The organism is Leptolyngbya sp. AN10 (genome assembly GCF_050565645.1).
Lineage (GTDB): Bacteria > Cyanobacteriota > Cyanobacteriia > Leptolyngbyales > Leptolyngbyaceae > Leptolyngbya.
This window is the reverse complement of the sequence record NZ_JBNXVP010000048.1, coordinates 1-50254: the sequence shown is the minus strand read 5'-3', so window position 1 is coordinate 50254 and position 50254 is coordinate 1. Positions and strand designations below refer to the sequence as shown.

Below are 50254 nucleotides of genomic sequence, written 5' to 3'. Positions count from 1 at the left end.
ATCGTGGATGATTTAGGCTATGTCAAAAAGTCAGAGGCAGAAACCTCGGTACTGTTTGAACTCATCGCGCACCGCTATGAGCGGCGCAGTCTGCTGATTACGGCGAATCAGCCCTTCAGTCAGTGGGTGAAATGAACCCCGAAAAATAGACCACTCCGAAAGCGACAACGAGTCTAATTAGGAGTAGGATCAAGTGCATGTCAAATTCAGCGAAAAAATACACCCCCCAATTCAAAGCCAAACTTGTCTTAGAATTGCTGCGTGGCGAAAAGACACAAAGCGAAGCGAGTCGAGTGCATGGAGTGCATCGCAGCGTGTTGACCCGCTGGCAAAACGAATTCGTCGAACGAGCACCTGTGGTGTTTGGCGAAGTCGGACAAGTCACGGAAGCAGAATCCCGAATTGCAGAACTCGAACAGATGGTGGGGAAATTGACGATGCAATTAGAGATTGCAAAAAAAGTATCGAGTCTTTAAGTGACGATCGCAAACGTGAGATTGTTGAGGAATTACACCCCCAGTATTCGATGCGGCAGTTGTGTGAAGTGCTGTCGGTGAATCGCAGCAGCTTATACTATCACCCGGTTGAGCCAGACCGAGAATCCGAAACTGAATTGAAACAGCAGATTGACCACGTTGCCGGGGAATTTCCGCGCTATGGGTATCGCCGCATCACCCAGCAACTAAAACGCCAGGGAGTCGTGGTCAACCACAAACGAGTGGCACGACTGATGAAGGAAATGGGATTAGCCGGGAAAGCCCCGAAACGGCGATGTCGAACCACAAATAGCAATCATGCGTTTGCGCGTTATCCAAATCGCGTGGCAGGATTGCAGATTGAGCGACCGAATCAAGTTTGGGTGGGAGACATCACGTACATTCGATTAGGAGAAGGCTTCGTTTACCTGGCAGTGTTAATGGATGTATTCACTCGTTGTATTCGCGGCTGGCACTTAGGACGAGGATTAGATCACAGTCTAACTCTGACTGCATTGCACCAGGCGTTAGAACATCACCAGCCGGAAATTCATCATACAGACCAAGGGGTGCAATATGCTGCGACTGGATACGTTGACGTGCTGAAACAGCGGGGTGTGCAAATCAGCATGGCAGAAGTGGGAGAGCCAACGCAGAATGGCTATGCAGAACGACTGATGCGAACGATTAAGGAGGAGGAAGTGGACTTATCGGAGTATCGCAACTTTGCAGAAGCGTATCAACAGATCAAGACGTTTTTGGAAGATGTGTACATGAAGAAGTGGATACATTCGTCAATTGGGTACTTAACGCCGATTGAGTTTGAAGATGAATGGAAGAAGGAGCAGTAAAATAAATGCGAAAGTGAACGGAACAAGCAGTATACTAATGAGAAGACAAATACTGCCAAAAGAACAATTGAGTGTGAGTGTGAGTAAGAAGAGAAACAGTAAGACGAACACGAAGACAAATGAAAGAAGCAGTATACTGATGAATGAGTAAATGCTGCTAAAAATTCGGAGTCACTGGTCTAGTTTTAAGGGTTCATTTCAACCCAAGAATCGCTGAATAATGCGCTGCGTCATGCAGGGGCAAGTGCGATCGCAATCCATCTCGATTACACTCTAAAGCAGCTTCAAATTACGATCACCGATAACGGCTGTGGGTTCGAGATGGATAGACTCACGAGTGGATTCGGCATCAAAGGAATGCGACAACGTGCCGACCTGATTGGGGCACAGCTACACATTCAGAGCCGACTAAACCAAGGAACTCAAATCGAGTTAAGCTTACCATTGGGTTAGAAACTGGGAGGATTTGTATGCAGTATCAGGTGTTTATTCAGCATCCAACCGAACAGCGTTTTGTCGCATCGATCGTAAATGTCCCCGGTGTCAAAGCGGAAGGGCAAACCAAAGAACAAGCGATCGCGAACGTGAAAGCAATGCTGGAATCCCAACTAGCAACGGGCGAATTTGTCACGATCGAGGTTGAAGCTCAGCAACCTCGGCAAGACGATGATCCTTGGATTAAGCATCAGGGGATTTTTGCGGATGATCCGACATTTGATGATTTCCTGGCAGAAATGGCAGCCTACCGTCAACAGGTGGACGCTCAAGAGGCTGAAGCATGACCTGCTACGTTTTGGATACAGATCATCTCAGTCTCTACGAACGGGGTCATCCTCAAGTCAGTGCCCATATTCTCAAAACTCAACAGAATTCGGACGATCGCTGAACCGTGACGGTGATCAGTGTCGAGGAACAGTATGCGGGAAGACTGGCTCAAATTCGGAAAGCGAGTACCACAGAAGCGCTGGTCATGGCTTACAGACGATTGCAACAAACTTACCATCTGTTTACCGATCTACCCGTTCTGGAGTACAGTTTCACTGCGGATCAACGGTTTCGTGAGTATAGAAGCGCAGGTATCCGCGTCGGCACTCAAGATTTACGCATTGCTTCCATTGTCCTAGCACAGGATGGTGTCCTTTTAACTCGGAATCTGCGCGACTTTGAAAAAGTTCCCGGCTTGAGAATTCAGGATTGGTCAAGTTAGCGCCGTATCAAAGCCGTAGGGTCTAGCATTGCTGAGATTTTAGCCGTGTATGGATTGGGAGGAATTGCGATCGCAGGACATTAGGCTTGTGTCAGAGAGCCTTTTCGAGGAGAATAGTGCAAATCTCGTGCGGGGTCGCGACCCTGAAAAGCACTATGCTGATTAGCCTGACCCGACCGATCCGCGTTCTGATTGCTGACGATCATCCGGTCGTGCGCGATGGCTTGGCTGCGATTCTCAACACACAACCTGATTTAACCGTCGTCGCGCAGGTGAGCAATGGTAAAGAAGTAATTGAGGAGTTTCGACAACACCAGCCCGATGTCGCGATCGTCGATCTGAGAATGCCTGAAATGGGCGGAGTCGAAGCGATTCAAACGATTTGTCAGGAGTTTCCCGAAGCGTGCTTTATCATGCTAACCATTTACGATGGCGACGAAGACATCTTTCGTGGCTTTCGGGCAGGAGCTAAGGCATACTTGCTCAAAGATACGCCCTGCGAAGAAATTATCGAAGTGATTCATGCCGTCTGTGAAGGACAGCGCTATTATCCGAACCATGTAAGCGAGAAGCTTGCGGCTCGAATGGACTTTCCGGGGATGAGTGAGCGAGAACGCGAAGTCTTGCTACTGATGGCAGAAGGAAAAACGAACAAAGAGATTGCAGCCGCGATCGGGATTGCCGAAAGTACAGCGCGGTTTCATGTGTCGAACATCATGGATAAACTGGGAGTCAACGATCGTACCCTCGCTGTGATGACCGCACTGAAACGGGGCATCATTCGGCTCTGAGGGTTTAACTGGTCATTCTGCTAGGTGAAAAACTGGTCATTCATCTAGCTCCATTAATCTCGATCGAGCAGTACTGTAAGGGTACTCATCCCTGATTCAGGAGGCTGCCAGTGAGTACACCCCCTCATTCTCCTTCTCTCTTTGTCCTACGTCCTTGCGACCATGTTCAAGGCGATGCAGGAGCCGCAGTCACCCTGATTCACTATGGCTGTTATACCTGTCCGCTCTGTGCAACGCTTCACCTGATTTTGTCTGATCTACTCCTCGATTTCGAGTCTCAGCTTCGAGTCGTCTTTCGCCATTTTCCGACACCAGACCCGACAGAACAAAGCCTTCATGCAGCGGAAGCGGCGGAAGCGGCAAGCGCTCAGGGCAAGTTCTGGCAAATGCACAATTTGTTATTGACGCATCAGGATGCACTCGGCGATGGGGAACTGGTGGAATATGCGATCGCGATCCAGTTGAATATCCCACAGTTTTTACGGGAGATGCGGCAGGATGTGCATGTCGAGCGGGTGAGTTCTGACCTCGAAAGTGGGCTTCAGCTTGGAGTCGATCAAGTCCCTGCGGTCTTCATCAATGGACATCGGTATCGCGGCGACTGGAATTTCGATGCCTTAAGTGCTGAAATTAAGGCTGTGCTAAAACAGTCTCAACTGATTTGAAATGGCTTTAAAGAATCAGGATCGATCGTCAAAGAGGTTGTTATGACTGCTGATTCATCTCCTTCGCAAAGCGTCACTGAAAACCGATCGCAGACCTTAGTTCCGATTCTGCCCGACATTCCGATTTTGTCTAGCAGTCATGCAGGTTGGCAAGGAATCTTAGTCGAATACTATGCTTATCCAGCCTATGAAATTCCGGAGTACTGCTTTAACGAACATAAGATCGCACTGCATACAAAAATGCCAGACTCGATTCAGGTCGAGCGGGTCTTGGATGGAAAACGCCAGGTCGAACATCCAAGCGGTGGAGAAGTGATCGTGGTTCCCGCCAATACACCCCATCAACTGTGTTGGAATCAGCCCGCAGAGTTTATGGTGCTAGCGCTCGATCCCTTTTCACTGACAAAAGCTGCCTACGAATGGATCGATCCCGATCGCGTTGAGCTATGTCCTCAGTTTCCTACTGCTGACCCACTGATCTATCAGATTGGTATGACGTTGAAAACGGAATTGCTCTGCCACAGTGCCCAAGCGATCGAGCCAAGCCGAACGGATCGGCTGTATATCGACTCGCTCACGACCACGTTATCCGCGCATCTATTAAAGCATTACACCCGTCGGCAATCGGCATCGCTTGACTCGCATCGACTGCCAAAAGCGATCTTAAATCAAGCGATCGACTATATTCAAGAACATCTCGATCAGGAGATTGGATTGAATGACTTAGCAAACTATTTGGGATTTAGTCCTTGTTACTTTGCCAGTTTATTTAAGCAATCGACTGGAATTTCACCGCATCAATTCATTATCCAGCGTCGTTTGTGGAAAGCGAAAGAGCTACTCAAAACAACGAATTTGTCGATCGTCGAAATTGCGCTTCAGTGTGGATTTACGAACCAAAGCCACTTTGCTAAGCAATTTCGGCAGCACTTTTCGCTGACTCCAAGTGCTTATCGACAAACAATCTAAACCTAGAAAGAATTGAACAATTTTCAAAAGAATCGACCAGACAACGATCAGGATTGTTAGTACTCTAATCGTTAGTTACAGCCGCATCACCTCTAATTTCCCTTCACGGAGGAACCGCTATGACCGTCACCTACAGTTCACCCATTGCTCTGCCCCAATCGCCGATCAAGCAAGCCAAGATGTACATCAATGGCGAATGGAGATCGGCTTCTGATGGTAAGACTCGCCCCACCATTAGCCCAATTACAGAGAGTGCGATCGCAGACATTCCCGAAGCAACCGAACAAGATGTCGAAGATGCGATCATGGCTGCCCGTCATGCTTTTGATCACGGTTCTTGGGCAAAAATGACCGGACACGATCGCCAGAAAATCCTCACTCGCGCTTCCGAATTGATGGAGCAGTATGCAGATGATTTGGCACTCTGCGAAACGCTCGATATGGGTAAAGCGATTCACTTTGCTAAAACGATCGATGCTCGATTGATTGCTGATTTGTTTCGCTACTATGCAGGCATGGCTCCTGAAATCGATGGTGCAACTCGTCCCGTTTCTCCCCCGCCCGATCACACTCCGAAGCACGTCACGATTGTTCGAGAACCATTAGGCGTAGTTGCTGCAATCACCCCCTTTAACTTTCCATTGTTACTCGCTGGAACAAAGATCGCGGCGGCACTTGCGGCTGGAAATACCGTGATTCACAAGCCTGCGAGTGCCACTCCTCTATCTGCGATCAAACTGGCAGAAATCTTTGACGAAGCAGGATTGCCTCCAGGTGTCTACAACATGATCACAGGTCCCGGTGGTCGAGTGGGCGATCAGTTAGTCAAACATCCTGCGATCAACAAAATTAGCTTCACAGGCTCAACTGAAGTCGGCATTGGCATCATTCGCAACAGTGCAGAGACGCTGAAGAAAACCACAATGGAACTCGGTGGAAAGTCTGCCAATATTGTGTTTGCCGATGCGGATCTAGAAAGCGCGATCGCGAATGTTTTTTTCGGCATCTTCTACAACAAAGGCGAGATTTGTACGGCTGGTTCACGGCTTGTAATTGAGCGATCGATTCACGATGCAGTGATTGATGGATTAGTGAACTACGTGAGCCAAATCAAGATGGGAAATCCGCTTGATCCCGAAGTTCTATTTGGTCCCCTTGCCGATGCAGGACAACTGAAGAAAGTGATGCAGTACGTCGAGTATGGCATTCGAGACGGGGCGACTCTGAGATATGGCGGCGAGCGATTCTATCCAGAAGGAACGGACGGGAAAGGTTACTACTTCCAGCCCACAATTTTCACGAATGCCAACAATCAGATGCGGATTGCTCAGGAGGAGATTTTTGGTCCTGTACTAACCGTCATTCCATTTGATACTGAAGAAGAAGCCATCCAAATTGCGAATGGAACGAACTATGGTTTGGCTTCTGCGGTGCATACTCGCGACATCAAGAAAGCGTTCCGAGTGGCGAATGCAATGCAGGCTGGAACTTGCTGGATCAACTGCTACAACGTCTATGATGTTTCAGTTCCCTTTGGCGGCTACAAGGCTTCTGGATTTGGGCGCGAGTGTGGCAAAGAGGTGATGGAGAACTACACGCACACTAAATCGATCTGGATTGATTTGAGCTAGAGAGAAATCAGGATTCAACAAACGCCATAGTGGAAGTTGGAACACACGCTGGCTCTGTGTTCCGCTTCTGAATCATGACAATTCGCACTCTGTAAGATACTGCAACAAAAACGCAATCATTTGTAAAGGCTTACCTAGCCGATCGACTAGCACTTTTCCTTGCTAAGAGTGCAACAATACAAGTGCGTTTCATGTCCCGATTTCCCTTCACCCAGAGCTATGAATGATCCTCCCGTCACGATCGATGTGATCAAGCAAGTTAAACCGGGCTGTGAGTCCGAGTTTGAGCAGGCACTGACCGATTTAATTACTGCTGCTGAGGGGTTTGATGGACATCTCGGAGCAAATGTCTTTCGCACTGGTTCTGAGTACCGGGTTGTCTTCAAATTCAATCATTTATCGAGTCTGCAACAGTGGGAGGCATCTGCGATTCGTCGCAAGTTACTCGATCGAGCCGAACGTTGCACCGTTGGAGATGGAAAGTTTCAAGTGCTAACCGGACTTGAAACCTGGTTTACACTCACGCCGCAACAAGCGATCGTGCCTCCACTGCGGTACAAAATGCTAGTGGTCACTTGTTTAGCTGCCTTTCCAACTCTAAACGTGGTCAATCTTGTACTGCAACCTTTGCTGCAATCTGTACCTGTGTTGCTGCGAACTTTGATCTCAATGATATTAATGTTAACGCTGATGACTTATGTGATCATGCCACGCATGACCAAGCTATTTGCCGCTTGGCTCTATCCCAAATCCCTGTAGGAGATTTCTTATGACAATTTTAGTATCAGGCGCAACGGGCAACATTGGCGGAGAAGTGATTCGACATCTGCTAGGACAAAAAGCTGCGATTCGGGCATTGGTGCGCGACCCGAAAAAAGCAGCAAAACTCGAAGCTCAAGGAGTCGAACTTGCCCAAGGAGATTTCAGTCAGCCAGGGAGCTTAGAGGCAGCATTACAAGGGATTGATGCTGCTTTTTTAGTCATGCCCAATGATCTTCATCAAGTCGAACTTGAATGTAATTTTATTGATGCCGCAAAACACGCTGGAGTGCGTCACCTCGTTAAATTATCGGTACTCCGAGCAGGAGAAATTCCGAGTTCGCTGCAACAATGGCATCGCCAAATCGAAGAACACCTCGAAGCATCAGGCATGACCTGGACGCATCTGCGCCCGAATATGCTGATGCAAAATATGCGCTGGTTTATTCAAACAATGGCACAGCAAGGCGCGTTCTATCACTCGATTTCAGGTGATACTCCTATTTCCCATATGGATGCTCACGATACTGCTGCCGTTGCCGCCCTTTGCTTGAGTGAACCCGGACACGAAAATCGATCTTACGATCTGACGGGATCGCAAGCTGTGACGTTTGAGCAAGTGACCGAATATTTTGCTAGTGCCTTGAATCGTCCTCTTCAGTTCGTGCAAGTGACCCCTGCGGACATGAAGGCGGCGCGACTGGCAAATGGTGAACCGGAATGGTATTTAGACGCAGAAGCACAGTTGTTTGAGCATTGGCAAGCGGGAGCCGGATCAATGATTACGACTACGTTTTCTGATCTACTTCATCGATCGCCCAACACCTTTGAAGCATACGCGAAAGACTACGTTCAGACTCACGCTCAAGACTTCCAAACCCCTGTAGGAGCTTAATCATGCGGACTGCTTTTGGACTCGATATTCCGATGACGCTTGAAGATGTGTGTCATCCTGAGAAAATGGCGCTGCTAGTGTATGACATGCAAGTTGGAGTCGCGCAACAGTTGCCCGGTGCAGTGGAGTTTATTGCCCAAGTGAAACAAGTTGTGGAAGCGGCGCGATCGCACAAAATCCGAGTCTTTTTCTCGCGTCACACCACCTTACCGAAAGAAATTGCAGGCGTTTCGCAACTCAAAGGCGCAATGGCACTACAGCGAGTTTCAACCGTCGCGGAGGTTCAGCCGAATTTCTTACCCGATTCTGCGGCTCATGCCATTGTTCCCGATCTCGCTCCATTGCCCTCCGAGGTGGCATTTGACAAGCTCACAATGTCGGCGTTTGTTGGATCGTATCTCGATTTAGCTCTGCGGGATGCGCGGATTGAAGCGATCGCAGTAGTTGGTGCAGTTCTTGAATTTGGCATTGAACCGACGATTCGCAATGGTGCAGATTTGGGCTATACCTCGGTACTAATTAGCGATGCTTGCTTCTCATTTTCGGAGCAGAATAGGGCGAGATCGCTCTCTAATCTCCAGTCCGCAGGTTTAATCACGGATAGCAATACCTTCAAGACCACCTTAGATCGAGTGCATCAACACCATTGAGGGAAAAAGACTTGCAAACCTAAAAGGACAATCACACCAATGACTTACATCCAAGTTGCACCCAATGTAAATCTCTCCATTCAAGACTGGGGTGAGGGTAAAACAATTCTTTTCATTCCAGGCTGGTGTTATGGGCATGAGATGTTTGAATATCAGTTCACTCACCTCACAGCTTCTGGGTATCGGTGTATTGGTATTAGTATGAGGGGGTTTGGGCAGTCTGATCAACCGTGGCAGGGGCATAACTTTGACACCTATGCCGACGATTTGAGACAAGTCATTGATTGCTTAGATCTGAATGACATTACTCTAGTTGGTTTTTCGATGGGTGGTGCGATCGCATTACGCTACATGGGCAAACACAAGCAAGCCAAGGTTGCTAAATTTGTGCTTCTAAGTGCAGCAACCCCCTGTCTGACAAAGAAGCCAGACTTTACGCAGGGTTTAGATAAAACTCCCTATGATGATCTCATTGCAGCCTGTTATCGCGATCGCGCTGCAATGAACGAAACCTTCGCGAAAGTTACTTTCCACAGTGCAGTCAGTCCCGCATTTCTCAACTCGATTGTCAACATGGGGATGCAAGCATCACCGATTGCAACGATCCAGTGCCTTGAAGCATTACGCGACGCTGATTTGAGGGCTGATCTCAAGACCGTGACGGTTTCAACCCTTATTTGTCATAGCAGGAATGATCAAGTTGCCCCCTTTGAAATCACAGCAAAAGTCAACCACGAGGGCATTCAGAACTCGACTTTGATTGAGTTTGAGAACAGTGGGCATGGTCTGTTCTTCGATGAAAAGGACAAACTCAATCAGGAACTTATGAAGTTTATTGGCTAATTCAAATTTGATTGGAAGGGAAATTCATTATGATTCACATTCATGCTTACGCCTCTCCCCCAGAAGCATTTTTGGTCAACTCATTCTTGATTGAAACGCCTAATGGTGTCGTGGTAATAGATACACAATTTCTAGTGACTCCAGCTAAAACTCTAAAGCAGAAAATCACCGCTCTAGGAAAACCTATACTTGGCGTGATCATCACGCATCCGCACCCCGATCACTACAACGGAACAGCGATTCTCTTAGAAGGGCTAGAGACTATACCGATCTATTCCACAGAGGCGACTTATGAGGGAGTGAAAGCAACAGAAACGCCTAAACGCGAATTTTGGACACCCACTTACCAGGAGGAGTACCCCAAATCAACCTTATTACCCACCCATATCGTCACTCCTGGAAAACCGCTGATATTCGACGGCGTAGCGCTGTTGCTGGACGATTTGGGTGCTGGAGAAGCTTCAGACATCACAGTGATTTACCTGCCAGAACACCGTCAACTGATTGCCTCTGATTTGGTGTACTACCGAGTTCATCCTTGGCTGGCTGAAGGACGATCGCAGCAGTGGCTCAAACAACTTGAGTTGGTGAAAGAACGATACAGCGAGGCTATCCAAGTATTTAACGGTCACGGTGAGCATTCGACACTTCAAGGTCTAGATGAACAAGTCGATTACATTACTTCATTTCGGGATTTAGTTGATCAATATCGTCAAGAGGATAGGGTTGGCGAAACACAAAAGGCAGAAATTCGCAAGATCATGCTTGAGACCTATCCCACTTATCCGCTCGATTTCTTGATTGAGATGAATGTGGACGGTGTTGCTAAAGAACTTGGAAGTTAAGTTAGCAATCAGAATACGAGCCATTTATTTAAGGAGTAGCTTATGAGCCAAACATCGCAACGTATAGCATTAGTAACGGGTGTTGGTCGTCCTCAAGGCATTGGATTTGAGGTCTGTCGCCAACTTGCAAAACAGGGTCTGATGGTGATTTTAACAGCACGAGATGCTGAAAAAGCAGAGTCTAATGCCAAGCAGTTAACTGAACAAGGGCTGAATGTTTTACCTAAATGCTTGGATGTCTCAAGCGATCGCAGTGTCCATCAGCTTGCAACCGAAATCGAGGCAGAGTTCAGCAAACTCGATGTTTTGGTCAACAATGCTGCGATAAACTTCGACTTTCAGCAACCAACGATCGGGGTTGATCTCAATACCGTGCACGAAACGCTGGAAACCAATTTCTTCGGAGCTTGGCGGACTTGTGAAGCATTTCTACCATTAATTCGTCAAAGTGAACATGGACGCATTGTGAACGTTTCGAGTGAAGCGGCTTCTTTCTCATCGCCGGATGGTATGGCGAACAAGGGTGGAGTTTTGCCATCCTATTGCGTTTCTAAAGCAGCACTCAATGCTTTCACTGTCAAATTTGCAACTGCTCTCAAAGACACTGGCGTTTTGGTTAATGCAGTTTGTCCTGGTTATACGGCAACTTATCCTGGAGCCGAAGCGATTGGGGCACGTCCATCTGAGGAAGGAGCAGCAAGTGTGATGTGGGCGGCATTACTGCCGGACAGTGGTCCAACAGGGGGATTTTTCAGGGATGGTAAACCTTTACCTTGGTAGAAGCTCAAGGCATTTCGCTCTCTACATCTCTTGAAAGTCTGAAAGATTTAGTAACAAAGTCGCGATGGCGCAGATGTGGGCTATACCTCAGTACTAATTAGCGATGCTTGCTTTTCGTTGAAATTATTGCTGTTCTCCAACTAATGCTCAACTCTTTCAATCAAGTAAGTTAATCAGAAAGAACAATGACCTCTGAACTAGAAAATCAAAACCTAATCGTTGCTCACATGTTTGTTGAACAATTTCTGGGTAAGGGAGATATGGATGTGGCAGAAAAAGTGTTAGCGGAAAACGTGCAGGCAACTACAGGATTAAAGCCAGATGGTCCAATCAATGGGCGCGAGCAGTATAAGCAAATCTTTGCTGCCTTTTTTGAGGCTTTTCCGCCTGTTGACGATCTTGTGATTGAAGATAGCTTTGCCACCCGCGATCGCGCAGTTGTTCGCTTTCGTTCAAGACAGAAACACGCGAAAGACTACTTTGGCATTGCTGCTACACAACGAATTATTACTTTCATTGAAACTCATGTTATGCGAATACAAGATGGCAGGATTGTTGAGAATGTCGTCAGCGCGACAAATCTAGAGTTTGAGATGTTGATGGCTCCAGTCCTGTCCCCGTTGATTCTCAAGTAAACAAAAACTGACATTGAAGGCGGAAGCATTGTTAGATCAAAATTTGTCAAGTAGAGCATCAATAATATGAACCAGAAAATTTGTGTGATCGTTGGATTTGGAACCGGAGTGAGTACAGGCGTTGCGAAAGCTTTTGCCAAAGAAGGCTACTCGCTTGCCTTAATCGCTAGAAATCTTACTAAGTTAGAAGACAATGCTCAAGAGCTAAAAACAGCAGGCTATCCTGCTCATTCGTTCGTAGCAGATGCCAGCGATGAAACTTCTCTGAGGCAAGCATTCAATCAAATTCAGGCTGAACTTGGAGATCCGGAGGTTTTGGTTTATAACGCCTTTGCAGCCACACCTGGAAAACCAACTTCACTCGATGCTGAAATTCTTGTTTCAGATTTTCGCGTCAATGTTGCAGGGGCACTCACCGCCGTTCAACAAGTTCTACCCGCGATGCAAGCTAACCAGAAAGGCACGATTCTTTTTACTGGAGGAGGATTAGCATTGAATCCCTTTGCGGATGTTTCGTCTTTAGCCATTGGTAAAGCAGGCATTCGCAGTCTAGCGTTTAGCTTAGCGCAGGAACTAGGCAGTCATAGGATTCATGTCGGGACTGTGACGATTTGTGGCATGGTTGAACCTGGAACACACTTTGATCCGGATACGATCGCTCAATCTTACATTGCTCTACACAAACAACCGATAGACGCTTGGCAAACAGAGATCGTCTATCAATAGGAGAACTAACATCATGAAAATTGGTATCATTGGCGGCGGCAACATGGCGAGTGGGTTAGGTAAATTCTGGGCAAAGAACGGGCATGAATTGATGTTCAGCTTTTCTCGCAGTGAGCAGAAGCTGAAAGACCTAGCCCAATCTGTGAGCAATACGGCTCAGACTGGAACGCCTGCGGAAGCGGTTGCATTTGCAGATGTGGTACTTTTAGCTGTTCCTTGGGGAGCAGTTCCCGAAGCATTACAAGCCGCAGGATCGCTCTCTGGCAAAATTCTCTTTAGCTGTGTCAATGCGATCAAACCCGATATGAGCGGAATGGCGATCGGCACGACTACTTCAGCCGCCGAAGAAATCGCGAAATTGGCGCCCCAAACACGAGTGGTTGAAGGTTTACCCTTGTTTGCGGAAGTCTTACAGTCAGGGAGTACGCATTTCAATGGGCAGGAAGCAACCGTGTTTTACTGTGGTGATGATGCGGAGGCGAAAGTGATCGTTGCAGGTTTACTCAGAGAAACAGCAGTCGAAGCGATCGATGTGGGTTCTCTCAGCACTGCCCGTTACATTGAACCCGCAATGATGGTGCTAATTCAACTCGCTTACGTACAACAGAAGGGACAGGTTGCGTTTAAGTTGTTAAGTCGTTAACGGATTAGGATGATCAAGAGAGGTGTTTGATGAGGACTACAAATCTCAGAGCTAATCAGCTTTCGCCTGAAGCGTATGAGTGGTATTTGAAATATTTAAAGGCGTTAGATACTTTGGATATTGAAGCATACGGCAAATTCTTGGCGCAGGATTGTTCCTTACAATCCAATAATGAGCCTCCAATGGAGGGTAAGGACGCTGTGATGCAAGGACTTGCCAGTTATTGGACAACCTTTGCAAGCCTAGAACATGAATTGTTGAACATCTACGGTAGCGACTCATCTTTTGTGCTTGAGGCGTTGAATCATTACAATCGTCACGATGGTAAAGCCGTCAACCTCCCGTTGCCTTCACTGATCGTAACGAAGAGGGATTGGTTACTTCAGTTCGACTTTACACTGATACCACACCACTATTTACGTAATTGAGATTTAGCGTCGCTACCCTTTTGCACCAATATTGAGTGTGGGAAAATAAATTATGACTTCAAGAGTTTGGTTAATTACTGGCAGTTCTACGGGATTCGGTCGGGCACTAGCAGAAGCGGTGTTAGATCATGGCGATCGCTTAGTTGCAACCGCCCGCAAACCCGAACAATTGCAAGAGCTTGTCGATCGCTATCCTGAAACGGCAAAAGCGATCGCGCTCGATGTCACGAATCCTGAACAAGTTCAAATCGCACTCCAGCAAGCACAACAAGCATTTGGGCAAATTGATGTTTTAGTCAACAATGCAGGTTATGGATTGATTGGCGCACTCGAAGAAGTCACTGAAGAGCAAATACGCCGCAACTTTGAAACCAACTTGTTCGGGGCAATTAACATGATGCGAGCAATACTGCCGATCATGCGTCAGCAAGGAAGCGGTCACATTCTCAATCTCTCTGCGATCGCAGGTTTCTCGAATGAACTCGGCTTCTCCATCTATGGCGGTGCAAAATTTGCCCTAGAGGCGTATCTGAAGCATTACGGGGCGAGGTAGCTCCCTTTGGCATCAATGTTACGATCGTTGAACCTGGACCCTTTCGCACCGACTTTATTGGGCGATCCCTCGATCGAGCGACTCCAATGCCAGAGTATGAACCGACAGTCGGTAAGTTTCTCAATTTTCTCAACACAATTGAGGGCAAGCAACCTGGTGATCCGACAAAAGCAGCAAGAGCCATCATTCAAACGGTGAACTCTAAGAATCCGCCGTTGCGACTCGTACTAGGCAACTATGCTTACACTAAGTTTCGCAAGAAGATCGAAACATTGACGCAAGAGTTGAATGATTGGGAAGCGATCGGCATTAACACCGACTTTGAGACATAACTCATCGCTCGATATCAATCAACAACGCACCTGTTTTGCCAAAGGTTGTTCAATTCACTCATCTAGTAGAAAGAAGTCTATGCCTGATTACCAGCTTGCCGACATTTTTGCTCAGACTCCAGAAGCGATCGTACCCAACACCACGATCGCAGAATTTCCCGTCAATACTGAAATGACGCCCAAAATTCGGACAAGAGGCTAAGAGTAGTATTCTTGTTCAATGGAGAACAACATTATGTCAGGTACTCGTCGTCAACACAGTGCAGAATTCAAAGCCAAGGTCGTCTTGCAGGTCTTGAACCTTTTTTCTGATGGAAAAATTGCCAAGATTTTCAAAGTTCGTGAAATAAGAGCAAGGTTCGAGAATTAGCGATCACATACGGTTGGCAAGAGAGACGAATCATGCAACGTCAGAATCCCTCATCCACAGACTTATTTCAACAAAAATCCTCGTTGCGGATTCTCCAGCATGAACCGATTCTTTCGAGCCATTCAGCAGGATGGAAAGGTGTTCTACTGCGTCACTATCATCTGCCACCCCATGAATTTTCGGAATACTGTCCTCAACAGCATGTGATCATTGCACATTATCAGCAACCCTCCAGCGTCGATCGCACTTTAGACGGGCAGAAAAAAAGCTTAGTGATGGGGCGTGGAGAGATTACGGTTGTGCCTGCTCATGCACCTCACCAGGCTAGTTGGAATGAAGCCCTAGATCTGATTGTGCTGATTCTTAATCCTGAGTTTATTTCTCACGTTGCTCATGAATGGATCGATCCTAGTCAGATTGAACTTGCTCCCCACTTTTCAAATGCTGACCCGTTTGTTAGCCAAATTGGATCGCTCCTGAAAGACGCATTGCAAACCTCTGGAGCAGAAAGCCGATTTTATGCAGAATCAATGGCAGTCGCCTTGGCTGCTCATCTGATCAGACACTACTCTGTTAAAAACGTTGCGCCGCCAAATCCTCTGGGGGGGAGCATCCCAAATGTGCAAATCTGAAACAGATGTCATAAAGTGAAGAGGTTCTCCGTTTAGGAGTAGAACTGATGACTCCAGATCAACAAGCCCGACTGAAAGCCTGCATCCGAGAAGCTGCCAGTATTCTCTACGAAGCAAGAGAACAAGAGATGCAGAGTCTTGAAGACATTGAGCGCACGGTGCGAGAGCAGGTATTAAAGGAAGTTGCGCCAGAGATCGGAAATTTTTTATCGAGCAAGTCACGCACACTGTCAGCGAGCGAACGCGGCAGGTCAAAAGCTGTATCGGAGAGCTAACGCTCCATCAGCAACAAGCCGAACGCCTAGAGGTCGAGCGCTATACCCGCATCAGTCCAATGCTGAGACAGTGCTGTTTGCGCTTAAGCGCCACTGAATCGTATCAACAAGCAGAATTAGACCTCTTCGCCTTGACGGGCATTCATGTGGGACATAGTGACTTGCACCGATGGGTGCAGCAAACAGAACTCGATGACCTTGAGATTGAGGAAACCATTGAGGAAATCATTAGACCTCCTGCATGAATCAATTTGAATGAGTCAACTCATAGTTGAGGAAGCCTGCAATCAAGTTGAAGCGCAGCCCAAAACGCTTACGACGGTTGCGATAGCGCTCTGCAAGGATGCGAAAAATCTTCAGCTTCCGAAACGTGTGTTCGACTGTGATCCGAACTTGGGCTAATTGTCGGTTAAATTGACGCTCCTCCTTGGAGAGCGGCTGATGCCGCGACTTCTTGTAGGGCGTACAACTGTAAGCATGAAATTTAGCAATTCCCTGGTAGCCTCGGTCTGCGACCCAGAGTTGTTCAAGTTGGGTCGGTAGTTGAGCTTGCTTGAAGATGCGGAAATCATGCCGTCGCCCCTGGTCAAACGCGGTGCAGACAATTAGTCCACTCAGATAGTCCACCACCACTTGCGCTTTCAGCGTATGCCATTTTTGCTTGCCACTGTAGTAGAGTCGTTGTTTTTTTTTGGACGTTCAATCGGACTCTCGCTAACATCAATCAGCAGAATGTTCCGCTGGGTTTCGGGCGAGTGCAAGGCTTTTTTGCCGGGTAAGCGGAACTCTCCCGACTGCATCAAAATGTCCTCAATCTTGCGAACCCTACGTCCTACCGTCGTCTCATCAATCCCCCAACTCTGCCCAATGTGGAACTGGGTGCGATATTCTCGCCAATATTCCATCGCAATCAGCAACTGGTCTTCCACTCCAAATTTGCCTTGTCCGCCCCGTTTGCCTTTGCGCGTCAGCTTCGGCTTGAGGATGTCCACCATTTTGTCGAAGGTTTCACGCTTCACCCCGCACTTGCGTTTGAAAGATTTGGGCGGTAGGTGTTGAATCCGAGCAAACATAGACGTTCTCCTGAGCATGGGTTTATCCCTTCTTTCAGGGCGATCGCACTCCCCTCAGGATTCATGCAGGAGGTCTAATATGCTCGTCTCAATCAAATGACTGAAGCCTTGAAAGTTGCGAATACTTTGAGAGAACAATCAACTCGTGAGGAAGCACTTCAGAAAGTTCGTTGTGCGGGGCGCTAAATAATTTGGAATGCAAGAGAAAGAGTAGCAACATCTTCAGTGCTAATCTTGTGAGTGGAACTATTAGATTGGCGATCGAGATCAGACAGGAGATTCTCGATCGCATCAATCCCCCGCTGAGTTGAGATCGAGATCGGCATTCGATTGGATTCTTCTGCTAGTGTTCTTAGCTGTTTGTAAGTTCTCGTGAGTGGATTACGGCTTGCAACAATTAAAGCTTCACCTCGTCCAACTAAAGGCGGTGCAATTCTAAATGTTTCACCTTGATCGGGATCGGGAACGAATCGATTTGCTTTTGCAGGTACTTCACCGCTCAGATCTCCGCTGATGTAGTCATTCGGAAAAACGATCGAGAAACGACCATTTGGACTAATTAAGGCAATGAGTAGATAAAGGGGTGAACGATCGTGATTTTTAATCTGAAATTGACAGGGTGTTTTAACTGGAATCGGTTGATTGCGAACATTTGAACTTCGATTTGTACTAGATTGAGCAATGATCTGATCCGGTTGGTTTTGGCGATGTAGCGAAACTTCAATGTTTAGCTGTGAAGCAGTCGGGTTAAGGGTTTGACGAATGAGATGAGCAGCGAAAAGTCCCTGAAATCTTGGGGTCAGACGTACGATCGCATCTGAAATCGATTCTCCTGCTTGCCCAAACGAATCAGGAAATTGTTCTAAGCTTGGTGAGAATAATCCAATGCTGTTTGAAGTTGCGCGACTGAGAATATAGTGAACGAATTGGGGATAAGCACCGTTTTGAGTTGGGACAAATTCGATGCGATCAATCTTCGGGACTGAATTACCCAGCGATGAATCTAAACCAATTTGTAGTTTGATTGTTCTTGGAATGACCCGCGAGGATTCTTTCAGTAGTGTTCCGGGGCGAAGCTTGTTGAAAATTTTCGCGATCGCGGTTAATCCTTTTCGTTCAACGATCGTGACTGTCTCTGTTCCTTCTAATGTTGAGAACGTTGATCCCGTTCCAAAAGATTCTAATGTTCTTTTATCTAATCCTCCTAACCAAAGAGTAGCTTGATTTTGCCGAATCGATTGCACAACTGCTTGAGCCGATCGATGAATGGGAGCCGTGGAGTAGATCGGCTTTGTCATGAGTTCCGGTCTAACATCAAAAACGGGTTCTTGGAAGCCTGTAGCACTGAACAGAGAACGTTTAATCATTGCTTCCGCGTCGGTTAAACTCTCCGCCGATTCCCAAAGATATTGAGTGAGAAAGTAAGTAAATAAGCCAGAAGACACATCAGCGAGATCGTTTTCTTTTGCAAGTTGCTTCGCCGTGGCTGCGGCAAGAATTGCACCTTTCGCACCTTTCTTTCTGCGATCGCGCAACTGTTCAGGGGTCAATCCCAGCTTTCGCATCCAACTTTTCTGATAGTCAATTTCAGCTTTGCTCGGTTGATAGAGTGTATTGCTTGCATCGGCTCGAACTCGTTCACTTCCGCGAGTTCCACCCCCTGAGTAACAACAATCAAAAACAGCGGTAACATTCTCTGTTTTCAGGGCTGACATTAACAGAAATAAGGTCTTGCCCATAATGTCATTCACGCTTTGGTCAGGATTGAGATGATCTGAATCCGCAGGAACGAAAGCACTGTTAGCTCGATCTGAGGTAATTGATTCGGAGTCGAACACTCGTGAGCCATGTCCTGAGAAGTGAAAGACAACAATATCATCTAAGTTTGCTTGCTGAATTAGATGAGTCTCGAAAGTTTGTAGGATGTTGTTTCGAGTCGCGTCTTTGTTGAGCAAGATCTTGATATCTGAAGGTTTGAAGCCAAAGCGATGAATGAGGAGTTCGCGTTGGAGTTCGACATCAGTTTTGCAGCCGTTTAGGGGGGAAAGACTGCGATTCGCTCCGCGAAGCTCCGAAGGATCGCGAGTCTCCAAATAACTATTGATGCCGACTAATAGTGCAAGTTTGCGCGGACTCGATCGAGCTAACGCCTGACGATACTGTTCTGCTTGAGCGAGATAAATGGCGTTTAAGGCTGCCGTTTGAAGAAAATATCGGCGTTTCATTGTGCTTCCCCGATCAGTGTAAAAGCTGCCCAGTCTTTCGGATTCGGATGGGTTTTCAGTGTTGTTAACATTGCTTGTCTCAGGGCTTGAGCTTTATCAGGATTCTGTTTTAATTGTTGATAAAATTCCTTCATCAGATCTGCTGTAGGAGCGTCAGGAACCGCCCACAATGAGACAATCACGCTCGGAACACCTGCGGCAATAAACGATCGAGATAATCCCACAACACCATCGCCCGTCACTCGTCCCCGCCCAGTATCACAAGCACTCAAGACCACTAAATCAGCATTTAACTTCAGTTGCGCGACTTCTTCAGCCGTCAGAATTCCACTATCATTTTCAGAGGGGGCAAGTGCCAACCAGCTTTTGAAACCATTGCGATCGGAAAACGATCCATGTGTTGCGAAATGAATCACTCTAGCATCAGAGATTTGCTGAAGGATTGTTTGTTTCGTTCCTGCTTTACCTGTGATTGCTTGTGTGTTGAATAAAGGTGCGATCTCTCTAGCTTCTTGTTCTGCATTCGGTAGATTCGATAGTTGTTTCGCTTGGGTAGAATTTGGATCGATCGGCATTAACGGATTACCAACAATCAGCGCATTGTTTCCTTTGGGACGAGAGTTAAGCGCACGAGTTTTATCAAGCAGTTGAATCGAAGAAGCAGTACGGATTGTATGTTGCTCGATTAGGAATTGACCGTTTGCAGCTTTGAGAGCAGCGAAGGGAACTAAAAAGAGCGTTCCATCTGGGATAAAAACAATATGCTGATTCGGATCAGTTGGGAGAAGAGATGCGATCGGTTCAATCAGCAATCGGTGGAGCGCTCTGAAGTTTGCATCTCGCTCAGACTGGGCACAGGGATTCTTTTGGGTTGCGTCATCGACAATTAGCCAATCGGATTGGGCACTCCGAACTCCGATCGAGGCGCGACCATTCCCGATTAATTGCACGATCGAAGAACATTGCTGCGGTAGAACATCAGTTAACTTCAGTTGTCGAAAGTTGATCGCTCCAGTCGGCTGAACAACCCAGATGTAGAGTTCTCGTTTGCGTTCGTTGAGTGAGTATTCAACGAGAGTAGCATTCTGCGATCGCGCAATTTGTCGAAGTTGATCCACGCTCGGTGCTGCTTGCGAGGGTGAATCTGTTGGCTGCAACTGTTGACTTAATCGTTCTACTAACGCTTTTGTTCGTCCCCATTCTGAAATCGTGAGTGCTGCTTCAAATTTTTTCTGCGCAATCATCACCTCTTGTAAGATGCGATAGCTAACCGCTTGAGTCTCGAAGAATGAGATCTTATTTGCTTCAGAAAGTCGATCGAGTCGAATCGATTCAAAAACAGCGATCGCGCTTTTCAAAGATTGTTCTGCCGGAGCAAATTGACCTGTTTCAAAGTAAGTAGCACCCAGATTATACAAGGCTCGTGCTTCCCCAGAGCGATCTCTGACCGCCCGATAAATTGGTAGTGCTTCATTGTAGGAGCGAACTGCATCCTCGTAGCGTCGCAAAGCTTGATAAGCATTCCCCTGATTTAACAGAACTTGTGCTTCACCGTTCCGATTTTTAATAGCTCGGTGAAGGACTAAAGCTTCTGAATAAGATTGAATTGCTTCTTCGTAGCGTGAAACCGCAACATAAGCAATTCCACGATTCATGAGTGTTAAGGCTTCCCCATCGCGGTTTCGGATCGATCGATAGATTGAGAGTGCTTGTGTGTGAGCCTGAATTGAATCAGTATGCCGGAATAATGCACCATAGATAATTCCTAAGTTACTGAGTGCTTCTGCTTCTCCTTGAAGATTTTTAATCGATCGGAAAATCGCTAAAGACTCACTGTAGGCATCGATCGCTTCATCGTTACGATCGAGCAAATCGTAAACGACTCCCCGATTCATCAGAACGCCTGCTTCCCCGCCTCGGTCTTTGATCGCTCTCAAGATGGGTAAAGCTTGATCGAATACTGTTAAAGCTTCCTCGAAACGGGATAAGAAACGATACGTATCTCCCAGACTAGAGAGTGCCGAAGCTTCTGAGCGACGATTTTTGAGTTCTCGAAAGATCGGTAAGGCTTGATTGAACGCTGCGATCGCCTCGTCGTAACGAGAGATGGAATTGTAGACAATGCCGCGATTCATTAGTGCAGTGGCTACATTGTTGCGGTCATTTGCAGCTTGGAAAATGGCTAACGCAGCATCAAACCCTGCGATCGCTTCATCGTTACGAGTGAGGTAAGCATACGTAATGCTGCGATTCATCAGAACTTTTGCTTCACGACTGCGATTGCCCATTTCACGAACAATCGATAAAGCTTCATCGTAAGACCGAAGCGCATCTTCGTGGCGAGACAAAGCAGTATAGGCACTTCCCCGATTCATTAAGATGACTGCTGCATCGTTGCGCCGCTGGAGTTGCTGAAAAATAGAAAGTGCTTGATCAAATGCACGAATTCCTTCTTCGTAACGAGATAAGAGCGTGTAAGAGCGTCCTTGATCATTCAGGATGCTTGCTTCTTCTTGTCGATCGCCAATTTCCCGGTAAATCTTCAGTGCTGCTTCCCAAGATGCGATCGCGGCTTCATGCTGATCAGCTTCGTATTGTTGCTGCCCTTGTTTTGATAAGCGATCAGCTTCTGATTTGCGATCGATTTGTTGCGTTTGAGCAATTGTTTGAGCCTGCGTTAAGGGTGCATTTGTACCTAAAAAGAGAAGCGCGATCGCTAAAAGATTGAGAGAGCGTTGCATCATCGGGCAGTCCTCGATCGTCCGGAGTTCATCTTAGAAGAAAATTTATTTGCGGTATCTTATTTTTTATTCTTCTCGCTGAATTTACGGAATTCGGAAAATTTGCCGAGAATCCCTTCGATATGTCATAACTTCTTCGGGGAAATATAAAATCTTTTTCTCTAATTAGCAGGAATTGAGGTGGCGATGAGTGAGATAGGGAAGTACTGGACTTTAGTTCGGATCAATCCAGCAGGCGGATACCGAGCGGAAAAATGCGCGATCGCACATCACTACATCGAGCAAAACTACGCTGAAATCACAGAATCAACTCGATTACAGCAGTTGCTGATTCGCGACTATCAAAATGGTTCAACTGAGGCGGAATTGTGTCTTCGTTGTTTTATTTCTCACTGCACCTTAGAAGAAGCAAGCTCGATCGCACGTCAGTTCGGAGACTACTATCAATTCAATCAGTTTGATGTTCTGAGCTATGTTCTCGATGATGATGGAATGCTAAACCGTCACTATCATCCGTTGTCTCAGAAGATTCTGGCAAGTTACAATCCAGCGATCGCATCTCTCAACACTTGGGCGACTCGACTGGTTAGACAGCATCCAGATCTCAATCAATTTCTCAAGCAGCAAGGATTATATTTAAAGAGCGATTGGGCGATTCTCAACAGTACAACGACCAAGCGTTTAGAGCGAATCTTAAGCGATCGATTCTACTGGTCAGCAAATGCAATCCAGACTGCAATTCTTTATTTAGAAAGCTATCACTCGGTTTATTTAAGCGATCGTATTTCTGAAGGCAGCCAAGGGCGATGTAAAGAGCCGACCTCCGAACAATTGAAACGAATCGCTGATCAACTGCAAACAAAGCTAAATCAGCCGATTTCCCCAAATCAAGTGTTAAAACAATTACTTGCGATCGCGCAATGTCTCCGGCAGCATCGTCTAAATCGCTACGAAACTGAATCGATCGAAGATAAACCGATTCAAGCAGAACAGCTTACAGTTCGTAGCACTGAATCCGATCCAACAGAAGAATTTTTGTATTACTACCGCGCTCAATTCGTTCAATGTTTGACTGCGGCTCTAGAAACGGTAGTTCACGATTATACCAGTCGCCTAAAGGAGCAGAAAGCCAACCAATTCCGTATTGCGCTCCATTTGCTTTACTGCCAACGGATCACCATGACGCAAATCGCGGAACAACTCGATCTCAAGCGCCAAGACAACGTTGCGCGATTATTGAAACTCAAAACTTTACGGGCTGATGTAGGATTGCATATCCTCACTCGACTGAAACAGGATATCTCAGCGATCGCGCAAAATTTCACCGACCCGGAACGGTTGAGCCAATTTGCCGAAACGATCGATGAAGCGTTACGCGATCAAGTCGATGCCCTGTTAGAAAAGGATGCTCAACAATCCAAAACTCCGAAAGCCTATCAAAAAGATAATTTGTTCGCTGAACAGCTTTGTGCTTTGCTCAGTCGTGACTTACCTTGATTCAATCCTCAGATCATGATGACTCCGTTAAACGCTGCCTCTACCTCAATTGACCTCGATCCAGAACGAGTAAGAACTGCGATCGCATTCACTCAAACGATCGCAAATCTGCCCGCTCAATGGCAATCTTATCTTGCCTTGCTTGCCTTAGAGGGTTTTACTCAATGGATACTTGATCGCTCAACTCCGATCAAGTTCGATCGCTCTCAAGCCCGACTAATTGAACCTTCAAGCTCTGGTATTCCTGCTGCGATCAACTCTGTGTATGCAAATCACTTCCATCTTGGATTCATTGCGATCGATGACGTGGAAGATACGATCGAGTTCCCAGTCTCATTGCTGCAAAACCCTGCTCATTTTTATGTAGTGATTAATGTTAATGAGGAATCGAATCAAATCGCGTTTCATTCTTTTATACCTGGCGATCGACTTACGATAAATTCAGCGGATGAGACTTGTCTGATTCCAATCTCTCTATGTGAAACTAACTTAGAACAATTGCTATGGTATCTTGCAGGTTTAGAACTTAGTGCAGTTACATTGCCAACAACTCGCACAGCAATTTCTCCTCAATGGTTAATTCAACCGCTTGTGAATGCCGCTCGATGGGCGCAAACTCAGATTGATGAATTGTCTTGGACATTGTTCTCGCTTGAGTTAGTTCCGGCAATGAGAACACGCGCAGATGCGTTTAGTGCAGATGTAACTTCTGTGTTCACAGAAATCGAACGCTCTGGCATTCACATTCCACCAACCGCACAATCGGGTTATCGATCGATAACCCTGAATTATCATACCTTTCGGCTCTATGTCACGACCTGGGCGATCGAAGAAACTTCAGAACCAGAATGGTCTTTGCTGGTGATTCTAGAATCGATCGATTCTTCAACATTACCGACAGGGACTCAGTTGATTGTTCAAGAAGGTAGTACGGTATTAATTGAGGAAGCAGCTAGGGTAGAATCATCCTATTTGATTGCTCAAATTATTGGAAACTGGAATGAGAAATTTACTTTAACACTCAGAAGCATCAATCCTGAAACCCATACTCCAACAGATTCTCTGAGTTTAGCCCCGATCGTATTTCAACCGGACTAATGCCATGTTATTGAAGATTTGGCGCGTCGAGCAAACGTGTTTATTTGAACTAGTCTGGAATGAGACACAGACTTTGAGTGCAAAGCTGACCTATCCAGAAACACTTACTACGCTTTATCAAGCTTGGCAAAGTACTTATCTTCAGTTTTACCGTTCAACCTTACGCGCTCGTCTTGGGTTAGTTCTCAACATTCAACAACCCGCGATCGATTGGCGAACTCGGCTCGTTCAAGCTGAAGCTGCTTTTCTCGCTGAATTTCACTACTGGTTGAACAGTGCAGAACTATTAGAAATTCGACGCGAAATCACTAAAACCTCAGTTCTTTATCTTCGCTGCGATTCTCCAGAGATTGTTAAATTACCTTGGGAATCTTGGCAGATTGGTGCAGAGTTCGGCTCTTCTCAACCGATCCAGATTATCCGGACTTCACTCGCGCTTTGTGCCGAACAAGCGAAACCAATTCATCGGACTAAACATCGTATCCTAGTAATTCTAGGCGATGAAACGGGTCTCAATTTTGAGGCTGAACGGGCTGCTTTACAACAGTTAAATCATCGTGCGGAAATTCAGTTAATTGGATGGCAACCAGAGGCAAGAACTCCTGAGCTACTGCAACAAATTCGGAATGCGATCGCTGATCCGAAAGGCTGGGATATTCTCTTCTTCGCCGGACACAGCAACGAATCCACGCTCACAGGCGGCGAATTAGGTATTGCTCCAAACACTTCGATTCTAATCAGCGAGATTGCTCCACAGCTAAAGATTGCTCAAGAGCGCGGATTACAGTTTGCTATTTTCAATTCTTGTAATGGTCTCAGTATTGCCGAATCACTGATTAACTTAGGACTAAATCAAGTCGTTGTGATGCGCGAACCGATTCGCGATGATGTTGCAAAAGACTTTCTACTTCACTTCTTAAGATATCTATCAAATCACCAGAACGCACAAGAAGCGACCCTTTCTGCCTGTCAGTTTCTCAAGCTAGAAAAGAATCTAACTTATCCTTCCGCCTATCTCATTCCATCGCTCTTTTCTCATCCTCAAGCAAAACCCTTTCGATTTGCAACCCCCACTTGGAAAACCCGCCTAAAACCGTGGAAGCCACAATGCTTAGAAGCGATCGCAGTTAGTGTTTTCGCCTCTCTCAGTGTTCTGCTCCCAGTTCAAAGCGCGCTCATTGATCAGCGTCAATTCGTGCAAGCAATCTATCGCCAAGTTACAAATCAAAGCATTCAACCTCAATCTTCTCCGGTGTTACTCGTTCAAATCAATGAAGAATCGCTTCAGAAAGACAGAGTAAGCTTGATCGAACAAAATCTCGATCGACGATATTTAGCAAAAGTTGTCGATCGCATTTCACAATCAGAAAGCTCAGTGATTGGCATCAATTATCTTTTGTTTCGACATCAACCGAGTGGCGATCGCGCTCTAGAAACATCGCTCTCAACCGCGATTCAATCTGGTAAACAGTTGGTATTGGCAGCAACGCCAGATTTACAGTCAAATCAATCTTGGATCACAGCATTACCAGAGTTCAAACAATTCGGAAGCAATGGTGATATGGATCTGATTGGTGATCCTGCGTTCTATGCCAGAGTAATTGGCGATACTCTAGCGCAAAATGAAATGTTACCTTTCGCCTATCAAGTGGTTCGATTGTGCAATCCGCAAGCCCTCGATCGACGAGATCCGCGCCTATACTTTCAGCCCATCACTCAATTCTCTGCAATCTTCGGACAAACCTGGTTACATCCTTTGATTGACTATTCAATTCCGCCAAATCAGGTTTATGAGGCAATTCCGAGTTGGAAGCTTTTGCGAAATCAAGATACAACTGAACGTACAAATGCGATCGCATTAATTGTCCCAGATGGTCAAATCGATGCAGGAGTCACACCTGGAGAAGACTACTTTACCAGCCCACTTGCATTTAAATTCTGGCAATCCACCGCAAGTGCAAAAACATCAAGCGGAACCATTCATGCTTATTTAGTTCATAGTTTATTGAATCGTCGAATGCTTCTCCCAATTCCGGATCTCTGGATCGTGATCATTGCTGCGATCGCAGGAAAAGCAACAATCATTCTAATCAATCAGCACCAACAAAAATGGTTTTTCATTGTTCCGATTAGTTATGGTTTAGCAAGTTTACAGTTCTATATTTCTTACTCTATCTTACTTCCATTTTTACTTCCTGCGCTCACGTATCTTGCATTTCTTGTTACCTCGAAGCCTCAATCTAATGATTAAACGAACTTTGATCCTGACTAGCCTACTTGCCATTTCTTTCTTCACGGATGCGAATTTGCTTTCTGCTCAATCTCAGCAGCGATCGGGTTGGCAACCTTTTTTCCAGCGGATTGTTTCTCGAACTCCAATTCCTCGCAAACGAGGCGGCGGACGCGGAGACTGGGAAGTGATTTCACCGGGCATTTGGACAAAGCAGCTTTGGACATTGCAACCAAGCTTAATTTGGCGTACCTCAAAGCAACTTCCCGATCGCGTTGAAATCCTCCAAGCAGGTTCACGCATTTCACTGTGGAGCCAGACGATTCAATCTGGCGGTACAATTCCGATCGCTGTTAAACTTGAGCCGAGCAAAACCTATTTTGTAAGATTTCTCAAGCGCAATGCTGATCTACAAAAAGATGAGATTGTGACCGCTTGGGAGTTTCAAACTTTGTCGATCGTACAACGCCAAAAAGTTACAGCAGAACTCGATCGCATTAACAAAAAGCTCAAACCCTTAGACCAATTACAGCGACGAATTGAGGTATTTGCAAAACGTGAACTTTGGTCTGATGCGTTTCAGGAAATTGATCGATCGAGCTTGTCTCCAATAGAGCGACAAACCGCGATCGATCAATTACTCGCTCAACTAAAAGCCCTCGAATCTTTTCAACGTAGAAGCTAATGTCGCAACACTTTCCAGCTTTGAACTTACAGGGGTGAACTACCTACACCAACCGCTACGCAGTATGGTGTAGGCTTCCAATTTCGCGGGGAAGCGCCTTAGATACGGATTTTTTACGTCCAACCTTCGGACTTACCTTCCCTCCATTGGCAGTAGCGCTAGTTCCTAACGCCAAGATTCGTAGACCTTCATCTCGAATGTTGATAGCAGCATTGACATCACGATCATGTTTTGTACCGCAGTTCTGACACTGCCATGAGCGGACATCTAGCGGTAAGCTTCCAACTCGATTGAGGCATACTGAGCAGGTCTTGGATGACGGAAAGAAGCGGTCAACTTCTTGATAGGCTTTCCCGTCATTCCCTGCTTTATATTTGAGCATTGTGGTGAATTCGCTCCAACTGGCATCGTTAATTGCTTTTGCCAAATTGTGATTCTTCACCATGTTTTTCACCGCTAAGTTTTCCACGCAGATCACTTGGTTTTCGTTGACCATTTTGCGCGATAACTTATGCAGAAAGTCTTTTCTCACATTCGCAATTTTTTCGTGAACTCGTGCCACGATGCGACGTGCTTTCTTGCGACGATTCGAGCCTTTCTGTTTGCGTGATAACTTCTGTTGTTTCCGTTTGAGGTTGCGAGAATGCTTTTTCAACACTCTGGGATTATCAAACTTAGACCCATCAGACGTAATCGCGAAATGAGTTAGACCCAAATCAATCCCCACCGCTTTGCCGTCAATCGACTTCTCTACTTCTGGTTGCTCGTCATCAAATAACAACGACGCAAAATACTTGCCAGAAGGAGTAAGGGATACGGTAACGGTTTTCAGCTTGCCATCAAACGTTCGATGAATCTTAGCTGAAACAATTCCAATCTTGGGGAGTTTCAAACCTTCATCGGTGATTTTGACGTTCTGGGGATACTGAATCGATTGCTTGCCATGCTTCGATTTGAAGTTCGGGAATGATGCTCGTCCCTCAAAGAAGTTGATAAATGCTCTCGATAAGTTGAGAGACACGCTTTGCAGCACTTGGCTGTAAGGTTCTGCCAACCATTCAAGCTCTTTCTTGAGTGCAGGTAAGCGGTCATTCATCCCTTGCTGAGATAAGCCTTTACCCGTCTCTTTGTAGAGCCGATTGGTTTCAGATAGCGAATTATTCCAGAACCATCTCGCACACCCAAACGCCTTAGACAGCGCTTCGATTTGCTCGTCGGTCGGATAAATTCTTACCTTGACTGCGTGTTTCATATCTATATCTTACTGCAATTTGCAGTTATTAGTAAGACGTTTTGATAAAGTCCTTGTGTTGATATCTAGGAGATTGGTTATTTCTTGCCTATCCGGTTTGTTCTCCAGCTTCGGTGAAGACCACAAACCGGACGGCAAGAAATAACCCTGGCTTTCATCCCGCCGCTAAGATAAGTACATCTATAGCGGGGGACTTCCCGCCGAATCAGTTAACACGACCATGAAAATAACTAACATTACAAAGCCTAAAATGAAAGCGATCGTTCAGACTGAGTATGGTTCTCCCGATGTGTTGAAACTGGCAGAAGTTGATAAACCAGTTCTATCTGATAACGGTGTACTTGTGCGAGTTCGTGCTACTGCTGTTCATGCGGGAGACTGGCATTTAATGCGCGGAGAACCGTTTTTTGTTCGTCTTATTTATGGAGGAATACGATCGCCAAAAATCAAAATCTTGGGCACTGATATGGCGGGAGAAGTAGAAGCGGTTGGTCAATCAGTAACGCAATTTAAGCCAGGAGATCAGGTCTTTGGTGATTTATCAGAAGTTGGATTTGGTGCATTTGCTCAATACGTTTGTGTTCCTGAAACTGCGTTAGTTTTGAAGCCAACGAACTTGACGTTCGAGGAAGCTGCAACAATTCCCGTTTCTGCACTGACCGCTTTACAGGGATTACGGGATGTTGGACAAATTCAACCAGGGCAGAAGGTTTTAGTGAAAGGGGCTTCTGGTGGAGTGGGATCGTTTGCGGTGCAGATTGCTAAGGCATTTGGGGCAGAAGTGACCGGGATGTGTAGTTCTAGCAAAGCGAAGATGGTGAAAGACATTGGTGCAGATCATGTTCTAAACTATACGCAGGCGGAAGCAGGCTTAAAAGAACAGTACGATTTGCTGTTTGACGTTGCTGCATACGGTTCGGCTTTTGACTATTTACCACTGTTAAAACCCAAAGGTCACTATGTTTGTGTTGGTGGCTCGATCGCTCGATTGTTTCAGGTGATGTTGTTTGGAGCTTGGATGTCAAAAATTAGCGATCGACAAGTGAAAAGTTTAGCTCAAAAGCCGACTCAAGCTGATTTGATTGTGTTGAAAGATCTGATTGAGGCGGGAAAGATTCGTCCTTATGTCGATCGCTGTTATTCGTTGAGTGAAATTTCCACCGCAATTCGTGCGATCGAAGAGCGGCAGGTGCAAGGAAAAATCGCGATTCGCGTCGAATAGTTTGGAAATCCGAGGATAGATGCTCCTTCCTCGGATTCCGGTTTGCGATCGCCTATTTTTGCTGAGTGAAAGTCATTACTCCTAACCCAGTTCCATTTGCAAAAAATAGCCGTAAGTTATCATTACTATCGAGTTCATACCGCTGAACAGTTGCGAGAGAGGATAGATAATTCTGTTCAAGCTGCATCTGTGGAGTAGCACATCCCTTTTTCGTGCTAGCAATCGCTCCGATTTTGAGTTGATTTGCAGGTTCTTGATAGGTTGCATTGTATCGATTACAGCCTGAAAATCCCATGACTGAATTGGTTGTAAATTGAAGCGTGATCGGGGGTTGGATTCTCACAGAGTTGGGTGCAAGAGTGCTGATTGAGCGAAGTTGCCAGCTTGTATTTTGTAGCTTCGATTGAAGAGGAGTGAACACTAAAACGCCGCTACCTCGCGCTGATGAATAGTTTAGGGTCAGTCGATTTTTGGCGGAACGAATCGATAGGCGGGGTGATTTTAGAATCGTTCTAAATTCATTTTCTCGCACACCCACTTCCAAAGAACAGCCAATCATCGTAGAAATGAAATCTCCAATGACTCGTAGTTGACCGTTTTGCACTTGGTAATCTGCGCCATACGAATTACAACCAGATGAGCCGCCGAGCCTTCTACCATCGAGTCGAATCGTGATCGGATTTTTGGGCAGTAACGAAATACGATCGCCATTTGATCGTCGCCATTCGGAAAGCTGCCAGGTGATACCCTCAAACGGAACAGATTGCCCGATCGGGTTAATCGGCTGAGGAGTTGTAGGCGTGGGAAGAGATTGAGCCGCAAACCCGCAGAAAGTAGTTAGTGCAATGCTACTTGCTAATACAGGAGCAATGTTTTTAATGCTAAATCTTTGAAACATACACTGAATTGAGAAACGCTACAGTAACAATTCTGAGATTGATGTAGGAAAAAGCAGTTGGTGTTACGAAATTAGATACCAACGTTTTTACGACTAAGAGGGCACTTGGAAAGAAATCTTTCATTGTATGACCCGCCCCGACTTCCAGTCCTACCGTGTACACACAAGTTGATGGATCGGTCATTGCTGAAGTCTTTCGCCCCCTAAGTCCCCCAATTCTGGGGGACTTTGAAGGACGAACCCTTTCTGGAATTGGAGAACTTTTTCTAGGTCAAAGTCCCCCAATTTTGGGGGATTTAGGGGGCTGAAGCCGACTGAAACGAAGCGACCCAAGACTTGTGTGTACACGGTAGGACTGGAAGTCGGAGCTAATCGAACAAAGTCCACTGAAGGGGACTGAACCAATCGAAATCAGGATTTTAGTCCTTTTCAAAGGACTTCGCACAGTTAGCCCCGAATTCATTCCGGGGCGAGATAGAACGAAGCGAGAAAACTTTTTGTACTTTCAATCATGCTCTAACGCAGATCTATTTTACCTTGCTGTTGCGTGTGTTAAGTCGTTGTAGAAACTATTGCATAACCTGATCAATCTTGAACTCTAAACCCAAACAGATTCAAATTCCTAAGACGATGACCGATCAATCGAGATTCAGTAAGCACATGATAGACAACCAGATTAAATGCAAGAAGCGCGATCGCATTCTTCGAGTCGCCTTGGTTATGAGTTTATCGATCGGGACTCAGTTGCCAGTGGTTGCCCAACCCAGACCTGCTAATCCCCCGATCGCACAAACCGCATCTTCTGAAGTACAACAGCTACAAGCGCAAGCGAGTCAACTCACTGATCAAGGCAGATATCGAGAAGCAACTCCGCTGTTAGAGAAGGCGTTGCAACTTCAGGAAACAGCTTTAGGCAAAAACCATCCTGAAATTGCAGTCTTGCTGAATGACTTGGGATTGAGCTACGTTCGGCAAGGACAGTATGCCAAAGCAGAACCGCTTTATCAACGATCGATTCAAATTCGTGAAGCAAAATCCATTACAGATCAGCCCGGATTTTCTATCACGCTAAGCAATTTAGCAATGCTCTACCACCTTCAAGGACAGTACACTAAAGCAGAGCCGCTCTATGTTCGCGCCCTCGCCATTCGAGAAAGAACACTCGGCAAAGAGCATCCATCCATTGCAACCATTCTTGGTAATCTTGCCGAAATCTTTCGAGAGCAAGGACAGTACGCCAAGGCAGAACCACTCTATCAACGCTCGATCAAAATTCAAGAGACAGCATTTGGTCAGAATCATCCCTCTGTGGCTCAGACTCTCAGCAATCTGGGTGTTCTCTACTTCGACCAAGGGAAATATGCGAATGCAGAAGCCCTGCTTACTCGTGCCCTCAACATTCGGGAAACGACGTTAAGACCGGGTCATCCTGAGATTGCTGTCGTTTTACACAATCTAGCAGTGGTAAGCTTACAGCAAGGGAAATATGCCATCGCAGAAGGTCTGTTTACTCGTGTTCTGACGATTCGAGAGAAAGCTTTGGGACAGAATCATCCTGATGTAGCTGCAACCTTACAGAATCTTGCAGCCCTTTATGATGAGCAAGCAAACTATACCAAAGCAGAATCGCTCTATCTACGCGCTTTGAGCATTCGGGAACAAACGATCGGTAGAAATCATCCTGAAGTTGCATTTACGCTGAATACGCTAGGAGGAGTGTACAAAAAGCAGAATCAAGATACGAAAGCAGAACCGCTCTATCTTCGTGCCCTCCGCATCTATGAAACAGCGCTAAGCAAAGATCATCCATTGGTGGCGATGACGCTGCACAACCTGGCAAGCTTATACCGCGATCGACAACAGTATGCCAAAGCAGAACCGCTGTATCTCCGAGCAATCAGCATTCGCGAATCTCGTTTGGGTTCAGCACATCCTGACCTGGCGACCAGCTTGAACGCCTTAGCTTTACTTTATCGAGATCAGAAGCAAACTACAAAGAGTGAACCTTTGCTTCTACGTGCTTTGGCGATCTACGAAGCTGGATTAGGCAAGGAACATCCCCGAACAGGTATCGCATTGAATCATCTTGCTGACCTCTATGCCATTCAAGGACAACCCGCAAAGGCTGAACCCCTTTTCCTAAGCGGACTCAGGATTTTAGAAAAAACAGTTGGAGAGAACCATCCACAGACGATCGCAACCTTGACGAATCTAGCAGCATTCTACAAAGCACTTGGAAACTCTGCAAAGTCAAAAGAATTCTTCGATCGTGCAACTCGCGCTAGACGCAGTGTTCGCTAATTCCGAAACTTGGAGAATAATTGATGAAGTCATTGCTGATGAGAAGCATTTTGTTTAGTGCAACTCGCTAAACAAAATGCTTCGCTAATGTTGAAACTTGGAGAATAACTCATGAAATCATTACTGTCGCTAACGTTGATGGGAAGCATTTTGTTTAGTGCAACATTGCCCGCAATCAGTCAAGAACCCGCGACTGTCCCTCGATCGAACATTCGCTCCTACATTGGGCTAACCTATCGAACACTCCCGAAAGGATTCAAAGATAACGGAGGATGGGTGGTGAAAGGCGGTCGATATGGAGCGGATTTTGTGCAGCGAGGCAATACCAGAATGATTTGGTTTACGAAAGTGCTTCCGTGGAATCGAGGGGGAGCTGTTCCGGTGCGAGTCGTGGACGTGATGGAGCTACCAACATTCCCGCGATCGCAGGAACTACACTTTGCTTTTTGTACCTTCAATGGTCAAGACGATCGAGAAATTTTTGCGATCGCAGAAGCAACAGACGAAGACATCCGTACCAACATCCGTCGAGCCTGGAGAGCCAACACCAAGACCGAAAAGATTGAATCCATTAGCCCGAAAGGAGTAGCTTGCAAACAGATTTAATCGATCGCATAACCTGTCCGACAGCAATCCCTAAATCCAGATAATTTTCTTGCTTGTGTTCTTCACAGAACAATCTTTTATGCTCCTCAATCCATCACTTGTCACAAAAACCATCTTGATCAGTCTCATGAGCCTATGTATCGGCTGTAACCAGACTGTTCAATCTAAAGCAATTCCCGCTGCTACGGAAACTCCTAAAACTGCACCAGAAAAAACGGTTCCTGCTGCTACGGAAGCTCCTAAAACTGCACCGGGACCCGTTGCGACACATACACCATCAGAGTCAGCGCAAAACTCTTCTACTGAAATTGAAACTCCTACAATTCTAGAAGGACGATACTGGATTGGGCACACAGGTCAGGCATTAGAAGTCGAAGGCAATCGCTATCGATACGAAGACGAGGGCGGAACACAACCTTGGCGATCGATTACTGAATTACAAGCGGTGCAAGAAGGTGTGATCTATGACGGAAATAACTATTGGTGCTTATCGAGCATGGCTCCTCAAGGTCAAATTGCATCGTGTTCTGAAAAAGGCTGGATCTCTCCATCAGATCCAGAAGACAATCCGTCTGATTAATAGACCTCCTGCATGAATCCTGAGGGGAGTGCGATCGCCCTGAAAGAAGGGATAAACCCATGCTCAGGAGAACGTCTATGTTTGCTCGGATTCAACACCTACCGCCCAAATCTTTCAAACGCAAGTGCGGGGTGAAGCGTGAAACCTTCGACAAAATGGTGGACATCCTCAAGCCGAAGCTGACGCGCAAAGGCAAACGGGGCGGACAAGGCAAATTTGGAGTGGAAGACCAGTTGCTGATTGCGATGGAATATTGGCGAGAATATCGCACCCAGTTCCACATTGGGCAGAGTTGGGGGATTGATGAGACGACGGTAGGACGTAGGGTTCGCAAGATTGAGGACATTTTGATGCAGTCGGGAGAGTTCCGCTTACCCGGCAAAAAAGCCTTGCACTCGCCCGAAACCCAGCGGAACATTCTGCTGATTGATGTTAGCGAGAGTCCGATTGAACGTCCAAAAAAAAACAACGACTCTACTACAGTGGCAAGCAAAAATGGCATACGCTGAAAGCGCAAGTGGTGGTGGACTATCTGAGTGGACTAATTGTCTGCACCGCGTTTGACCAGGGGCGACGGCATGATTTCCGCATCTTCAAGCAAGCTCAACTACCGACCCAACTTGAACAACTCTGGGTCGCAGACCGAGGCTACCAGGGAATTGCTAAATTTCATGCTTACAGTTGTACGCCCTACAAGAAGTCGCGGCATCAGCCGCTCTCCAAGGAGGAGCGTCAATTTAACCGACAATTAGCCCAAGTTCGGATCACAGTCGAACACACGTTTCGGAAGCTGAAGATTTTTCGCATCCTTGCAGAGCGCTATCGCAACCGTCGTAAGCGTTTTGGGCTGCGCTTCAACTTGATTGCAGGCTTCCTCAACTATGAGTTGACTCATTCAAATTGATTCATGCAGGAGGTCTAATCAACTTGTACCATGCAGCAGGTCGATCGCAATTCTGTACTCCTGTTTCGCTGCAATCCAGACCTATGCAAACGTTTGGGAATCCAGTCGCATACATTTTTCAGCATCGGAATGGGTGTTGGGGACTGACGCAAAAACTACGATCGACAAAACCGCAATAGTTACCTGTTGAGCGTATCGAGAAGTTGAAGAAAGCTTTGTTGTGCATTCTAATCCTCTGCATAACCTCTCGGATCGTGAACCTAAACCACTACAGCAAGTTAAAGCTATCTGATCGAGTAAAAGTGATGGCATTGAACTTTGAAACGGTTGGTATTCGATGTGAGATTGATGAATGCCAACACGGGTACAGGGTGCTGAAGCAGAATTTTCACAACAAATTTCAGGAGAAAATTGAATGAGTCTAACGGGCACTGCTGGAAATGATTCGCTCATTGGCGGCACGACAAACGATACCTTGTCCGGGCGAACTGGCAATGATTATTTAGATGGTGGCGGTGGAGCAGATACTTATCTATTCAATCGCGGAGATGGACACGATACGATCGATGACAGCAGCAATGATACGAGCCTTGATCAGTTGGTGTTTTCGGGAACGGGGCTAACTTCCACAAATGTTGTTGTTACTCGCATTGGTGATAGCAATGATCTGAGAATCTCTTTTGGTGGCACTTCGGATGCAGTGACACTCAAAAAACAGGTATACGGTGGCGGAAATGTTCTTAACTATGGAGTTGAGCGCGTCCGATTTAGTGATGGTGCGGTCTGGACAGAAGCACAAATTTGGAATGCTTACCTTACTGAAGGTGCTGCATCGAATGACAGGCTGCAAGGCACAAACGCAACTAATACCTTAAAAGGTGGGTTGGGCAACGACTACTTGGATGGACAAGCGGGAGCAGATACCTATCTGTTCAATCGAGGAGACGGACACGATACGATCGATGACAGTAGTAATGATACGAGCATCGATCAATTGGTGTTTTCGGGAACTGGATTGACAGCGGGAAATGCGATCGTCACTCGCTTGGGGAGTAGCAATGATTTGAGAATTTCTTTTGCTGGCACTTCGGATGCGGTGACACTCAAGAAGCAGGTGTACGGTGGTGGAAACAGCCTTAACTATGGAGTTGAGCGCGTTCGATTCAGTGATGGTATCACTTGGACGGAAGAACAACTTTGGAATGCTTACCTCACCCAGGGAGCGGCAGGAAACGATCGATTGGAAGGCACAAGGGGCGCTAACACGCTGAGAGGCGGTTTGGGCAATGACTATCTCGATGGTCAAGCGGGAGCCGATACTTACTTGTTTAATCGCGGCGACGGACAAGACACGATCGATGACAGCAGCAATGATACGAGCAGTGATCAATTGGTGTTTTCGGGAGCAGGATTGACGGCGGGAAATGCGATCGTCACTCGCATCGATGGCACAAATGATCTCAAAATTTCTTTCAAGGGCAATCTTTCCGATGCGGTGATCCTTAAGAAGCAAATCTACGGGTCTGGAAATATTTTGAACTATGGCATCGAGCGGATCAAGTTCAGCGATGGTGTAGTGTGGACTGAAGCACAACTGTGGAATACTTACCGGAATCAACCGAATCAGACGTTAACTGGAACAACTAGCAACAATACGCTAGTGGGTGGAGCTGGAGACGATAAACTATCAGGTCTGGCTGGCAATGATTCACTGAGAGGCGGTTTGGGTAGTGACTATCTCGACGGTGGAAATGGAGCAGATACCTATCTGTTTCAGCTTGGAGATGGTGCAGATATTCTCTACGACGATAGCAATGATGCGAGCCTTGATCAGCTTGTTTTCTCTGGGGCAGGATTGACAGCGGGAAATGCGATCGTCACTCGTATTGATGGCGCAAATGATTTGCAAATTTCTTTCGGTGGCGGTCTTTCTGAGTCGATCGTGCTGAAAAATCAACTGTTCCTTGGATTCTCCAGCAACTACGGTGTTGAAAGCATCAAATTCAGTGATGGAACAACCTGGAATGAAGCGCAACTCTGGAGTGCTTATCTCACTCGTGGCGCTACAACCGATGATAATTTGCGGGGGACTCCAGTAAACAATACCTTACGAGGTGGTTTGGGCAACGATTATCTTGATGGTGAAAATGGTGCAGATACCTATCTCTTTCAGCTTGGAGATGGTGCAGATACTATCTATGACGATAGTAATGATAGATCGATCGACCAAGTGATTTTCTCTGGAGCAGGATTGACAGCGGCGAATGCGATCGTCACTCGTATCGATGGCACAAATGATTTACAGCTTTCGTTCAATGGTCTTTCGGAATCGATCGTTCTAAAAAATCAACTGTTCCTTGGATTTGCCAGCAACTACGGTGTTGAAAGCATCAAGTTTAGTGACGGCGTAACTTGGAACGAAGCACAACTTTGGAATGCTTATCTCACTCGTGGGGCTGCAACCGATGATAATTTAGTCGGTACACCTGGAAATAACGTCTTGCGCGGTGGACTGGGCAATGATTACCTTGATGGTAAAAACGGCGCAGACACCTATCTTTTTAATGCGCTTGATGGTGCGGATATCCTGGATGATAGTAGTCCTGATGCGAGTGTGGATGTACTGGTACTATCGGGAGCGGGTCTTGAATCGACGAATGTTCGAGCAACCCGCGTGAACACTGATGATGTACAGCTTTCCTTTGGGGGGAGTTCAGCATCGATTTTGCTGAAAAATCAACTCTTTAGCGGTCTTTCTGCAAACTATGGAGTGGAGAGTATCCGGTTTGCAAATGGAACCACTTGGACGGAAGCTCAACTCCGGAGTGCACTTCGTTAATCGCTCTGGAGAAAAGTACTTACAATGTGCACGATCGATCAAGCCATTGTAAGTACTGATTTCCTGAATATCACAAAGCAGTTTAGAGGATGTTTGAAAAGTATAGAAGGTTCCTCGCTCCGTTCAGTTTCGCCCCGGACTGGAAGTCGGGGCTATCGGTGCGAAGTCCTATGAATAGGACTGAAGACCCCGGTGAGAGTGGCTGTTAGTCCCCTTCAGTGGACTTTTTTCAATTAGCCCCGAATTCATTCCGGGGCGGGTGAGTGCAATGAACAATACTTCTCAAACATCCTCTTAGCGATTCGATAGTAGAGCTAGGGTAGCTTCTAGTAATCGAATCGCTTCTGTCGTTTGGTTGCGCTCAGAATAGAGTTTTGCGATCGCAATAAACCGATCAATTCGCTCAGACCTGACTCGATTCGCACGTTGGGAAAGGCGCTTGGCTTGTTGAAAGTTACCGATCGCGATTTCTAGCTGTCCGGCTTCGAGTGCTGCAATCGCGATGTTATCGAATAATTCGGCTTTGAACAGACAGAGATGATCGGGAATTTGAGCGAGTAGATTAGAGGCTTTCGTGAAGTTGCGGGCTTGAGCATAGGCGCGAATATATCGGGCTTCGTCTAAGGCACGACTCTCTTCGGGAGACAGCCGTGAAGTTGGGGGAAGCTTAGGCGGTTGGACGGTTCTGGGTTTCTTAGATTGCTTTGATTGAATCGATGGAATTGGTGTAACTCGACGTTGCAGCGATCTGGTATCTGGCGCACGTTGGGGCAAATTCACATCTAAGAGGACGTTGGAGAAAAACACGCCTAGAGGGGTGAAAGGTGGTTCATTGAGGAGATCAAGCGGTGGCGCAACGATCGAGACTGGTAACGGTGAAAGTTGAGATTGAACACGTCTGGTTCGTTGTTGATCGATCAATTGTGTTGCTTGATCAAATTCTCCGATCGCTGCATATTGTTCTGCAATTTGTAGGTTCAACCAAGCTAAATCGGGTTGTCGAGTGAGTTCAGCGAGGAGCGATCGAGCATGGGTTCGTTCTCCAACTTGAATCAGAGCGCGGATTGTATCGAGCCGTTGAAATCCTGAAACTTCTCCTGTTTTAACTTGCTGCATTTCAGCAATGATCTGAGCGCTGAGAGCAGACTGTTTTGCTTGGTCAGCACGTTTTACGATCGTTGCCAGTGCTTCGAGACGCATTTGAGAATCAGCGATCGAGGTTGCAATGTTGTAAGCAACAGATAAGAGTTCTGCATCGGCGAAAATCTTGACAACATCAAGCGATGTGCGTGAAGCTATCCATTGATCTCGAATAGATTGGAGGAATTGTTGAGCACTACGACTATCCCCCAGTTCTGCGGCTTGTTTTGCTAGACTGATGTAGCTTTCTCTTGCATCACGCGAATCTAAGGTTTGGACGATTTGAAGAGATTGTGCAGTTTGACCTGCGGCAGCATAAGCGAGAATTAACGACTGCTGAAGGGATTTTACGTTACTACGATCGATAGATTTGATCAACGTTTCAGCTTGATTCAGAAGTGGCAAAGCCTCAGAAGATTGTTTCATCAATGCAAGTTCATGTCCTGCTTTGATGAGGTTCTGAATTGCTCTTGGTCTGACGGGTTGGGGTTCAACGTTGCGTAGCAATTGAGCAGCGATCGAGGTTAAAATCGATCGAGCTTTTTCGGATTGTCCAGCTTTGCGATAAGCTTCGACAAATTGAAGAGCTTCGGCATTGTTATTCCAGTTCAGAAGCATTCGAGCCTGATCGAGAATCTTCACGGCTTCGGTCACATTACCTTGAGTCCGATAGTCCTCTGCAAGTAGTAGCATCCATCCTGCTTTGAGCGTTGGAAGATTCCACTGCTGTTGATAGTTCATCTCGTCTTCGTCGGGTTCGGGGAAATAATCAACCGCCTGTAGAATCCAAGTTGCTTTTGCCTGTAGGGGAATCTTTTTGAGTTGTAGCGTGAGCGATCGACGATGAGCCTCCGGTCTCTTAAGTTCAGGAAATAGCGCGATCGCAGCTTGAATTTTGCCCGCTTCTAAGTTCTGAATCGTTCTTAAGACTGCGATCTCAGACGCGGATAGTTCCAGCCGCGATCGCAGATTTTCATTGATTTGATTTGCACGATCTGGGCGATTAGCGCGGAGGAACTCGATCGCAATTTCAGCACGTTGCTCTGCCTGTTGGAGCGAAATTCCTCGAACCGAATGAGTTGAATAAGTAGGAGGTGAGAATTGTGCAACTGCGATCGAGCTTTTACAAGCAGGCGCAGGTCGGGTTTGAGCGATCGTCGGAACAGAAATCGATTGAGCCAAAGAAAAAGTGAGAAGTCCGATCGTAAAACGTTGAAACATAGTCATGGAATTAGAGTGAGTGCAGATTCTAGTAAAAGAGCAGCTTCTTTGAATTGATTTCGTTGCGAATAGCGTTTCGCGATCGCGATTAGTTGCATTCTGACGAAGTTCGGATCAGGCTGTGAGGCGCGTTGATTTAGACGATCGCTCTTCTGCAACGCATTGAGAGCAATTTCTAGCTGGTTAGCTGCGATCGCGCTTTTTGTCACTTGTGCGAGAACATCAGATTTGAAGGTGCAATATCGATTCGGAATCTGTTCAATTAGAGCATTCGCTTTCTGGAAATTTTGAGCGATCGCATAATGTTTCGCTAATGCACCCAGAATTTCAAGTCGATTTGCTGTCACCGTTGCAGGAGAAGGCTTTGCGCTCGGAATGGGTACAGGTTTGTCGAGTTGTTTTTGCTGAGGAGCAGGAATCACAGAAGGCAATGGAGCGAAACGGGCTGAAGAAAAGAATGATCCTAGTCCACTCATCGGCAGCAATGGAGTAAGTTCAACATGAGATTCGTACTGATTCGGGGTTGGAAAAGCAACGAGATCCGCCGCTGCACGATCGACATTAATGGCATCTAGTCGCTGATTCGCAGTTTGAAAATCACCCACTTGCGTATAAAGATAGGCGATCGCGAATTGTGATTTCAGATCCTTGGGCGAAACTTGGTTGAGAAGTTGCCGCACTCGATTGACTGCACCAGCCTGAATCAAGTGATTCGCAACTTCAAACTCTGGAACGCCTGACCGCGATTTAGGAGCAATCTGCAACATTTGAGCAACAATTCGATCCGAGAGCGATGCTTGGTTTGCGCGATCGACATAGTTCACGATCGTGGCTAGCGATTTAAGTTGAAACAACGGAGACTGAATTGAAGCCGTGACTTGTTGAGCCAGATCAAACTTGCCTGCTTTTGCATAGAATTCGATAATCTCAGGCAATACGGTCAGCGGTTGTTTGTCGAAACTCCAGGCTTTTGTCGATTCGGGTCGAATCCGCTGAATGGCTTGAATTGTTAAGCGATCGTCTCCCAGTTCCGCTGCTTGTTTTGCTACTAACGCATAGGCTAAATCTGCCTGATTGGGTTGCAGTAATTTGACCACTTCAAATGCTTTCGTCGATCGACCCGCAGCAGCATAACCAAGTGCCAACAATTGAACGGGTGGCTGATAAATTACGTCTGGGGATTTTCGCAGCAGTGTTTCCGCCTGAGTCAGATAAGACAGAGCTTCTTGAGACTGCCCCAGTAGTGCAAGTTGATGACCCAAATTTACTAGATTGAAGACTTTGGCGGAGTTGGGAATAGCAAGCGATCGCGCTTCAGTTTCGATTCGAGCAGGTACAGTGTCGAGTATCGATCGTGCAATGTCCAATTTTCCCGATTTACGATAGGCTTCTGCCAATCGAATTAGGGTTACAATCCTAGTCTTTCCTGTGCGGAGTCGAGCTTTTTCTAATAGCTCTAGAGCTTGCTTTGGACTGTTCGCTTCTTGATGTTGAGCCGATAAATTCAAAAGCCAATCAGTCTTCTCTAATTCAAAATAAGTCGAGGACTCTGGCATTGTTTCAAGTACTTTAAGCACCCATTGTGTCCTATCCTTCAACGGCAGTTCTAGCAATTGAAGCGACACCGAAGACGAGTTCAGCCATGAAGATTGGACACCGGGAACAAGCGCGATCGCATCATTTGTTTTTCCAACTGCTAGATTTTGCAACAACCTTAATGCCGTCGCAGATTCGGGTGAAAGCTTCATTTGCGATCGGATTGTTTCATTGATTTGCTCAAGACGATCTGAACGATTCGCACGAAGAAACTCGATCGCGATTTCAGCTTGCCAGATTGCTCGAATTTGCTGTTCAAATTCTGGTGACATCGGTAGGCTAACGAACCGATCTGAAAGGCTTGAAGGATAGAAACTTTGGCAAGCAGTTTGAGCCACTGCGGGAACTGCGAAGAATGGAACTAGAGAGAGAAGCCCGATCGTAAACCGTTGAAACATAAGGGTCAGGCGAATTTGAGAATTTTCCGACTAGGTATAGAGTTTCGCGATCGTGAACAGTTGCACTGTCACAATCTCTCCGAGCGTTGTCAGTTTGCTCTGTTGACGAAATATTTTGTATTGCATAACCTCTGTGTCCCGAACTCTACACCCGCTCAAGACGTTCACAACCCGAATCATGAAATACCGACGTTCCAGTCTCCGCCCGATCGCGTTTCTCACAGGGCTTCTGATCACGATGATTGCCGCTGGAGATATTCTAAGTGCAAATGCGGCTCCTGCTCAAACTCGTGAAGCCGCGATCGATTGGCAAACCGACCTGTTTCTCCACAAGGTGAATCCTGAATTAAACGGGCGGAAACTGCGATCGAATGATACTGGCTACATTCGAGAGTGGAATGCGATTCGGCAAGCTGTCGATCAAGAAATGAAGCCGAATGTCACTGAATGTGCAGGCGATCAGTACTGGGAACTCTACAGCTACGACGGCATTAATGGATTGCCTTCTGGTCGTCGCCCTGCCCCATCTTTTGACCGAATTGCAGATGCGATTTTCTACAGTCGTCATCCTGAACTTGCAGGTCGATCGCTCTCTTCCTCAAATTCTGCACTCGCTCGTGAATGGAGCCAGATTCGTCAAGCCATCCCGATCGAACAACCTTGCAGCTAGTCAACTCTCAATTTCTAAAGAAGAGCATCTATCGATCGATTATCGTGGAAAAATCTTGTAGCTAATTAGAGCTTTTCTCATGCAAAATCAGAATTTGAAATCTATCTCGAAGTTCTTTACTTCAAGTGCTTTTGTAATTGCGATCGCTTGCACTGGAAGCATTCCTTTAATTCTGAGTAGTTCAAGCATCGTTCATGCTGAAACTCGTGAACAGTCTGTAGATAGTGTGACGGATTGGTTGTTTGGAAGTTTAAATCCTGGACTGAATCGCCGCAGATTGCAGCGTTATGAGCATGGCTATATTCGAGAATGGAACGCGATTCGCCGTGTGATTGACCAAGGCGGCTTGCGTTACTCCAAAGTGGGTCCAAACGGAGGCGCATGTGGTGAACCAGACTGGACATTTTCCAACAAAGATGAGGCACTCAAAGAGCGTCTTGCAGATGCTGTTTTTCACAGTCGCTATCCTGAGAGAAGAGGAAGACCCATTCGCCCAGATGAACGGGCTGCAATGCGCGAATGGGTCAAGATCAGAAATTCGATGTCTGTTGCTTATTGCTAAAAGCACTCTACTTCTTAATAGTATCGGTTTCCAGCTTTGGTAGTATGAAAAACATTCAAGTTATCGATCGTGCAATGAACTGTGCTTATGATGTTTATAGTGCAACCGATGAGGAATTTCTCAAGATCTTCCCAGAACCAAATCAAGATATCCAATTCAACGAGGACATTGAGGAGGATGAAGAGATTCGACAGATCTTAGCTCGACTTTGGAAGAGACGGTTAAAAAAACTGGAAATTCATGGCATTCACGGTACTTTGTTCTATCAGCTTCCCGAAAAGAAGCAGTTCTACCCGAACAAAAGAGACAGTGATCTAACCGTTAATCACAGTAGACCTCAAGATCATACGACGTGAGCTTGTTCAGCATCTGCTTACTGTGAAAAGCTAAAGTACGTTGAGCTACCCAAATTCACAAGAGGTAATCTTAACAAAAGATTAGAAGCACATCTAAGAGGATGTTTGAAAAGTATCGCTCATGGCATTCACCCGCCCGTGACTGAAAGTCCGGGCTAACAGTACGAAGTCCTTTTCAAAGGACTGGGAATCCTGCTCTGATTCACTTTTAGTCCCTTCAGTGGACTTCGTTCGATTAGCCCCGAATTCCATTCCGGGGCGGGTGAATGCAAGAAACGATACTTTTCAAACGCTCTCTAAGTTTGATTCAGACTTACACACTAGACATCATGACGATATTAGCTTCCTCAAAACTCGCGATACATTTTCCAATTGCCCTACTTCTGCTTTTTGGATTTAAGCAGCCTGCTCAAGCGGCTCCCGCAGTTCAAGTAACACAGACTCTCACGGCATCTGAATCCTTAACAGAGCTAGGAATTCAAATCGCTGCGAGTCCGACTCCTAAACCTGCTGAGGCGCTATTTGAGAGAGCGATTCAGATAGCAGAAGCAATCCCTACTCTCACAGAACGAACTCAAGCATTACTCACAATTGCTCGTAGACTTCGTGAAGCCAATCAAGTTTCAAGATCTCAGCAATTAATTGAACGATCGATTCAACTTTTACTCGATCGCGTTTCAGAACCCGTCAAAGATGACTATGACAAGGCTCGACAACAGGAAGACTTAGCTATCGTCAGCGCTCAACTTGCAGAAGCTGGACAAGTCGATCGTGCCATTCAGTTAGTCAGAACTAGGATTTCCTCAGATCTGCGTAAAGGGCAAGCGCTCAACAAAATTGCAGTCGCGATTGCCCACCAAGGTAAAACTCAACAGGCTAGAGAGTTATTGAGTGAAGCAGTGCGATCGGTGAAAGGCGACACAGAAGACTACGCCTATGAATCGAACGGCAGTTGTGGGAATGAAAAGTTTGCAATCTTCTCAGAGATTGCTAAAAGCTTAAGTTTAGTCTCCGAGTTAGATCAAGCGTTACAAGTTGCCGAAACGATATGGGGTTGCAACTCGGCATCAGGAGATGCAGCGCAGTATTATCAAGCTTGGGCTTACTTGGGAATTCTGAGTCACCTTGACACTGTTGGGCAACTCCAACAAACTTGGAATAGTGCTAAACGGATGCCTCAAGCACCAAACGTTTCAGGAGATCCAGTCGAACGATTAATGACTTGGCATGAGCTTGCTGACAAGCTCATTGAGTTAGGAGAGATTCCACTAGCTTTATCAATCACAACCCAACTTTCTACACTCTCAAAGGTCAAAGATGACAATCGAATGTACATCTATTCAGATTTTTTAGTAAAAATGGGGCAGGAGAATTTGCAGAAAATTGCCCTTAAACTGGCTAAGAAGCGACAATTCGAGGCAGCTTTGCAGGTAACACAGTTACTAGCGGATGCCCCTTCTCGACAGAATATTGTTCGTAAAGAAATTGCGGGTCAATTTGCTCACACGAAACAGCTCGACAGAGCGATGCAAGTCGCAAACTCTGTTTCAGATCCCACAATGAGAACGAGAAGCAAACTTACGATCGTTGAAAATTTGCAAAAAGTAGGACTCACGACTCAAGCTGATACCTTGTTTGAAAGTTTGATCCCAGCGTTGACTCCTGAATCTGCACCTGAACTAATCGCGATCGGACAACGCGATCGTGCCCTTAACCTGATTGCTAAACTAGACGAGCAATCAGATGCACACCAACGAATTTTAATCGAGACTGCGCTGCAATTTGTGAACCTGAACCAGCTTGAGCCAGCCCTAAAACTCTCTAGCAAACTTAAAGAGAATGGAAATCGACATCCCGTTCTATTGGCGATCGCAGCGCAACAGGTCAAACTTAGGCAACTTGATCAAGCAATGGATGTAGCACTATCTCTCAAAAATAGTAGTCATTGGGAGTTGCCGCTCCAGCGCGATCGTCTTTTGGCTAGTATTGCGAATGGCTTTGCTCAGTTAGGACAGTTCGAGAAGGCACGTCAAGCCGCAGAAGAGATTTCTGAGGATCTAGCCAGAGTAGCCGTGATCTCAGGACTTGCAAAGTAGCTTCCTGGAGTCGCGATCGCTCGAACTGCCATGCGTCTAAAAAATCGCTTAATTCTTAACCTAGTTGCGCTGGGTCTAATCACGGCTTTGCTCTGGCGCGATCGCGCACTCAAAAGTTGTTTACTTGCCAGAAAACAACGAATAATCAAGTGCTTTCTCTAAAAGGAACAACATCACTTGTATACGAGTTCAGGCATCAGCACTCGATACTGTCTACGTTGATGATCTACAGTTAGATACGAATCAAAAAAAGTTCTTCAAGTGGGAGGCGACTCGAAAATCATTTCTCAGTCTTCGATTTTTAGAGGATAAATCTTCAAATTTAGTATTGTTAGGCATTCTGCTGAATACCTTTTCAATTTTCAGCGCAGCAAATGTCTCTGAATCCTTGGCTTTTTACTGGTCAAAAGGTCTTGCATTGCTCTGCGGATTGTCTGCATTCTTAGCATTGAGCCTATATTTTTATTGGTTATTGTCGCCCTTTGGATACATCGATCGATTATGAGAACGAAGAGATTGCATAACCTCTCTTGCTGTGAACTCTACACCTTTACGACCGATACATCAAGCTTTTCAGCTCCTGCAACAAATTATGCAGGTGACTTGTGTTGGGAATTTCCTGATTACGACTGGAACTATGGTGTACCTGAGCCAAATCGAGTTCACCACATTTTGCGCTGAAGGATCAGCAAGAGCATGAATTTAAAGTTACTACTAAAATTACTACTTTACTTTTTAATTCTCTTCGTGATGGGTATCAATGGAGCATGGCATATAGGCTTGTTTCTATCACCACCTAAAACGGCTCCAGGTTTGGGGATTTGGTTCTGGCTATACTTGATTATTTTCCCTGTTCTAGGACTTTTGGGAATAGCGGCTTTAGCTCTCAAAAAACCCCTTAATCTCTCTTGGTGGATAGGAGGCTTGCTGCTGCTCTACGTTGGTAGTCTAACATTGCTACCATTCTTGTTTTCTCAAGTGCTATCATCCTTATTTTCTCAAAGCGGTTTTGGGGCTTTTCACGTGATTATGTTTACGATGACGTTGGTACGACTTCTTGTAATAATGTTGAGACGCTAGAAATTTAGGTAATATTCTAGACTTGTACACGGGCTATCATAACGCCTTTATCTCCGTAAAAGCAAGACAACAATTTTTGCAATTTTTATGAACTTTTGCAAGCATAGACTGTAGTAGTAGCGGCGGTTTCGGAGGTGTCAATTTGGAGCATTACTAAATGTTTACTAATTATCAGTCTTCGCTCTACAAATCTATCAACTGCCTCCGATCTAGGCTATGGAGGATTGGCACACGACTTTTCAGGAGATGCGTTTGACACTAAACCCCAACCTTAACCTGTTCAACCCGGAAAACCTCTCAAGTCATCTTTTCTTCAGAGATTCTAAGGTCTTTGCACATCGTCCAACGTGCCATTGATACCGAGGAAGTCCGGAGTCTGGAAGACTGATATCTCGATAGTGGTAGCCACTTCTGAACCGCTTGCTTAATCCCAATTTGCGAAGTTGAACCTCGGAAATTCCAAGTTGAGCGGCGGCTTCGGCAGTGTAGAACCAGGTCTGCCCTGTTTGCATTTGGCTTCGGATAGAGCAGGAATCAGAAACTAATTGGAGTTCTGCTTGTTTGGCAGTAATCTCTTGCACACCGTAAGCATCTCTTCCAAAATCATCTTACAGGTGACTAGACCTACCGAAATACAGACTCGATTAAACTCTTCATACCCTACACACCGCCACAGAACCGCAGATCGTTCAAACCCTGTCGCTGCGACAGGAAACTGTGAAGTCTGAGCTACGTCGATCGCCAAGTTCTAACTACAGGTTTGAATCCCCTGGTTATTCTAGTTCTTCAAATCAGGTTGCTTGAATAAGGTTTGAGCAATTGGCTCAGATTAAAATCGGTCAGTGCGATCGCCTCTGTGGATTCCGGCAATCTAATGAATTTCTTCCAGGTTCAGATTCATCTGGCAAACCTTGTTAAGGTCGGTCATGGTTAATCATGGTTAATCAAGATTGCTAAAGGAAGTAAAAGCGCTCCTGTCAGAGCGACGCAACAGCTTGGATTAGACGAGGCAAACCTGCTCTTGGGAATCAAGGTCTGTCGCTGCACCCTCAATTTTTGAGACCTCTATGGATACGCAAACTCAGCCGCTAACTGCCGAATGCAGATCAGCGAACCAACATAGCACACTAAACAACTCATCTCTTGCCACAACTGCGCTTGTTGCGCCTTGTCTAAGTCCAATTGAAAGTTGGTTTCTTTGAGCTGATGATGCAGTTCGATCCACTGTAAAGCGTATGCTCGTATCAGTGGCATCGGCTCAGCCGTGAAGATCGACCCCTCCAAGCTTTGCTGCCAAGTGCCTAATGCTATTTTGATGCGGTAAGCGTGCGGTTGCGTCAGGATTTGATAACGTTGGAGTCGGATAGGGATTGTCAATGCTTTCAGTTGCCACTCCTCAGGTTCGATCACGAGTACGGTCTTCGCAGCTGAGTCCAAATCGTTTTGCCCTACTGCTCTAAGCTGCGCGAGGAAATTCTCAAAATCGTCCGTTGCCATCAGGTCACGAATATCTCGAATTAAACGATGACGAAAGCAACTCAGTGCGTCAGTTTCGATCTCAATCCAGGCTTGCTCTTGCTGAGAGATCGTCTTCAAGCGTTGAGCAATTGACTCAGAGAGCTGCGCTAATTGCGGCGCAATCATCAAATGCCGTTGCTGCCCGATGAAACGATAAAGCGAAATCTGAGAATTCAGAGTGTCAGTCACGATGGAAGTTTGCTCACAACAGAAACGAAAGGGCAGAAGTTTGCCTTAATCTCACCTTCGCATGCAGACTGTGGCTTTGGTCGCCTCCTGCTGAGAAAGTCAGGCATCTCTGTCGTGGCAACAGAGATTGTGCCACGAGCGAAACTCTTGTCAGATTGATGCTGCTAGCAATCATCCAGCCTCGTGGTTTCCTCTTTTCCCAACTCACACCATTCATCCAGAAGAGCAAGCGGCAAGCGATCGCGGTTGCGCTACAAAAAGTCGATCGTCGCCAATCGCTGGCAATTGCGGATGCCGGAATTCACAGCATTTAGAGCAGAGAGGGGTCGAAGCGATCGACCCTGGCAGTAGTGTTGAACAATTCGCCAATGTAGGTCAGCAGACAGACTAGCTCTTGCGCCAATCCCAACTGGTGAAACGAAGCGATTGGGAGTTGGGTCAGATGCGGTTCGAGTTGAACCGCAACTTCCACCCACTGCCAAGTCGTGTAAGTCGCTTGATAGCTGGGAAGCAGACCGTCTTGTTGTTCGTCGATGGGGACTGAGATGGTCTGCGACCAGCCGCCCAAGCTAGCTTGAAGCTTGACAACAAATGCAGGCGATTCAGGGTTTTGGCAGCGTTGGAGCGTTTCGATCTGATGCAGTTGTAGTGGATGAGGCAGCGTGTTGAGTGCCCAATCGATTGGATTTTGCAGGATTTGTAGGGGACGTGTGATAATCCCGACTTCAGCAGGAACAAATACCGATCGCACAAATTGCCGGAACTCAGGGGTTGTTGATAGTGTTCTGGCATCGATCGCCAAATGGGGACACAGATGTTCGAGGAGTTGGGTTTGCTGTGCTGTAAAGTCGATGATTTCCTGTTGCCGAACTGATGGCAGTTCGCCCCCTCCTTGCTGTTTCGGGTCAGTGAGTTGAGCCGCTAGTATGCTCCCTTTTTGCTGTCTCAGTTGAATAGAGGCAGCGAGGCTTGCTCCCACCGTGTCTGGCACATCAGCGTGACTTGTTGGACAATCAGTTGTTTCAGACGTGATCCCTAAAAAGCAATTGGGAGCAGGTGAACTGCACCATCGCGTTCTTACACGAGGGTGATGCAGCGATCGAATCTCAACTGCTTGAATTCGCAGCATTTCCGCTGAATCCCGACAATAGGTTTGACCGATGAGAGTTATGCTTTGATCTGGTGTATGGTGTGCCCACGAGATACGCAACCAGTGCATTAGGAAGACTCAGAACGCTTGACAGATAGGCGATTGAGGAATTTAATCAACTTCGACGACACGCCAAAAATCTCAACAGAAATCCGGAGTGTATTAGCTCGG

The 50254-nt window shown here is 46.3% G+C and carries 50 protein-coding genes and 1 pseudogene; 41 read left to right on the top strand and 10 right to left on the bottom strand.

Going from position 1 to position 50254, the window contains the following annotated elements:
- From ACQ4M5_RS36045 to ACQ4M5_RS35925, 25 genes and pseudogenes are all read left to right on the top strand, one after another.
- A pseudogene (locus tag ACQ4M5_RS36045) lies at positions 1-126 on the top strand (ATP-binding protein); the annotation flags it as partial.
- 71 nt (positions 127-197) lie between these two features.
- Positions 198-1327 (top strand): IS3 family transposase gene (locus ACQ4M5_RS36040; protein WP_430680612.1). Its coding sequence is split into 2 segments (ribosomal slippage): positions 198-453 and positions 453-1327, totalling 1131 coding nucleotides; the frame shifts between segments, so codons are not numbered across the junction.
- 195 nt (positions 1328-1522) lie between these two features.
- Positions 1523-1780, top strand: a complete 258-nt coding sequence (locus ACQ4M5_RS36035; protein ID WP_430680613.1) for an ATP-binding protein — start codon at positions 1523-1525, stop codon at positions 1778-1780.
- 17 nt (positions 1781-1797) lie between these two features.
- A complete protein-coding gene (locus ACQ4M5_RS36030) occupies positions 1798-2109 on the top strand; it encodes a type II toxin-antitoxin system HicB family antitoxin (RefSeq protein ID WP_430680611.1) in 312 nt (103 codons plus the stop codon).
- Between the two features lie 107 nt (positions 2110-2216).
- Positions 2217-2534 carry a type II toxin-antitoxin system VapC family toxin gene (locus ACQ4M5_RS36025; protein WP_430680610.1) on the top strand — a complete coding sequence of 106 codons (318 nt, stop codon included), beginning with the start codon at positions 2217-2219 and terminating at the stop codon, positions 2532-2534.
- Positions 2535-2689: 155 nt separating this feature from the next.
- Positions 2690-3325, top strand: coding sequence for a response regulator (locus tag ACQ4M5_RS36020; RefSeq protein WP_430680609.1), 636 nt, complete (start codon positions 2690-2692; stop codon positions 3323-3325).
- 110 nt (positions 3326-3435) lie between these two features.
- Positions 3436-3990 carry a DsbA family protein gene (locus ACQ4M5_RS36015; protein ID WP_430680608.1) on the top strand — a complete coding sequence of 185 codons (555 nt, stop codon included), beginning with the start codon at positions 3436-3438 and terminating at the stop codon, positions 3988-3990.
- Between the two features lie 42 nt (positions 3991-4032).
- On the top strand, positions 4033-4959 hold the full coding sequence (locus ACQ4M5_RS36010) for a helix-turn-helix domain-containing protein (RefSeq protein WP_430680607.1): 927 nt from the start codon (positions 4033-4035) through the stop codon (positions 4957-4959).
- A gap of 119 nt (positions 4960-5078) precedes the next feature.
- Positions 5079-6590, top strand: coding sequence for an aldehyde dehydrogenase family protein (locus tag ACQ4M5_RS36005; RefSeq protein WP_430680606.1), 1512 nt, complete (start codon positions 5079-5081; stop codon positions 6588-6590).
- 219 nt (positions 6591-6809) lie between these two features.
- Positions 6810-7349, top strand: a complete 540-nt coding sequence (locus tag ACQ4M5_RS36000) for an antibiotic biosynthesis monooxygenase (protein WP_430680605.1) — start codon at positions 6810-6812, stop codon at positions 7347-7349.
- A gap of 10 nt (positions 7350-7359) precedes the next feature.
- A complete protein-coding gene (locus ACQ4M5_RS35995) occupies positions 7360-8244 on the top strand; it encodes an SDR family oxidoreductase (protein ID WP_430680604.1) in 885 nt (294 codons plus the stop codon).
- Positions 8245-8246: 2 nt separating this feature from the next.
- A complete protein-coding gene (locus ACQ4M5_RS35990; protein ID WP_430680603.1) occupies positions 8247-8894 on the top strand; it encodes a cysteine hydrolase family protein in 648 nt (215 codons plus the stop codon).
- Positions 8895-8933: 39 nt separating this feature from the next.
- The gene (locus tag ACQ4M5_RS35985; RefSeq protein WP_430680602.1) at positions 8934-9737 is read left to right on the top strand and encodes an alpha/beta fold hydrolase; all 804 of its coding nucleotides are present in this window, start codon (positions 8934-8936) and stop codon (positions 9735-9737) included.
- Between the two features lie 29 nt (positions 9738-9766).
- On the top strand, positions 9767-10582 hold the full coding sequence (locus ACQ4M5_RS35980) for an MBL fold metallo-hydrolase (protein WP_430680601.1): 816 nt from the start codon (positions 9767-9769) through the stop codon (positions 10580-10582).
- A 42-nt stretch (positions 10583-10624) separates the two neighbouring features.
- Entirely contained in the window at positions 10625-11362 is a 738-nt protein-coding gene (locus tag ACQ4M5_RS35975; protein WP_430680600.1) for an SDR family oxidoreductase, read from the top strand.
- Between the two features lie 185 nt (positions 11363-11547).
- Positions 11548-11997: an ester cyclase gene (locus tag ACQ4M5_RS35970; protein ID WP_430680599.1), complete on the top strand. Its 450-nt coding sequence runs from the start codon at positions 11548-11550 to the stop codon at positions 11995-11997.
- 66 nt (positions 11998-12063) lie between these two features.
- Entirely contained in the window at positions 12064-12723 is a 660-nt protein-coding gene (locus ACQ4M5_RS35965) for an SDR family NAD(P)-dependent oxidoreductase (RefSeq protein WP_430680598.1), read from the top strand.
- 13 nt (positions 12724-12736) lie between these two features.
- A complete protein-coding gene (locus tag ACQ4M5_RS35960) occupies positions 12737-13366 on the top strand; it encodes an NADPH-dependent F420 reductase (RefSeq protein ID WP_430680597.1) in 630 nt (209 codons plus the stop codon).
- Between the two features lie 29 nt (positions 13367-13395).
- Positions 13396-13794 carry a nuclear transport factor 2 family protein gene (locus ACQ4M5_RS35955; RefSeq protein ID WP_430680596.1) on the top strand — a complete coding sequence of 133 codons (399 nt, stop codon included), beginning with the start codon at positions 13396-13398 and terminating at the stop codon, positions 13792-13794.
- A gap of 52 nt (positions 13795-13846) precedes the next feature.
- On the top strand, positions 13847-14347 hold the full coding sequence (locus tag ACQ4M5_RS35950) for an SDR family NAD(P)-dependent oxidoreductase (RefSeq protein ID WP_430680595.1): 501 nt from the start codon (positions 13847-13849) through the stop codon (positions 14345-14347).
- 86 nt (positions 14348-14433) lie between these two features.
- On the top strand, positions 14434-14679 hold the full coding sequence (locus ACQ4M5_RS35945; protein ID WP_430680594.1) for a hypothetical protein: 246 nt from the start codon (positions 14434-14436) through the stop codon (positions 14677-14679).
- 79 nt (positions 14680-14758) lie between these two features.
- Positions 14759-14881, top strand: coding sequence for a hypothetical protein (locus tag ACQ4M5_RS35940; RefSeq protein WP_430680593.1), 123 nt, complete (start codon positions 14759-14761; stop codon positions 14879-14881).
- Positions 14882-15081: 200 nt separating this feature from the next.
- Positions 15082-15681, top strand: coding sequence for a hypothetical protein (locus tag ACQ4M5_RS35935; RefSeq protein ID WP_430680592.1), 600 nt, complete (start codon positions 15082-15084; stop codon positions 15679-15681).
- Between the two features lie 47 nt (positions 15682-15728).
- Positions 15729-15956 carry a hypothetical protein gene (locus tag ACQ4M5_RS35930; protein WP_430680591.1) on the top strand — a complete coding sequence of 76 codons (228 nt, stop codon included), beginning with the start codon at positions 15729-15731 and terminating at the stop codon, positions 15954-15956.
- 59 nt (positions 15957-16015) lie between these two features.
- On the top strand, positions 16016-16201 hold the full coding sequence (locus ACQ4M5_RS35925; protein WP_430680590.1) for a hypothetical protein: 186 nt from the start codon (positions 16016-16018) through the stop codon (positions 16199-16201).
- 1 nt (position 16202) lies between these two features.
- Here the strand turns inward: ACQ4M5_RS35925 and ACQ4M5_RS35920 are convergent.
- The 3 genes from ACQ4M5_RS35920 to ACQ4M5_RS35910 form a co-directional block, all read right to left on the bottom strand.
- Positions 16203-17029, bottom strand: a protein-coding gene (locus tag ACQ4M5_RS35920) for an IS5 family transposase (protein ID WP_430680577.1) whose coding sequence is annotated in 2 segments (ribosomal slippage) — positions 16203-16648 and positions 16648-17029 — 828 coding nt in all. Because the reading frame shifts where the segments join, the coding sequence is not laid out codon by codon here.
- 182 nt (positions 17030-17211) lie between these two features.
- Positions 17212-19254, bottom strand: coding sequence for a caspase family protein (locus tag ACQ4M5_RS35915; protein ID WP_430680589.1), 2043 nt, complete (start codon positions 19252-19254; stop codon positions 17212-17214).
- Complete coding sequence (locus ACQ4M5_RS35910) at positions 19251-21998, bottom strand: CHAT domain-containing tetratricopeptide repeat protein (RefSeq protein ID WP_430680588.1); 2748 nt, start codon at positions 21996-21998, stop codon at positions 19251-19253. The genes ACQ4M5_RS35915 and ACQ4M5_RS35910 overlap by 4 nt, the downstream gene beginning before the upstream one ends.
- Positions 21999-22181: 183 nt before the next feature.
- Between ACQ4M5_RS35910 and ACQ4M5_RS35905 the strand changes: the two genes are divergently transcribed.
- From ACQ4M5_RS35905 to ACQ4M5_RS35890, 4 genes are read left to right on the top strand one after another with little or no spacing between them, the layout of a single operon-like run.
- Positions 22182-23492: a hypothetical protein gene (locus ACQ4M5_RS35905; protein WP_430680587.1), complete on the top strand. Its 1311-nt coding sequence runs from the start codon at positions 22182-22184 to the stop codon at positions 23490-23492.
- 15 nt (positions 23493-23507) lie between these two features.
- Positions 23508-24590, top strand: coding sequence for a DUF1822 family protein (locus tag ACQ4M5_RS35900; RefSeq protein WP_430680586.1), 1083 nt, complete (start codon positions 23508-23510; stop codon positions 24588-24590).
- Between the two features lie 4 nt (positions 24591-24594).
- Positions 24595-26841 carry a CHASE2 domain-containing protein gene (locus tag ACQ4M5_RS35895; protein WP_430680585.1) on the top strand — a complete coding sequence of 749 codons (2247 nt, stop codon included), beginning with the start codon at positions 24595-24597 and terminating at the stop codon, positions 26839-26841.
- Positions 26834-27505: a hypothetical protein gene (locus tag ACQ4M5_RS35890; protein ID WP_430680584.1), complete on the top strand. Its 672-nt coding sequence runs from the start codon at positions 26834-26836 to the stop codon at positions 27503-27505. Before ACQ4M5_RS35895 ends, ACQ4M5_RS35890 begins: the two co-directional genes overlap by 8 nt.
- 55 nt (positions 27506-27560) lie before the next feature.
- On the opposite strand, the gene ACQ4M5_RS35885 is transcribed toward ACQ4M5_RS35890, so the two are convergent.
- Positions 27561-28757, bottom strand: coding sequence for an RNA-guided endonuclease InsQ/TnpB family protein (locus ACQ4M5_RS35885; RefSeq protein WP_430680583.1), 1197 nt, complete (start codon positions 28755-28757; stop codon positions 27561-27563).
- A 220-nt stretch (positions 28758-28977) separates the two neighbouring features.
- Here ACQ4M5_RS35885 and ACQ4M5_RS35880 point away from each other — a divergent pair, with 220 nt between their 5' ends.
- Complete coding sequence (locus ACQ4M5_RS35880) at positions 28978-29979, top strand: NAD(P)-dependent alcohol dehydrogenase (RefSeq protein ID WP_430680582.1); 1002 nt, start codon at positions 28978-28980, stop codon at positions 29977-29979.
- A gap of 52 nt (positions 29980-30031) precedes the next feature.
- Here the strand turns inward: ACQ4M5_RS35880 and ACQ4M5_RS35875 are convergent, their stop codons facing one another.
- The gene (locus ACQ4M5_RS35875) at positions 30032-30877 is read right to left on the bottom strand and encodes an META domain-containing protein (RefSeq protein ID WP_430680581.1); all 846 of its coding nucleotides are present in this window, start codon (positions 30875-30877) and stop codon (positions 30032-30034) included.
- A gap of 660 nt (positions 30878-31537) precedes the next feature.
- Between ACQ4M5_RS35875 and ACQ4M5_RS35870 the strand changes: the two genes are divergently transcribed.
- The 6 genes from ACQ4M5_RS35870 (at position 31538) to ACQ4M5_RS35845 (ending at position 38107) form a co-directional block, all read left to right on the top strand.
- Positions 31538-33178: a tetratricopeptide repeat protein gene (locus tag ACQ4M5_RS35870; protein WP_430680580.1), complete on the top strand. Its 1641-nt coding sequence runs from the start codon at positions 31538-31540 to the stop codon at positions 33176-33178.
- A gap of 111 nt (positions 33179-33289) precedes the next feature.
- A complete protein-coding gene (locus ACQ4M5_RS35865; RefSeq protein ID WP_430680579.1) occupies positions 33290-33784 on the top strand; it encodes a hypothetical protein in 495 nt (164 codons plus the stop codon).
- A 127-nt stretch (positions 33785-33911) separates the two neighbouring features.
- The gene (locus tag ACQ4M5_RS35860) at positions 33912-34364 is read left to right on the top strand and encodes a hypothetical protein (protein WP_430680578.1); all 453 of its coding nucleotides are present in this window, start codon (positions 33912-33914) and stop codon (positions 34362-34364) included.
- Between the two features lie 77 nt (positions 34365-34441).
- Positions 34442-35268 (top strand): IS5 family transposase gene (locus tag ACQ4M5_RS35855; RefSeq protein WP_430680577.1). Its coding sequence is split into 2 segments (ribosomal slippage): positions 34442-34823 and positions 34823-35268, totalling 828 coding nucleotides; the frame shifts between segments, so codons are not numbered across the junction.
- A gap of 23 nt (positions 35269-35291) precedes the next feature.
- Complete coding sequence (locus ACQ4M5_RS35850) at positions 35292-35447, top strand: hypothetical protein (RefSeq protein WP_430680576.1); 156 nt, start codon at positions 35292-35294, stop codon at positions 35445-35447.
- Between the two features lie 236 nt (positions 35448-35683).
- Positions 35684-38107, top strand: coding sequence for a beta strand repeat-containing protein (locus ACQ4M5_RS35845; protein ID WP_430680575.1), 2424 nt, complete (start codon positions 35684-35686; stop codon positions 38105-38107).
- Between the two features lie 294 nt (positions 38108-38401).
- Here the strand turns inward: ACQ4M5_RS35845 and ACQ4M5_RS35840 are convergent, their stop codons facing one another.
- Positions 38402-40468 (bottom strand): hypothetical protein, encoded by a 2067-nt coding sequence (locus ACQ4M5_RS35840; protein ID WP_430680574.1) that lies wholly within the window; start codon positions 40466-40468, stop codon positions 38402-38404.
- Between the two features lie 2 nt (positions 40469-40470).
- Positions 40471-42462 carry a tetratricopeptide repeat protein gene (locus ACQ4M5_RS35835; protein WP_430680573.1) on the bottom strand — a complete coding sequence of 664 codons (1992 nt, stop codon included), beginning with the start codon at positions 42460-42462 and terminating at the stop codon, positions 40471-40473.
- 178 nt (positions 42463-42640) lie between these two features.
- Here ACQ4M5_RS35835 and ACQ4M5_RS35830 point away from each other — a divergent pair, with 178 nt between their 5' ends.
- The 4 genes from ACQ4M5_RS35830 (at position 42641) to ACQ4M5_RS35815 (ending at position 46146) form a co-directional block, all read left to right on the top strand.
- Positions 42641-43132, top strand: coding sequence for a hypothetical protein (locus ACQ4M5_RS35830; protein ID WP_430680572.1), 492 nt, complete (start codon positions 42641-42643; stop codon positions 43130-43132).
- A gap of 79 nt (positions 43133-43211) precedes the next feature.
- A complete protein-coding gene (locus tag ACQ4M5_RS35825) occupies positions 43212-43694 on the top strand; it encodes a hypothetical protein (protein WP_430680571.1) in 483 nt (160 codons plus the stop codon).
- Positions 43695-43738: 44 nt separating this feature from the next.
- A complete protein-coding gene (locus tag ACQ4M5_RS35820; RefSeq protein ID WP_430680570.1) occupies positions 43739-44050 on the top strand; it encodes a hypothetical protein in 312 nt (103 codons plus the stop codon).
- Positions 44051-44379: 329 nt separating this feature from the next.
- Positions 44380-46146 (top strand): hypothetical protein, encoded by a 1767-nt coding sequence (locus tag ACQ4M5_RS35815; RefSeq protein WP_430680569.1) that lies wholly within the window; start codon positions 44380-44382, stop codon positions 46144-46146.
- 1382 nt (positions 46147-47528) lie between these two features.
- Here ACQ4M5_RS35815 and ACQ4M5_RS35810 read toward each other — a convergent pair.
- Both ACQ4M5_RS35810 and ACQ4M5_RS35805 read right to left on the bottom strand, forming a co-directional pair.
- Positions 47529-47807 carry a hypothetical protein gene (locus ACQ4M5_RS35810; RefSeq protein ID WP_430680568.1) on the bottom strand — a complete coding sequence of 93 codons (279 nt, stop codon included), beginning with the start codon at positions 47805-47807 and terminating at the stop codon, positions 47529-47531.
- Positions 47808-48291: 484 nt separating this feature from the next.
- Complete coding sequence (locus ACQ4M5_RS35805; RefSeq protein WP_430680567.1) at positions 48292-48933, bottom strand: hypothetical protein; 642 nt, start codon at positions 48931-48933, stop codon at positions 48292-48294.
- Positions 48934-49091: 158 nt separating this feature from the next.
- On the opposite strand from ACQ4M5_RS35805, the gene ACQ4M5_RS35800 reads away from it, so the two are divergent.
- Positions 49092-49247, top strand: a complete 156-nt coding sequence (locus ACQ4M5_RS35800) for a hypothetical protein (RefSeq protein ID WP_430680566.1) — start codon at positions 49092-49094, stop codon at positions 49245-49247.
- Here the strand turns inward: ACQ4M5_RS35800 and ACQ4M5_RS35795 are convergent.
- On the bottom strand, positions 49244-50152 hold the full coding sequence (locus ACQ4M5_RS35795) for a hypothetical protein (RefSeq protein WP_430680565.1): 909 nt from the start codon (positions 50150-50152) through the stop codon (positions 49244-49246). The genes ACQ4M5_RS35800 and ACQ4M5_RS35795 overlap by 4 nt on opposite strands.
- Between the last annotated feature and the right edge of the window lie 102 nt (positions 50153-50254).

Excerpts from the sequence above, each read along its gene's own strand:
- ACQ4M5_RS35795 (WP_430680565.1), bottom strand. The coding sequence starts at position 50,152 with ATGCACTGGTTGCGTATCTCGTGGGCACACCATACACCAGATCAAAGC.
- ACQ4M5_RS35800 (WP_430680566.1), top strand. The coding sequence starts at position 49,092 with ATGCTGCTAGCAATCATCCAGCCTCGTGGTTTCCTCTTTTCCCAACTC.
- ACQ4M5_RS36005 (WP_430680606.1), top strand. The coding sequence starts at position 5,079 with ATGACCGTCACCTACAGTTCACCCATTGCTCTGCCCCAATCGCCGATC.
- ACQ4M5_RS35900 (WP_430680586.1), top strand. The coding sequence starts at position 23,508 with ATGATGACTCCGTTAAACGCTGCCTCTACCTCAATTGACCTCGATCCA.
- ACQ4M5_RS35830 (WP_430680572.1), top strand. The coding sequence starts at position 42,641 with ATGAAATACCGACGTTCCAGTCTCCGCCCGATCGCGTTTCTCACAGGG.
- ACQ4M5_RS35950 (WP_430680595.1), top strand. The coding sequence starts at position 13,847 with ATGACTTCAAGAGTTTGGTTAATTACTGGCAGTTCTACGGGATTCGGT.
- ACQ4M5_RS35905 (WP_430680587.1), top strand. The coding sequence starts at position 22,182 with ATGAGTGAGATAGGGAAGTACTGGACTTTAGTTCGGATCAATCCAGCA.
- ACQ4M5_RS35985 (WP_430680602.1), top strand. The coding sequence starts at position 8,934 with ATGACTTACATCCAAGTTGCACCCAATGTAAATCTCTCCATTCAAGAC.
- ACQ4M5_RS35995 (WP_430680604.1), top strand. The coding sequence starts at position 7,360 with ATGACAATTTTAGTATCAGGCGCAACGGGCAACATTGGCGGAGAAGTG.
- ACQ4M5_RS35915 (WP_430680589.1), bottom strand. The coding sequence starts at position 19,254 with ATGAAACGCCGATATTTTCTTCAAACGGCAGCCTTAAACGCCATTTAT.
- ACQ4M5_RS35875 (WP_430680581.1), bottom strand. The coding sequence starts at position 30,877 with ATGTTTCAAAGATTTAGCATTAAAAACATTGCTCCTGTATTAGCAAGT.
- ACQ4M5_RS35860 (WP_430680578.1), top strand. The coding sequence starts at position 33,912 with ATGAGCCTATGTATCGGCTGTAACCAGACTGTTCAATCTAAAGCAATT.
- ACQ4M5_RS35910 (WP_430680588.1), bottom strand. The coding sequence starts at position 21,998 with ATGATGCAACGCTCTCTCAATCTTTTAGCGATCGCGCTTCTCTTTTTA.
- ACQ4M5_RS35975 (WP_430680600.1), top strand. The coding sequence starts at position 10,625 with ATGAGCCAAACATCGCAACGTATAGCATTAGTAACGGGTGTTGGTCGT.
- ACQ4M5_RS36010 (WP_430680607.1), top strand. The coding sequence starts at position 4,033 with ATGACTGCTGATTCATCTCCTTCGCAAAGCGTCACTGAAAACCGATCG.
- ACQ4M5_RS35925 (WP_430680590.1), top strand. The coding sequence starts at position 16,016 with ATGCTGAGACAGTGCTGTTTGCGCTTAAGCGCCACTGAATCGTATCAA.
- ACQ4M5_RS35835 (WP_430680573.1), bottom strand. The coding sequence starts at position 42,462 with ATGTTTCAACGGTTTACGATCGGGCTTCTCTCTCTAGTTCCATTCTTC.
- ACQ4M5_RS35895 (WP_430680585.1), top strand. The coding sequence starts at position 24,595 with ATGTTATTGAAGATTTGGCGCGTCGAGCAAACGTGTTTATTTGAACTA.
- ACQ4M5_RS35825 (WP_430680571.1), top strand. The coding sequence starts at position 43,212 with ATGCAAAATCAGAATTTGAAATCTATCTCGAAGTTCTTTACTTCAAGT.
- ACQ4M5_RS35820 (WP_430680570.1), top strand. The coding sequence starts at position 43,739 with ATGAAAAACATTCAAGTTATCGATCGTGCAATGAACTGTGCTTATGAT.
- ACQ4M5_RS35940 (WP_430680593.1), top strand. The coding sequence starts at position 14,759 with ATGCCTGATTACCAGCTTGCCGACATTTTTGCTCAGACTCCAGAAGCG.
- ACQ4M5_RS35970 (WP_430680599.1), top strand. The coding sequence starts at position 11,548 with ATGACCTCTGAACTAGAAAATCAAAACCTAATCGTTGCTCACATGTTT.
- ACQ4M5_RS35935 (WP_430680592.1), top strand. The coding sequence starts at position 15,082 with ATGCAACGTCAGAATCCCTCATCCACAGACTTATTTCAACAAAAATCC.
- ACQ4M5_RS35945 (WP_430680594.1), top strand. The coding sequence starts at position 14,434 with ATGCCAGAGTATGAACCGACAGTCGGTAAGTTTCTCAATTTTCTCAAC.
- ACQ4M5_RS35960 (WP_430680597.1), top strand. The coding sequence starts at position 12,737 with ATGAAAATTGGTATCATTGGCGGCGGCAACATGGCGAGTGGGTTAGGT.
- ACQ4M5_RS35980 (WP_430680601.1), top strand. The coding sequence starts at position 9,767 with ATGATTCACATTCATGCTTACGCCTCTCCCCCAGAAGCATTTTTGGTC.
- ACQ4M5_RS35870 (WP_430680580.1), top strand. The coding sequence starts at position 31,538 with ATGATAGACAACCAGATTAAATGCAAGAAGCGCGATCGCATTCTTCGA.
- ACQ4M5_RS35840 (WP_430680574.1), bottom strand. The coding sequence starts at position 40,468 with ATGTTTCAACGTTTTACGATCGGACTTCTCACTTTTTCTTTGGCTCAA.
- ACQ4M5_RS35845 (WP_430680575.1), top strand. The coding sequence starts at position 35,684 with ATGAGTCTAACGGGCACTGCTGGAAATGATTCGCTCATTGGCGGCACG.
- ACQ4M5_RS35955 (WP_430680596.1), top strand. The coding sequence starts at position 13,396 with ATGAGGACTACAAATCTCAGAGCTAATCAGCTTTCGCCTGAAGCGTAT.
- ACQ4M5_RS35815 (WP_430680569.1), top strand. The coding sequence starts at position 44,380 with ATGACGATATTAGCTTCCTCAAAACTCGCGATACATTTTCCAATTGCC.
- ACQ4M5_RS35865 (WP_430680579.1), top strand. The coding sequence starts at position 33,290 with ATGAAATCATTACTGTCGCTAACGTTGATGGGAAGCATTTTGTTTAGT.
- ACQ4M5_RS35990 (WP_430680603.1), top strand. The coding sequence starts at position 8,247 with ATGCGGACTGCTTTTGGACTCGATATTCCGATGACGCTTGAAGATGTG.
- ACQ4M5_RS35885 (WP_430680583.1), bottom strand. The coding sequence starts at position 28,757 with ATGAAACACGCAGTCAAGGTAAGAATTTATCCGACCGACGAGCAAATC.
- ACQ4M5_RS36030 (WP_430680611.1), top strand. The coding sequence starts at position 1,798 with ATGCAGTATCAGGTGTTTATTCAGCATCCAACCGAACAGCGTTTTGTC.
- ACQ4M5_RS35880 (WP_430680582.1), top strand. The coding sequence starts at position 28,978 with ATGAAAATAACTAACATTACAAAGCCTAAAATGAAAGCGATCGTTCAG.
- ACQ4M5_RS36000 (WP_430680605.1), top strand. The coding sequence starts at position 6,810 with ATGAATGATCCTCCCGTCACGATCGATGTGATCAAGCAAGTTAAACCG.
- ACQ4M5_RS35930 (WP_430680591.1), top strand. The coding sequence starts at position 15,729 with ATGACTCCAGATCAACAAGCCCGACTGAAAGCCTGCATCCGAGAAGCT.
- ACQ4M5_RS35890 (WP_430680584.1), top strand. The coding sequence starts at position 26,834 with ATGATTAAACGAACTTTGATCCTGACTAGCCTACTTGCCATTTCTTTC.
- ACQ4M5_RS35965 (WP_430680598.1), top strand. The coding sequence starts at position 12,064 with ATGAACCAGAAAATTTGTGTGATCGTTGGATTTGGAACCGGAGTGAGT.
- ACQ4M5_RS36020 (WP_430680609.1), top strand. The coding sequence starts at position 2,690 with ATGCTGATTAGCCTGACCCGACCGATCCGCGTTCTGATTGCTGACGAT.